This window comes from Serratia sp. MYb239 (assembly GCF_002966855.1).
Classification (GTDB): Bacteria; Pseudomonadota; Gammaproteobacteria; order Enterobacterales; family Enterobacteriaceae; genus Serratia_B; species Serratia_B rhizosphaerae.
Genome location: NZ_CP023268.1, coordinates 57,672 through 115,342 on the forward strand (window position 1 = coordinate 57,672; position 57,671 = coordinate 115,342).

Sequence of the window (57,671 nt, forward strand, 5' to 3'; positions counted from 1 at the left end):
TTTTAGGGAGAAGCAGTCATGTTTGACCGTATTACTGTGACAACGCCGGCGGGCGCCGGTGCGCTGAAGTTCTGGAAGCTCAGCGGGGTGGAAGAGGTTTCCAGCTCGTTCGAACTGCAGGTGATGCTGCTCAGCACCGATGCCCGCCTGGACCGCCGGGCGATGCTGGGCCAGCCGATCACTTTGACCATTCCGACGCAGGGCGTACTGTCCGCACCGCGTTATCTCAACGGCAAGGTCACCTCGGTCAACGTGCACAGCGCCGATATTAACGGCGCGCGCTACGCCGTTTACACCCTGACGATGGAATCTGACCTGTGGCCGCTGAAGCGGGACCGCAACCAGCGTATCTTCCAGAACCAGCGCGTGCCGGATATCGTCAGAACGGTGCTCGGCGAGTACGGCGTACAGGTGGAGGAGCAGCTTTCCGGCAGCTACCGCAGCTGGGAGTACTGCGTGCAGTATCAGGAGAGCAGCTACGACTTTATCTCCCGGCTGATGGAGCTGGAGGGGATTTACTTCTTTTTCCGCCACGAGGCGGACAAACACACGCTGGTGCTGCACGATGCGCCGCAGCAGCACCAGCCGTTCAGTGGTTATGAGGTGATTCCCTATCACGCCACGCCGTCCGGCGGCAGCACCGGCGAACAGGGAATCGGCCAGTGGGCGATCTCCGAGCGGGTGACGCCGGGGATCTACAGCATCGACGACTATGACTTCCGCAAGCCCAACGCCTGGCTGTTCCAGGCGCGGCAGAACCCCAGCTCGCCGCAGCCGGGGCAGATTGACTACTACGACTGGCCGGGACATTTTGTCGAGCACGGCGACGGTGAATTTTACGCCCGGGTGCGGCAGGAGGAGTGGCAGGCGGAGCACCAGCGTATTAACGCCACCGCCACCGCGCTGGGCATCGTGCCGGGCTGCACCTTTACGCTGCTCAACCCGCCGTTTGCCAGCGACAACGGTGAGTATCTGGTGCTGAGCGCCCGCTACGATCTGGAGGAAAACAGCTACGCCAGCGGCGGCGACGAAGCGGTGCACCGCATCGAGATGACGGTGATCCCCGCCGATACGCCGTACCGTTCGCCGCAGCGCACGCCGTGGCCGCGCACCCACGGCCCGCAGACCGCGCGGGTGGTGGGGCCGCAGGGCGAATCGATCTGGACCGATAAGTACGGCCGGGTGAAGGTGAAATTCCATTGGGACCGGCAGGCCAAGGGCGACGAAACCAGCTCCGGCTGGGTGCGCGTCTCCAGCGCCTGGGCCGGTCAGGGCTTCGGCGGCGTGCAGATCCCGCGCGTCGGCGACGAGGTGGTGATCGACTTTATCAACGGCGACCCGGACCGGCCGATGGTCACCGGCCGGGTGTATAACGAGGCCAGCATGCCGCCGTGGGCGCTGCCCGCCGGCGCCACCATGATGGGCTTTATGACCCGCTCCAAAGACGGCCACAGCGACAACTCCAGCCATCTGTTCTTTGAGGACAAGGCCGGCTCGGAGATGGTGCAGCTGCACGCCGAAAAGGATATGAATATTTCGGTGGAGAACGATAAAACGGTGGCCATTGACGGTAACCGCACCACCACCATTCAGAAAAAACAGAAAGATGAGGTGATCGGCGACGCGACCTTTATCTACCACGGTACGCGCACCACCACGGTAACCAAGAAAGAGACGAAAACGTTTGAGGACGGCGAAAAGGTCACCATCACCAACGGCCGCAACTCGGAGATCGCCAGCGGCGGCGAAAAGCTGAAGATTACCGGCGAACGCAGGGTAGAGACGGTGGGTACCGAAGAGCAGATTGTGTCGAAAAAGGTGACCCGGCGTTATAACGATGGTATGGATTTTTATCTGGACGGCAAACGTTATGACCAAATAACGGGCGAACGTCATGTTATCGTGACCGATGACGTTACCGACGAGTACCAGAGCAACCTGAACCAAACGATCACCAAAAATGTCGACACCAAAATTCTCGGTAATTGGAAGCAGGATGCCAAAGAGGGCATGACGCTGACCTCAGATCAGATGATTACCATCGACAGTAAGGTTAAGGTCAGTATCAAAACGCCGGCGGCGCTGGAGTACAAGGACCATAAAGAGACTATGTCGATGTTCTCGTTCGATTTCACGGCGGCGAAGGTGGTGACGGAGGGCTATTCCACCACCATTACCGTCGGCGGAAAACTCGGTCTGGCAACGATGAAATTCGACAAGACCGGTTTTGATCTCTCGACCAAAGAGGGGCGGGTGGAGTTTGGTCAGGCAATGGTGCAGGTTGGGCAGATCATGTCGCAGTTTAACGGCCTGACAATCATAGGCTGAGGGATATAGTTATGAAGTTCGCTATCATTATTTCCGTGATTATTTTTGCGGGTTTTTTTGCATATATCGCCCACCTGTTTTACCGCGACCACAAGATAGACGCCCAGGGACGGGAGCTGCTGGCGCGCGTGGAGGAAGTGCATTACCGCAGCGCCAACGATACCGGCAGCGTCAATATCCGCTACCGGCTGTCGTGGCCGGAAGGCGGCGGCACCAAACAGGTGGAGGGCAGGGAGACCATCCCGGCCTTCTATTCGTCGAAGGTGCAAAAAGGCAGTGAAGTGACGATCCGCTATCTGGACGACGACCATATCGCGTTTGTGTTTGATAAAGACCGCTAGGCCGAATCTGATAGTGCGCGTTGGGCTTGTCGCCCAAATCCGCACGCTATACCCTGCGCTGTAACTTCGTTAACGATAAGTGACATGCAAGGGCGTGGATGAGCAATAAAATTGGCTGGATAGATAACTTACGCGCCGTAGCGTGCCTGATGGTGGTGATGATCCACGCCACCACCGCGCTGCTGACCACGCCGGAGAAACTGGGCAGCCTCGCCTGGGATGCGGCCAACCTGCTCAATGCACTGTCCCGCGCGGCGGTGCCGCTGTTCTTTATGATCTCCGGCTACCTGTTCTTCGGCGAGCGCAGCGCCAACCGCAAACACTTTGTGCGGATCGGCTGCTGTATTTTGTTCTACAGCGCCGTGGCGCTGGCGTATATCGCCTTCTTCACCAAGATTGGCTTCTGGCCTTCATTGCGCACGCTGCTGCAAAAACCGGTGTTCTATCACCTGTGGTTTTTCTACGCCATCGTGGTGGTTTATCTGCTGTCGCCGCTGATCAACGTCAAGCCGGTATCCGGCCGCTATCTGGCGGCGGCGCTGCTGATTCTGGCGGTGATGGCCAACCCGAATACCGATAAGTTCGCCATCGACGGCGTGCACCTGCTGCCGGTTAACCTGTATATCGCCGGCGATACCTTCTACTACCTGCTGTATGCGCTGGCCGGGCGGGCGATCGGCATGATGGATACCGGACGACGCGGCGTCAGCCTGCTGGCGGCGCTGGCCTTTGTCGGCAGTGTGGCGTTGATTATCATCGGCACCCGGCATCAGTCGCTGATTAACGGCAATTTTGCCGCCACCTACTACCTGTATGCCAACCCGCTGGTGTTTATCGCGGCGGTGTCGCTGCTGGTGTGGTTTAAAAACTGCCTGGCGCAGCCGGTGGGCTGGCTGGCGGTATTCTCCCGCCATTCGCTGGCGATCTACGGCCTGCACGCCCTGATTGTCAATCTGGTGCGCCATCAGGGCTGGGATCTCGGCGGCCATCCGCTGCTGGATATTTTCTGGGTGTTCGGCCTGGCGCTGGGCCTGAGCCTGCTGCTGTCCGCCGGGCTGCAGAAAATCGACCGCCGCCGGCTGGTGTCCTGAACGGGCTGCGGCATAGCCGCCGCAGCCGTTATTCGCCTCAGGCTATGGTGACGCTGCCGTACACCAGACGCCCCTGATGGAAAGTGGCGCGGCGCGGCGACATGCGCGCCACCGCTTCGGCCGAACAGCTGGCGTCGACCAGCATAAAGCCGGCGTCGTCGCCGGCCTGCGGCCACACGCGCTGGCCTTTATCGTTCAGCGGCAGCACGTTGCCGGTGGCAATGGCCAGGGAACGCGACAGGTGGAACTCGTCCGAACCCCGGTACAGCTGGGCATAGAGGTTGGCTTTTTCCAGCATATCGCCGCTGCCGAACGGCGACCAGTGGTCGATCACGCTGTCGGTGCCGGTCATCACAAATACCCCTTTTTCACTCAGCTGCGGCAGCGGCATCATCAGGCTGCCGATCGGCACCGTCGAGGCGATGGTTATCTGCTGCGCCGCCAGCCGTTCGGCGGTCTCCGCCACGCGTCCTTCATCCAGCGTGCTGAGCGCGAAGGCGTGGCTGATGGTGACCTTGCCGCGCAGCGCCGGGTTTTTCTCGACGGTGGCAATCATATAGTCGATGGCCGCGACGCCCGCCGGGCTGGTTTCATGCAGGTGAATATCGACACCCTTGCCGCTGTCGAGTGCGATCTGGAACATGGCGTCGAGCGATTTCTCCATCGCGCCGTCGACGTTGGTCGGGTCGAGACCGCCGACGTACTGCACTCCCATCTGCATCGCTTCGCGCATCAGCGCATCCACCTTTGAATGCAGCAGGCCGTGCTGCGGGAAGGCGACGATCTCGCAGCTGAAGCCGGCGCGCTGATTTTCCAGCGCACGCTGCAGGTGTTCAAGACTTTTCAGCCCGCTGACCGGGTCGATATTGCAGTGGCTGCGCGCCACCGTACTGCCTTTGGACTGCAGCAGGGCGATCAACCCTTCGGCGCGCTGCTGCGAGGTCGGCAGCAGTTTGGGGATCAGCGTCTGCTCCAGCGCAATCATATCCATAATGGTTTTGCCCTGGCGCGGGCGCGGCGCCTGCCACGGGCCGCCGTAGAAGGTTTTATCCAGGTGGATATGCATATCGCGCGTGCCGGGCAGCAGCAACTGGCCGCCTGCCGAATAGCGCGGCAGAGCGGCGGGCGGCGTGGCGCCGGCCGGGTGCAGCGCCGCGATGTTGCCGTCTTTAATCTCCAGCGTGTAGCGCGCGGTGCGGGTGCCGATCACCGTGTCGCCGTCGTATTCGAAGCCCTCTTCCAGCAGGACGTCGCTCAGCAGGTAGTGGCGGTCGGTGAGGGTCATCGGCGATGCCGGCGCGGCGCAGGGGGCGCTATTGTCGGGCGTGGCCGCCTGCGCCACGCCGCCGCTGAGGCCGAGCACCGCGCAGGCGGTGGTCAGCTTGCCGGTTTGGCTGAGAAAGGTTCTGCGGCTTTGTTGTTGGCTGTTTTCCACAATCGGTTCCTTATCCAGAGGTGTTGTGTTGCAGCCATTAATCTAAAAAAGTCGCGCCGGGGTTGGCAGCGACATTTGCCACTGGTGATTATTCGATTTGGTAATGATGGCGGAGCACTGTGAGGTTAAGACTCACTAAAACTATCGGCGACCTTCTCCTTTCGCAGTCTGCTTTGTCAGGAATAATTAGCATATTCTTAAGGCTAGAAGATTAATCCCAATTTAAAATATATTTTTGATGTTTTTTATTTGTTATGTGAATGGTTTGTCCGTGTAATATTCATAATATTGAAATTATTTTTTTGCTGTACATCTCAGAATAAATCAACCGGGTAGACAAATAACATGTTGTCGTTAAAATATACAGTGATCCCGCACGGCATTGATTATTTTTCATAATTATTTACTTTCAATACATAAGATAATTTAATTATATGGGGTGTGTTTATGAGTGGATGCATGGATATAATTATGGAAGAGTTCTCTCAGCAGATTAAAAACACCATGGAGGCATTTGGCGTCCCACATTATTCATATGTGATTCAGTCAAAGTACCAAAAAAGCGATCCAATTATCATGTCAAACTTCCCCAAGAGTTGGATTGAAAAGTACAGGAAATTTTCTTTTCATAAAATAGACCCGATACTTGTTGGGGCAAGAAATAGCATCATACCGTTCCAATGGCAGGATCAGAGCCATAAAAAATTTGATACTGTCGAGAATCTAAAGCTAAATGCTAATTTAGCATCATCTTCTCTATCAGGATATACATTCCCGTTACACGATCATAAAAATAACTTTGTGGCACTTAGCGTTTGTCATATTGGTTGTAACACGGGTGTAGAGGTGTGGATCGAAGAAATCAAATGCTTAATACAAGAAAGTCTTGCTAGTATTCATAATGAAATTGTATCCTTTATTGATAGGGAACATAACGAAATTAATAATAAGATAGGCCTGACTGAAAGAGAAAAACAGGTTGTTTATTGGGCGTCGCAAGGGAAAACATACAATGAGATAAGTATTATACTTTCTATCAAGGAAGTTACTGTTAAGTTTCATGTTGGAAACATATTGAAAAAATTCGGCACGATAAATATGAAACAAACAATAAGATGCGCTGTAGAGTATCAGTGTGCCGAATATTGACATTTTTATAAACTTATCCTGTTGGTTCATTCACTTGATGAAAAAGAATCACTGAAAATTCTGGATTTTTTAGCCTTATTATTGGCATGGAGTCTATCTATGAGTGCTTTGACCGTTTCATTCCTACCCGCTATATATATATCGAACATTGACATATCAGGATGGCGATCTGAAAGGATTTTATTTGTTTTATTATATTCTTGAACTGAAGTTTTCATCCGTTTTTCAATGATTTTAGTGAATGTGATCATAGGGTTTTTTTTAGATATTTTATTAATCATGTCAATTTCATAAAAACTTTGCTCATCCCTGGCGATCCAATATAGGAAAACAGGTTGCTCACGATGCGTTGAAAGGCATGATAGGAATATTGAACGGATATAGGAGAAACCGGACCCGAATGCAATGAGTATCACAGGGCGTTGTGAATCACAACGGAACCATGCTTTCCCTAATGGAATCTGTACTTCGAAACGGTGCATTCTCAAGAGGTTATTTATAATGCTGTCCTTGCTGCTAGAGCTGGCGATATGGAGTTCGAAGTTGTTATCATCTTGTACTGATGAAGCTATGGAGAAATATCTTGAAATTCCATCTTCCATGGTAATTTTCAAATTCTGTCCGGGTAAAAAATTGATATCGCGATCGGCAGTAACTTTTACTCTGAATATATAATCGTTGAGAGGGGTTACGGATCTGATTGTACAAAACGTCATTTTTATTACCTAAATAATATCAATGTTAATAACATGGCGGGAATGCCTATAACCTTATGCACAAGGCATTCCCAGCCAAAACGCATGGTACTATTAAAATTCTTTTTATGTCTTTAGTTGTTTTGATGATTTTTTTTCTGGAAGGTATTGTACTTTATTCCAATGGCCACTGCATTCTTGTTATGTTCATCATCATAAACTGGCGGTAAAATTCCGGCGCTGGCGGGCTTTCCTGCTTCTATAAAAAACTTCTCTATCCCGGCAGGATTAAAGTAAAAAAGTAGCCTGGCATAATGCAAGCTCAGGTTGCTAAAGCAATGTGGCGTATTTCTGGGGATATAAACCAGGTCACCTTGTGTGGCGGCATAGCGGTTTTCTCCTACGGTAATCTCAACCTCTCCGGCGGCAACGAAAATAATCTCGTCGGAGTCAGCATGTATATGCTCCGGCGGGCCGCCGCCGGGAGGTACTGATGAGTCAATAAATGATATTTTCCCACCCGTTTGTTCATTGGTTAGCTTTACGGAATAGACATCACCACTAAGCCAGACAGGCTCACCTGCCGTATTTTTCACATGCAAAGGATAGTCGGTTAACTGATTGATTTTTTTATTCATAGATTACTCTCTTAAATAAATGGATTATTCGTCTGTTTATCTAATAAGAATTGCCCGCATGTTTGGAGAATACTTTCTTGAGCGACGGCATGCTGACAGATGGTGTTTAGATCCCGTAGCCAGCGATCCATTGGCGTTTCATGACTATAGATAGACGCGCCCCCGACTAGGTCGTACAACGTTGATACGATACTGCGAGAAGTCTGAAAAGCATTCTGTCTTGCCATGGCAGGATGAATACGCTGTCCGGTATTGAGTTCACCATTATTTTCTAAGGCGTACCATTGTTCAGACAAAGACGTGTAGACTGCGCTCCTGGCGGAAAATAGCGCCATTTCGCATTTTGCGATTGCCAGCTGTATCCTTGGGCTTTTGGACCATGCAGTTTGCGTATTCCGATCTATCTTGGTATTGACTAGGGAATGCACATAATCAATCGCAGCGCGTGCGACCCCCAACGGGATTCCTGGCATATTTCGCAGGATTGCATCTGGCGTATCATGCAACGGCCCTGATCGATGGGGTTCATAGAAACTGAAACTATGCTCCTCCGGTACAAATAAATCTTTTGCGGAATAATCTCTGCTGCCGCTGCCGGCCAAACCTGTGGTATGCCACCCATCGCCCAATTGGTACTGGGTTGGATGGGCCACCATAACGCGCCAAACAGGCTGTCCGTTTTCGTCCAGCGCTTGTTTGCCATTTTCGTAAACGTAGCAGCCGGCGTTGAGTAAGTCACAATGGCTCAGCCCGCTGCCGAAACGCCATTTCCCATTTACCAGGTATCCACCTTCAACCTTGGTGGCAGAACCTTGCGGGTGGATCCAGCCGGCGGTAATGGTATCGAGGGCGAATAGTTTTTTGGCGACGGGTTCTGATAAGAAACCAGAATAGATGCCAGAGTCGCTGCCAATCATCGCACACCAAGCGACGGCGGCATCCCCCACTGCAATTTGCTCGATAACCTGGGTCTGTTGCATTGAATTCAATTCCGGACCTCCCCAGCTTGACGGCATATTCATGCTAAACACACCAATTTTACGGAGTTGTTCTACAATATCGTCGGGGAGTCGTCGTTCAATTTCAATTTCACGTGTCCGTTCTGATAAATGGAGAGCGAAATTTTTTGAATCAGAAAGAATACTTGAGAATGTTAGCCTGGTCATTTTTCACCTATAAGTATCGATCGTTGCTGATAAGGTTGTTACTGTCTAAATATAATTTTAATTCTTTGATGAAATTATATTCACTTTCATTTGGTGTGATTTTTCGTGCCCAATGGGCATGATCAATATCTAGGCGGTAAGGTATAAAACCACAATCGTTAAACTGCTGGTGTAATAAGTCTAACGCATGAAATGCGCGATCTTTCTCATCTGAATTCTTGTCGAAACAGATAGAGACTACGAGATCAATAATTTGCTCGTTTAATGAATTGATGGTGGCGCCGCACGTTATGCCCGTTTTATTTTTTATATCATAAATAATGGCGTAAGCTTGGGTAAGTGCTTGTGGTGTAAATGGAATTAAGGGCAAAAAGAAAAGCCAGCCTTTGCCATGTTCATCGATGTTACTGTGCGATTCCCCTAAGGTCTGCGCCAGTAACTCATCATTATAGAGCGTCTCGCCAACATGTGCAGCATTAACTAATTTTGCAATGATATCTTTTTTCTCATCGTTATTATTCTTATCATCAAAATATTCGACATCATTAAATATATTACTGTGAGTACACTCTTTAATTATGAAGTTGGTGGTTATATTGACATGCTCTTTCAGACCATCGATGCACATATGTACCGTATAAGTATTATTTTTTCCGCCATATGTTTGATTTGCCATGGTGTCATATATTTTTAGCACACCACTGTTTATTTTATTGGCGACCCATTTCTGCAATAGCAAGATGGCCTGCGACAAATTATCTCGTTGGAAAGTGAAACGAAGTACGCGTGTGAATTCTGCCCTCTGGTGCAGCCTAATTACACCGGCGGTAACAATACCAAAACTGGACTGTGTGAAAAACTGAACTAGAGACGGCCCGATACCATGAGGATAAATAGGAGTCGGTTTATCTGTTGGCCACCAGCCGACGCGGATGAGTTTGCCGTCAGGGAGTAGAACCTCAAGCCCTACCAGATCCTCGGTTCGCTGATGGCGTAACCCCACACCCCGATCCATGGCATTGCCCAGGAAGCTGGAATGAGAAGAAGAGGCTGTAATGTTAATAAACCTATTTGAGCCACGTAATTTTTGTGATAGATCAGCTTGTGTTACGCCCGGCTCAATGATTGCCCAACCTTCGGTAAGATCCATTTTCTGAATATTATTTAGTCGCTTCAGTTCTAATAAATATGAACCCTCGGCGATATCTTCCTTAGAACCTAATCCCCAGTTATATCCTACACTGACAGGGTGCAGTTGAACGCCGGGAAATGTCTTTGCCAGATTGATTATTCCCCTTACCTCAGCCAATGTTTTAGGCGTAAGAATTCCACTAACACGGCGTTTTTTATAACCGCTGACATTATCTTTGAGGTACTCATAATCATGTGCTATCCCCTCACCAATGTTATTTGAGATCTCAGTTAAAAATTTATTTTTCATCTTTAATCCTTAATGCCAATAGCCTTTATGACAATCGTTGGGTTTAATTTAACATAGCTTAGCTGATCGCTGAATGAACCATCATTATTGATTAGCCTCCCTCGGCAGAGGCCTTCGAAATGATAGCCAGCATTAATCGCTGTACGTTCAGATGCGGTATTCCCCACCTTAACTCCAAGTTCAATTCGCATGTAACCTGCCGTGGAAAATGCCCAATGGGTAAATAATTTCAGAGCTCGACTTGAATAACCTTTCCCTCTGAAGTTTTTAAATATACCGTATCCAACATCTGCAACTTTGGGTGGAATGACTGGCCTTAGGCTCATTCTTCCGACTAATTCTTTAGATCCATTTTCAATAATGGAAATATTCATTTTCTCACCGGCAATCCACCTTAGAACCGCCAAATTGGCTTCTTTAGCGATAGTATGGAAGCTGCTCTCAGGATAAATTGACCAATACCGTGTCGTTAAGTCACACTGATCGTGATAAAGAATGTTGCAGTCTTCAGCAGAAGTGGCCCGTAGCGTTAATACTCCGTCGCTAATACCCGCCTGCGGGAATAAGGTTAATTTTCTTTTCGGAATATCTATTAGCGTGTCTTTCGTTAAAAAAAACAGGGCCACATCTTTGAATATTCCATTGGCGTCAATTGATTTCGTGATCCCGCAATAACTGAAACCAATATCCATGGCGTCAATAATTAAATCTGAATTTTCAGGACTTATTTTTGTCTGAATGATTTTATTTTCACTTGCCATACTATGGAAGAAGTCAACCATATCTTTGTAAGGCGTTACTTTAGATTTTTCATTGATGGAGTTAAAGCTATGATGCAAAATTTTTGGGCTGTCTTTGTCTGTGTATAACCTCGATTTATAATTTTCCGTTTTTATTTCCAAAATGCCATCTTTTGTTTTTCTAGCATAACTCTTGGAGTTTATTATGTCACTTAATGACCCAGCCAGATTGTTTGGTAATATGTCGTCAGATGTTTTTTTGTTTTCTTCGTACATTATCTCATCCTTATGATAAGCGATTATAATCACCTCCAACATGATCGTTTCGACGATAATATACCAACCTTTTTTTTATTAATACTATCCACCTGTATAGGTTTTTCAATTAATATGATTCATTGTTTATTATTTATAAATTATAAAATATATTCTGAGTATAATTTCAATGTGTGATTGATAGTCCGCTATGGTCATAAGAGAGGTGAGGGCAGCCAGACTGCAGGATAAAATGTGTTTTAAAAACGGAGTCGCATTGCTGCGTTTTTGAGGCAAGGGGGAAGAAGCCCCCTTGAGAATTTTAACCAAAAGGGGGCTTATTTTGGCGAGAGCACCGACATTGCCGGCTCTATTAGGCTTGTCAGTTCTTCTTCAGATGCCCCATCTCTGGCTTGAAGAGAGATGGCTTGGGTGATGCCGAAAAAGAATGATGCCAAGGCTTTGGCCTGGGTGCTTTTCGGCAAATCGCCGTCGGCGATACCTTGCTCAATGCGTGCGCAGATCAGAGATAATGTCTTTTGGCGAATATTTTTTAAATAAAGCCATTCTTCATCGGAATTTGGCATCGGATTGATCAGGCTCAGCATCAGTAAACATCCGCCAGCCTCATTTGACCGCGCAATTTTTACCGTCGATTCCAGCATGGCGCATAGCCCATTCGCTGCAGTGTCGCTTTCCATCAGTTTTATCATGGATTTGGAGCCAATTGAGCTGATGTACAGTTCAACGGCTTCATAGAACGCCTGCTTTTTGCTGCCAAATGCCGCATAGAAACTTGGCGGATTGATCTTCATCGCAGTGGTGAGATCCACCAGTTGAGTGCCGATATACCCTTTGGACCAAAAGATGTCCATCGCTTGTTTGAGGGCCACTTCACGATTAAAGCTGGCAGGCCTGCCTAGCTTAGCCATTAAATTTTTTCTCCCACCATTGTGTAGTGGGAATAACATAAGTCTGTTGACTTGATTTCACAAGTACGCTAGCTTTTTGTAGTTGGTTTTACAAAACTATGTTTTTGATAAAAAATCGGATTTTAGCAAACAGATAGCCAATGGTTCTAACCATTTCTCTGGATGTTGTTTAGGAAAAGGAATGAGCTTTATGCAACAGACATCCGTCGTAGGCAGTAAAAATGAAGCGTTGCCGTTCGCTGTATATATATTGGCATTTGGCATTTTTGCCATGGTTACCAGCGAATTCCAGGTAGCAGGCATGATCCCGGTGATGGCAGACGATCTCGGTGTTTCTATCTCTCAGGTGGGTTATCTGGTTTCTTTTTATGCACTAGCAATGGCGTTTGGCGGTCCGCTGCTCGCCATCGGGTTGTTAAAGAGAGCGCCGAAAAATGCGTTGATGTTGCTTTACGCAACGTTTATCGCAGCTGAAGTTCTGGGAGCCATTGCCAGTTCTTATCATATGTTAATCGTAGCGCGATTGATCACCGGCGCGGTATCCGGTGCTTTTTTTGGCGTCACGTTAACCATCTGTATTGACATCGTACCGGAGCAGAAACGAGGATGGGCCGTCTCCATCGTCCTTGCCGGTATTATGGTGGGAACCGTCCTGGGCCTGCCCATGGCGAACTTGATTGGCACTTACGCCGGATGGCGGGAAAGTTTCTGGACCGTCAGCATTCTGGCCGCTTTAGCTGCTGTCTCTACATTCTTCGGAGTACCGTCTATCGCCAGGCAGCAGGCGGTCAGCCTGCAAAGTGAGTTGGGTGCGTTAAAGAATCTTAAGCTGTGGAGCGTTTTCTCTACCAGCCTTTTGATTATCGGAGCCACATTCGCCGCGTTCACCTATTTTACACCGATTTTGAAAGGTATTACGGGTTATGACAATGTGGATGTTGCCATTCTCTTGATCGTATATGGGGCGATGACGGTGATAGGTAATGCCGTCGTCGGCAAACTGGCGGATCGGCATACTATTACCGTACTTGCGGTTGGTCTTGCAGCCCTTGCCTTTTTTCTGATGCTTTTCGGCCTGTTTGCAGACGACAAGGTTGTCTCTGCCTTATCTCTGGTCGGTATTGGTCTTGTTGGCGTGACCATGAATCCGGCCATGGCCACCCGTGTAATCCGCACGGCAAACGGGCGTTCTCTGGTGAATACGCTTCATACCTCCGTCATTACGCTGGGTATCGTGATCGGCGCCTGGTTAGGAGGGTTAGGCATTAGCTTTGGTTATGGCTTACAAGCGCCTCTGTGGGTGGGTTTTTTCATGGCAATAGTCGGCTTAGCAACGTTAATTCCCGATATCTGCACATTACGTAATAAGCATGAGAATAAGCAATAACAATACATTTAAAGGAGATATTTGTATGTCTGGTCTGATTGGAAAAGTTGCGTTAGTTACTGGCGGTAGCCGCGGGATCGGTGCTGGTATTGCCCGGCGGTTAGCGCAAGAGGGGGCGTATGTCATTATTACGTTTATCAATAATAGTGAAGCGGCACAGGCAGTGCTGCGCGACATTACCTCGTTTGGCCGACGTGGCGAAGCCATTCAGGCCGATTCAGCCAATCCTGAAGCAATCAAATTGGCGATAAAGCAAGTCATCTCCCAGTTTGGACGTTTGGATATATTGATTAATAACGCCGGCTATATGGACGTGAGTGGTCATCCGTTGTCGCAGATTGCTTTGACAAGCGTCGATCAGACCATCATGGTGAACATTCGCGGCGCATTCCTCTTTGCCCAAGAGGCCGCTTCTTATCTTTCTGATAGTGGAAGAATTATTAATATCGGTAGTTGCCTGGGCGAGCGGGTGCCTGGTGCTGGTCTTACGCTCTATGCGATGAGTAAATCAGCGATGACTGGGTTAACCAAAGGATTGGCGCGGGATTTGGCGCATAAAAAAGTTACCGTCAATCAGATATCCCCTGGTCCTGTTGATACAGATCTGAGTCCGGCTGATGGCCCTAATGCCAAATTCTTCCGCGAGCTTACTGCATTAAAACAGTATGGTACGACTGACGATATAGCCTCGATAGTTAATTTTTTAGTCAGTAATGAAGCAGCATTTATTACTGGAGCGAATATTGCGGTGGATGGTGGGACCAATCTATAACGATCTGTCCTTTTCTCCGGCTGTTGGTCAATTTTTACCGTGAAGGTTTTTATTCAGGGCCAACTTTGTTGGCCCTTCAGGTTCACATCAACGGCAGCAGGCAGCGGTACAGTTCGCGGAAGGTGGCGCGGCGCTCCGCGTACTCCTGATGACGCCCGGCATCCGGCGTGTGCAGCTGCTCCAGCGGCAGCGGGGGCAGCAGTTCGGCCAACGGACGCTGCGGGTTGAGTGCGATCTGCGCCAGCCGCGCCGCCCCCAGCGCCGGTCCGACGTCGCCGCCGGTGCGGTATTCCAGCGGCTGGCCGCTGATATCCGCCAGCATCTGCCGCCAGAACGGGCTGCGTGCGCCGCCGCCAATCAGCGTAATGCTGTCAGGATGCAGGCCGCTGGCGTGCAGCGCATCCATGCCGTCGGCGAGCGCGAAACCTACGCCTTCCAGCACTGCACGCGCCAGATCGTCCGGCCCGTGCTGATGGGTCAGCCCCCAGAATACGCCTTTGGCGTTCGGATTATTGTGCGGCGTACGTTCACCGGACAGGTAGGGCAGGAACCACAGCGGCGCGTCCGCCGGACTGGCCTGCTCGACGTTGTGCAGCAGGGTAGCGACGTCGGCAACGTTGGTCAGCCGGCATACCCAGTTCAGGCAGGAAGCGGCGCTGAGCATCACCGACATCAGATGCCAGGTATCGGGCAGCGCATGGCAAAAACTGTGGACGGCGCTGGCCGGGTTGCTGAGGAAACCGTCGCTGACGGCGAAATAGACCCCAGAGGTACCGAGCGACAGCATCGCCTGGCCGGGCTGATACAGCCCGACGCCGATCGCGCCGGCCGCATTGTCGCCGCCGCCCGCCGCCACCGGCGCCTGCGGCATGTCCCAGCGCTGCGCCAGCTCGGCATTCAGCCGGCCGGTGAGCTGGCTGCCTTCAAACAGCGCCGGCATCTGGCTGCGCGTCAGGCCGCAGGCGGCCAGCATCTCATCGCTCCAGTCGCGCCGGGCGACGTCCAGCCACAGCGTGCCGGCGGCGTCCGACATATCGCTGGCGAATACGCCGCACAGCCGCCAGCGCAGGTAATCTTTCGGCAGCAGCACCTTGTCTATCTGACTGAAAATATGCGGCTCATGCTGCCGCACCCACTGCACTTTCGGCGCGGTAAAGCCGGGCATCATCAGGTTGCCGGTAATGGCGCGCGAGCGCGGCACCGCCTGCTCCAGCTGGCGGCACTGCTCAAAGCTGCGGCCGTCGTTCCATAACATGGCGGGGCGCAGCACCTGCTGCCGGTGATCCAGCAGCACAGCGCCGTGCATCTGGCCGGTCAGGCCGATGGCCTGCACCTGCCGCAGGTCATGTTGCCGGCCGAGCGACAGCATGGCGCGATCGGTCGCCTGCCACCAGTCCTGCGGATCCTGTTCGGACCACAGCGGCTGCGGGCGGGAGATGGTCAGCGCTTCAGTGTGGCTGGCCAGCAACTGCCCGTGTTCATCCAGCAGAATGGCCTTCACGCCGGAGGTGCCAAGATCGATGCCGATATACATAGAAGGTCCCTTTAAGTGGCATATCCGGATTAACGCGGCTGCGGGGCGGACGCGTCCGCCCCTGACAGGGTTAACCGAACAGATAACGGTTGATCAGATTCTCATATTTTTCCTGGTGGCCGCTGTGGTGCTGCGGCGCCAGATCATGCTGTTCAGCGTACTTGGCCAGCGCTTCCAGCGACAGTTTTCCCTGCAGAATCTGCTGGCCCAGTTCGCCGTTCCAGCCGGCATAGCGTTTGGCGACCTGCCGATCCAACTGCCCGTCCTCGATCATTTTGGCCGCCACTTTCAGCGCCAGCGCCATGGTGTCCATTGCGCCGATATGGCCGTAGAACAGGTCATATTTATCGGTGCTCTGGCGGCGCACCTTGGCGTCGAAGTTCAGGCCGCCGGTGGTGAAGCCGCCGGCCTTGAGGATTTCGAACATCACCAGCGCGTTCTCCTCGACGCTGTTCGGGAACTGGTCGGTATCCCAGCCGAGCTGCGGATCGCCGCGGTTGGCGTCTACGGAACCGAAGATGCCGAGCGCGATGGCGCTGGCGATTTCGTGGTGGAACGAGTGGCCGGCCAGCGTGGCGTGGTTGGCTTCAATATTGACCTTAATCTCCTTTTCCAGCCCGAACTGTTTCAGGAAGCCGTAAACCGTGGCGACGTCGTAATCGTACTGATGCTTGGTCGGTTCCTGCGGTTTCGGCTCAATCAGCAGCGTGCCCTGGAAGCCGATTTTGTGTTTGTGCTCCACCACCATCTGCATAAAGCGGCCAATCTGCTCGCGCTCCTGACGCAGATCGGTGTTCAGCAGCGTTTCGTACCCCTCGCGGCCGCCCCACAGCACATAGTTTTCGCCGCCGAGCTGCTGGGTGGCGTTCATGGCGCTGTATACCTGCGTTGCCGCCCAGCTGAAGACTTCCGGGTCCGGGTTGGTGGCCGCGCCGGCGCCGAAGCGCGGGTTGGTGAAACAGTTGGCGGTGCCCCACAGCAGTTTGACGCCGCTGCTTTGCTGTTTTTCGGCCAGTACGTCGGTCATCACGGCAAAGTTATGCAGGTACTCTTTCAGCGAATGTCCTTCCGGCGCCACGTCGACGTCGTGGAAGCAATAGAAGGGGACGTTGAGCTTATGGAAAAATTCAAAGGCGACGTCCGCCTTGCGCCGCGCCAGCTCCAGCGCATCGCCCGCCTGCTGCCAGGGGCGCTCGAACGCGCCGCTGCCGAACATGTCCGCGCCGTTCCAGCAGAAGGTGTGCCAGTAACAGGCGGCAAAGCGCAGGTGGTCGGCCATGCGTTTGCCCAATACGATTTCATCCGGGTTGTAGTGGCGGAATGCCAGCGGATTGTTGCTGCCGGTGCCTTCGTAACGAACTTGTTCAAGCTGATCAAAATAAGATTGCATTCTCGACTCCTTGGTAACGGAACCCGGCTTTACGGGATGCCTTAATCTTCGGAGTTCGTGATGATTGTCTCAATTATGTTATTTCACACTCAAATTCAGATAATTATTAAATGTGCGTCGGATCTCATATTGCGCATTTAATTACGCGATCTGCCCGATGGCGCCATGAGACGTTTTTATTGTCGCTGACAAATTGTCACAAGGTTAAAACATGATCGCCATCATAAAAATAACATTAAACCAAAAAACGTAATTCGCCGGTAAAAATCAGTAATTGCTGTGCGATAGGTAAGCGACAACAATTCCCGGGACGTTGTGCCACAAAAAGTCGTTTCAATTATTACCCTACAATTTCAATAAAGAAGGTATATAAGATGAAATTTAAGCACTTATTCCTCTCCGCCTGCGCCATGCTGGCGCTGGTCAGCCAGCCGGGGTTCAGTAAAGACGTCAAGATAGGTATGGCGATTGACGATTTGCGCCTGGAGCGCTGGCAGAAAGACCGCGATATTTTTGTCAAAAAAGCCGAATCGCAGGGAGCGAAAGTGTTTGTGCAGTCCGCCAACGGCAATGAAGAAACCCAGATGGCGCAGATTGAAAACATGATCAACCGCGGCGTCGATGTGCTGGTGATCATTCCTTATAACGGGCAGGTGCTGAGCAACGTTATTGGCGAGGCGAAGCGTGAAGGGATCAAAGTCCTGGCCTACGACCGCATGATTAATAATGCGGACATCGATTTTTATATCTCGTTTGATAATGAGAAAGTGGGCGAGCTGCAGGCGCAGAGCCTGGTGCAGCGCGTGCCGCAGGGCAATTACTTCCTGATGGGCGGCTCGCCGGTGGACAATAACGCCAAACTGTTCCGTCAGGGGCAGATGAACGTGCTGAAACCGTTGATTGACGGCGGCAAAATCAAAGTGGTCGGCGATCAGTGGGTGGACGCCTGGCTGCCGGAAAACGCCTTGAAAATCATGGAGAACGCCCTGACGGCCAATAACAACCATATCGATGCGGTGGTGGCGTCCAATGATGCGACCGCCGGCGGCGCGATCCAGGCGCTGGCTGCGCAGGGGCTGGCGGGTAAGGTGGCGATCTCCGGGCAGGATGCCGACCTGGCGGCGGTAAAACGCATTCTCGCCGGCAGCCAGACCATGACGGTGTACAAACCTATCAGTAAATTGGCCGATGAGGCCGCCAATATTGCGGTGCAAATGGGCCGGGGCGAACAGCCTAAATCCAACGCCAAATTAAATAATGGTACTAAAGACGTACCGGCCTGGTTATTGACGCCTATTTCCGTCGATAAATCGAATATCGACAGCACGATAGTCGCTGATGGTTTCCATAAAAAATCCGATCTGGGTAAATAAACGCCGCCGTACGGAGGTCGTTATGTTCTGTTTATTGCAAATGAAGGAAATCACGAAACAATTTGGCGCGGTAAAAGCGGTGGATAATATCAGTCTGCAACTTGAAGTCGGCCAGGTTTTATCATTGTGCGGTGAAAATGGTTCGGGAAAGTCCACGTTAATGAAGGTGCTGTGCGGGATATATCCGCACGGCAGCTATCAGGGCGATATTTATTTTTCCGGTCAGTTAATAACGGCGAAAACCATTCGCGATACCGAGAAAAAGGGTATCGCCATCATTCATCAGGAGCTGGCGCTGGTCAAACAGATGACGGTGCTGGAGAACATGTTTCTCGGCAGCGAGTGGGGGCGCTATGGCCTGATGGACTATGACGCCATGTATCAGCGCTGCCAGCGCCTGCTGGCGCAGGTCAAGCTGGCGGTAGACCCGGATACCCGCATCGGCGAACTGGGGCTGGGCCAGCAGCAACTGGTGGAGATTGCCAAGGCGCTGAACAAGCAGGTGCGCCTGCTGGTGCTGGATGAACCGACCGCCTCGCTGACCGAAAGCGAAACCGCCACGCTGCTGACGATCGTGCGCGATCTGCGCGATCGCGGCATCGCCTGTATTTATATTTCCCATAAATTGAACGAGGTGAAGGCGATCTCGGATCTGATCTGCGTGATCCGCGACGGCAGGCACATCGGCACCTGTCCGGCAGCCGACATGAGCGAGGAAGAGATTATCGCCATGATGGTCGGCCGCGAACTGACCGAGCTGTATCCGCAGGCGCCGCACACGGTCGGCGAGGTGGTGCTGCAGGTTGATAATCTGACCGCCTGGCACCCGGTTAACCGGCATATCCGCCGGGTTGACGACGTGTCGTTTACGCTGCGGCGCGGGGAAATTCTCGGCGTCGCCGGGCTGGTCGGCTCCGGGCGTACCGAAACCATGCAGTGCCTGTTCGGCGCCTATCCCGGGCGCTGGCAGGGGAACATTACGATCGAGGGGCAGGCGGCGACGATTGGCAGCTGCCGTCAGGCGATGCGCTACGGTATCGCCATGGTGCCGGAAGACCGCAAACGCGACGGCATCGTGCCGGTGATGGGGGTCGGCGCGAATATGACGCTGGCGGCGCTGGGTGACTTCAGCGGCCCGCTGTCGGCGCTGGACGAGGCGCGGGAACAGGTGACCATTGAGCAGTCGCTGGCGCGGCTGAAGGTGAAAACCGCATCGGCGGAGCTGGCCATCGGCCGCCTGAGCGGCGGCAACCAGCAAAAAGCGATCCTCGCCAAATGCCTGTTGTTGAACCCGAAAATCCTGATTCTGGATGAACCGACGCGCGGTATCGATATCGGCGCAAAATACGAAATCTACAAATTAATCAATCAGCTGGTGCAGCAGGGCATTGCGGTGATCGTCGTGTCATCCGAATTGCCGGAAGTGCTGGGCCTGAGCGATCGCGTGCTGGTGATGCACCAGGGGAAAATCAAGGCCTCGCTGGAAAACCGCAATCTGACCCAGGAACAGGTGATGGAAGCCGCGTTGAGGAGTGAAAAACATGTCGAAAAACACGCTGTCTGAGGCAAGCCTGCCGTCTGCGCCCGCCAAAAAGGCGCTGCTGCCGCTGAGATCGCTGAACCTGCAGGTGCTGGTGATGCTGGCGGCGATCGCCGTCATTCTGCTGTTCTTTACTTTTACCACCGAAGGGGCGTATCTCAGCGCGCGCAATATCTCCAACCTGCTGCGCCAGACGGCGATTACCGGCATTCTGGCGGTCGGCATGGTGTTTGTGATTATCTCGGCGGAGATCGATCTGTCGGTCGGTTCGATGATGGGGCTGCTGGGCGGCGCGGCGGCGATTTTTGATGTCTGGCTCGGCTGGCCGCTGCCGCTGACCGTCGCGGTGACGCTGCTGGCCGGCTTGCTGCTCGGCGCGTGGAACGGCTGGTGGGTGGCCTATCGCAAAGTGCCTTCCTTTATCGTCACGCTGGCCGGCATGCTGGCGTTCCGCGGCATTTTGGTCGGCATCACCAACGGCACCACCGTTGCGCCGACCAGCGGCGCGATGTCGCAGATTGGTCAGAGCTATCTGCCCGGCGGCCTGGGGTTCGGCATCGGCGCGCTGGGGCTGGGGCTATTCGTCATCTGGCAGTGGCGGCGACGCAGCAGACGCGCGCAGCTCGGGCTGCCGTTGCCGGCGGCCGGCGGCGCCGTCGCCCGGCAGAGCATTATGGCGGTGGTGGTGCTCGGGGCTATCTATCTGCTGAACGATTATCGCGGGGTGCCGACGCCGGTGCTGATCCTGACGGCGCTGATGCTGGCGGGGATATTTATGGCTACCCGCACCGCGTTTGGCCGGCGTATCTACGCCATCGGCGGCAATATCGACGCGGCGCGGCTGTCGGGGGTGAATGTGGAGCGCACCAAGCTGGCGGTGTTCGCCATTAACGGCCTGATGGTGGCGATCGCCGGGCTGATCCTCAGCTCCCGGCTGGGAGCCGGCTCGCCTTCGGCGGGCAATATTGCCGAGCTGGACGCCATCGCCGCCTGCGTGATTGGCGGCACCAGCCTGGCGGGCGGCGTCGGCAGCGTTGCCGGCGCGGTGCTGGGGGCATTTATCATGGCGTCGCTGGATAACGGCATGAGCATGCTGGACGTGCCCACCTTCTGGCAGTACATCGTCAAAGGCGCGATCCTGCTGCTGGCGGTGTGGATGGATTCCGCCACCAAGCGGCGCGCATAAACGCTTTACCTCACAAATCTCGCCGCATTTTTACTGCTCCCTGAACGGCTGTGCTATTCAGGGAGTGGTTTGTTTTCCGGGGATATCGCATGTTCGAAAAACGTTACCGTATTACATTGTTATTTAACGCGAATAAGGTGTATGACCGCCAGGTGGTGGAAGGGGTGGGGGAATATTTACAGGCGTCGCAGTGCGACTGGGATATTTTTATTGAAGAGGACTTCCGCTGCCGCATCGATAACATTAAAGAGTGGCTGGGCGACGGGGTGATCGCCGATTTTGACGACCGCGAGATTGAACGGCTGCTGGATAACGTTCAGGTGCCGATTGTCGGCGTCGGCGGCTCCTACCACCGTGACGACGACTACCCGCCGGTGCACTACATCGCTACCGACAATCATGCGCTGGTGGAAGCGGCGTTTATGCATCTGAAAGAAAAAGGGCTGAACCGCTTTGCGTTTTACGGCCTGCCGCCTGAGGGCGGTAAACGCTGGGCGCAGGAGCGCGAGAATGCATTCCGCCGGCTGGTGGCGCAGGAACAGTATCAGGGGGTGGTGTATCAGGGGATGTCGACCGCGCCGGAAAACTGGCAGTACGCGCAGAACCGGCTGGCGGACTGGGTGCAGACCCTGCCGCAGCAGACCGGCATTATTGCCGTGACCGATGCGCGCGCCCGCCATCTGCTGCAGGTGTGCGAACACCTGGCGATTCCGGTGCCGGAGAAATTGAGCGTGATCGGCATTGATAACGAAGAACTGACGCGTTATCTGTCGCGCGTGGCGCTCTCTTCGGTGGCGCAGGGGTCGCGGCAGATGGGCTACCACGCCGCCAAGTTGCTGCACCGCCTGCTACAACAGCGTGAGCTGCCCCTGCAGCGTATTCTGGTGCCGCCGCTGAAAGTGATCGAACGGCGCTCGACGGATTACCGTTCGCTGCGCGATCCGGCGGTGATTCAGGCGATGCACTATATCCGCCATCATGCCTGCCGCGGCATCAAGGTGGAACAGGTGCTGGATGCGGTGGGGCTGTCGCGCTCCAATCTGGAGAAGCGCTTTAAAGAGGAAACTGGCCAGACGATTCACCATGCGATCCACGCCGAGAAACTGGAGCGGGCGCGTAACCTGCTGGCGACGACCGCGTTATCGATCAATGAGATTTCACAGATGTGCGGCTACCCGTCGCTGCAATATTTTTATTCGGTGTTCCGCAAGGGCGACGCTATGACGCCGAAAGAGTACCGGGAAAAATACGCCGAAACGGCCTACTGACGCCGTTCATGCCAGCCGGCAAAACGCCGTCAACCGCTGCGCCAGCGCGCCGGCGGCGGCGGGGGCGCCGTCGCGGTAATACAGCGCCAGCTCGAAATTATTCACCGGCGGCAGGCCTTCCGCCTCACCCAGTACGCGGTGGCTCGGCAGCCGGCAGCCGGCGGGCAGCAGGGTGACGCCCAGTCCGGCGGCGGAAGCGGCGGTCAGCGCCGCCAGGCTGGCGCTGCTGTAGCCGATGCGCCAACGCCTGCCGAGGTTGTCCAGCGCCTGACACAGCTCGTCGCGGTACAGCCCGTTGAGCGGAAACACCGCCAGCGGTACCGGCGACTGTTCAATGGCGGGAAAGGCCAGACTGTCCAGCCACAGCAGCGGCTCCGGCCGTGCGGCGCGCGGCGGCTGGCTGCGGCGCTGTTTAACCAGAATCAGGTCCAGTTCTTCACGGCCGTAGGCGTGGTGCAGATCGGCGCTCAGGCCGCTGGTGACGTCCAGCCGCAGGTGCGGGTGCTCGCGGCTGAATTCGGCCAGCAGATCGGTGGTGGAGGCGGCGAAGTCCTCCGGCACCCCGAGGCGCAGCACGCCGTCGCGCCAGATGCCGGTCAGCGCGTCGTGCGCCTCTTCGTTCAGCGCGATAATGCGCCGGGCGTAGCTGAGCAGTTTTACGCCCTCTTCGGTCAGCAGCACCTGATGGGAGGAGCGTTCAAACAGCGGCTTGCCGAGCATCTCTTCCAGCCGGCGTACCTGCTGGCTGACGGTCGACTGCGACAGACACACCCGCTCGGCGGCGCGGGTAAAGCTGCTGCTGTCGCATACGGCAACGAAGCTGAGCAGCAGCTGCGGGTTGAACATCGGATAACGATTCATTTTGTCACTGCTGACCATTCCATTATTTAATTTCCAAATACTAACGGCATTTTCTACAGTGAGGCAACGTTGCCGTCACCGCCTTGTGACGGCCCTCCTTCCGTATTCACAGACTGGAATCCATGGTGGAAAATCACTCTCAACCGGCGGGTCAGGCGTCAGTCGCGCGCCGCTGGTTTCATCCTTTGTTATGGGCGCTGGTGCTGATCGGCCTCAATATGCGCCCGCTGTTAACCTCCGTCGGCCCGCTGCTGCCCACGCTGCGCCAGGCCACCGGCCTGAGCTTTGGCGGCGCGGCGCTGCTGACCGCGCTGCCGGTGCTGATGATGGGCCTGATGGCGCTGGCCGGCGTATGGATCAACCGCCTGCTGAGCGAACGCGCCAGCGTATTGCTGAGCCTGCTGGCGATTGCGCTGGGGGCACTGTGGCGCGAACTGGCGCCGGACAGCGTGCAGCTGCTGCTCAGCGCGGTGCTGGGCGGGCTGGGCATCGGCGTGATACAGGCGGTGATGCCGGGCATTATCAAACATCATTTTCTCAAGCGGATGGCACTGGTGGCCGGCTTATGGTCGGCGGCATTAATGGGCGGCGGCGGGCTGGGGGCGGCGGTGACGCCGTGGCTGAACCGCGGCCACGACTGGCACAGCGCGCTGGCCTGGTGGGCGCTGCCGGCGTTGGCGGCACTGGCGGTCTGGCTGTGGGCGAGCCGCGGACTGGGGCGGCTGACGTCGCCGGCGGGCGGGCAGGCGGGCAGCCTGTTCCGCAGCCCGCGCGCCTGGCTGCTGGGGATTTACTTCGGCCTGATTAACGGCGGCTACGCCAGCCTGATCGCCTGGCTGCCGCCGTACTATATGCAGCTTGGCTGGCAGCCGCAGGCCAGCGGCGTATTGCTGGCGCTGATGACGCTGGGACAGGTGGCGGGCGCGCTGGCGCTGCCGGCGCTGGCGCGTGGTCACGATCGTCGTCCGCTGCTGTGGGCGGCGCTGATCATGCAGCTGGTCGGGTTTATCGGCCTGATCGGCTGGCCGCTGCAGACGCCGTGGCTGTGGGCGCTGCTGGCCGGCGTCGGCCTCGGCGGGGCGTTTCCGCTGTGTCTGGTGCTGGCGCTGGATCACCTGCCGCAGCCGGCGGCGGCCGGGCGGCTGGTGGCCTTTATGCAGGGCATCGGCTTTTTGCTGGCGGGCGTTGCGCCGTATATTTCCGGCCTGCTGCGTGACTACAGCGGCGGTTTCCTGCTCGACTGGCAGCTGCATACGCTGTTGGTGCTGCTGCTGATGGCGCTGACGGCGCGCTTCCATCCGCGCAGCTACCGGCAGAGCGGCGGCGGGTAATATTTCTGTCATTGCGGCTGCCTATAGTGACGGTGCCTTTACCTCCGGGTAGACCACCTCATCAGGGAGACGGAAAATGACAATGAAAACAATGATGAAAACCACGCCTCTGGCATGCCTGTTCGCCAGTATGTTGTGCAGCACGACGCTGTGGGCGCAGCAGGAAGTCGATGCGCAGCTGGCCGGCCATGCGCTGCTGCCGGTCAGCAGCACGGTGACGCCGCCGGACGACGCGCCGGCAGATCTGCGCCAGAGCGGCAAATACACCAGCGGCCAGCGGGTCAGCGTGCCGGGCAGCGTTGCCGGCCTGTCGGCCGATCGTCCTACCGGCATCGGCCTGCCGATCGACGGCCAGCCGCGCCAGGGGCACTCCGGCATTAAACATATGCCGGACGGCAGTTACTGGGTGCTGACCGATAACGGCTTCGGCAGCAAGGCCAACTCGCCGGACGCGATGCTGTATCTCAGCCACTACCGCATCGATTTTAAAACCGGCGCGGTAGAGCCGTTAAACACGGTATTTCTGCACGATCCGGACAAGAAAGTGCCGTTTCATATCGTTAACGAAAGCACCGACACGCGCTATCTGACCGGCGGCGATTTCGATCCGGAAAGCTTCCAGTTCGCCGATAATGCGCTGTGGATCGGCGACGAATTCGGCCCCTATCTGATCAAGGCCACGCTGGACGGTAAGATTCTGGCGGTGTTCGACACCCAGGTGAACGGCAAGGTGGTGAAATCGCCGGACAACCCGACCCTGACGCTGCCGGGCGCGCCGGACGGCAAACAGAACTTCCAGGTGGCGCGCTCCAAGGGGTTTGAAGGTATGGCGCTGTCTAAAGATGGCAGCAAGCTGTACCCGCTGCTGGAAGGGGCGCTGTGGGACGGTGAAGATTTCGAGCAGGTCGGCGGCAAACGCTATCTGCGGGTGCTGGAGTTTGACGTTAAGCAACAGCAGTGGAGCGGGCGCAGCTGGCAGTACGTGCTGGAGGATAACGCCCATGCGATCGGCGATTTTAATATGATCGACGCCACGCACGGGCTGGTGATTGAGCGCGATAACGGCGAAGGCACGGCGGACCAGGCCTGCGCCGCCGGCGCGCCGACGGAGAATTGCTTCAGCCAGGTGGCGAAGTTCAAACGGGTGTACCGCATCGCGTTTTCCGACGCCAACGTTGGTAAACCGGTGGAGAAGCAGGCCTATATCGACCTGCTGAAGATCCAGGACCCGAACAAGCTGGCGCGCAAGCCGCTGAATAACGGCGTGCTGACCTTCCCGTTCTTTACTATTGAAAACGTCGATGTGGTGGACGAGCGCCATATCATCGTCGGCAACGATAACAACTTCCCGTTCTCCTCCAGCCGCCAGCCGAATAAGGCGGACGACAATGAGTTTATCCTGCTGGATGTGCCGCAGCTGTTAAAACCTTAAAGTATGTCCGGCGCGCTTCGCCTGACACGGAGCGCGCCGGTGGCGTTAAAAATAATCGATCTGCATGGTAGCGCCGCTGGTGAATTTCCCTTCCGTCAGCGTGGCGGAGGCGGATTTGACCGGCACGGCGTCCAGCGCAGGCAGCGTGGTGTAATCGATATTGAGCGCGCTGTTGAGGTTAAACGGCTTGCCGTCCGCCAGCAGTTTAATGCCCAGACCGTTGATGCTGGTGTGCAGCACGTTGGCGTCAAACGCCGCGCCGGTGCCGACGATTTTCATCTTCAGCTGTCTGGCGGGGTCGAGAAATTCACAGTGCACGCTGTAGCTCAGCCGCTGCATATAGCGGCTGCCGTCGATGCGGTTAACGCCGACCTTGCCGAAGTCCACGTCGATGGTGCGTCCGTCGTTAATCTCACAGGGCGGCGGCGCCACCACCGTGGCGGTGATGCTGACCCGCGTCCCCTGATCGGCGGCGTAAGCGCCGTAGCCGGATAGCGCGGCCAGCAGGCCGGCGGCCAATGTTCTTCCAATGCATGTCATGGCGGGAGCGTCCTCAAGGCGCGCTGAAAATCAGCGTAGCTGAACCGGACAGCGGCCCGGTGGCGATGCTGGTATAAGGCACGTTGTTTTTTACCGGCACAAAGGTGAGGGTGTCGCTGCCCATACCGTTGACGATCCGGGTGCGGAAAGCATTGTTGGGTTTGATCACCGCGTCTTTATACACCATGGCGACGCCCACGTTGGCGTTGCTGGTTTTGATAAAGTCCGGCGAAAACCCGGTGGCGTCGCTGACCAGTCTGATCAGCACATCCTGGGTGGCGCTGCTGTCGTCGCACTGATAACTGAGCGCCTTATCCTGCTTGATTTGCGCATCCGTGACGGTTTGCGTCAGGAAGTCCTGGCGTATCTGGTTAAAGTCGACGTTAATCTGCCGGCCATTGTTGATGGTGCAGCTGGTGGTCACGAAATAGGCGTCGTTATCGGCAATCAGGCGCCAGCGGTAGGGGCCGCAGTTCGGGCATCCCTGTCGGTCATTGGTCTGCCTGAAATTGATTTGGCCGATGATGTCCCCTTTGTTGATTTTAATATCCGGGGTAGGAAAGCGGCTCAGCACGATATAGACCCGGATATTCACCGTCTGCTGGTCCAGGTTGGTCAGCGTCATCACGCTGATGCCCGCCGGCACCGGGGAGTTATAGTCGGCGCCGTTAATGGTGGTGCCGCTGCCGATGCCGCCAAAAATCGCATTGTTCATGGTTAACGCCGGGCTGTCGGTTTTTAGAAAGTCGGTCCAGCTGGCCACGTCGTTTTTACAGGTGACCTGGCTGACGTTGACGATCTCGTTTTTACCGTACGACAGCTGCGGCCCGATGCGCACCCGTACGTCAACGGGCGTTGTCGAGCCGCCCTGGGGAATATAACCGCCGTCGGAAGTCCGGCAGGTAAACGCCTGCGCCTTGCCGGCCAGCAGCAACGGCGCCAGGCAGCATAATAAAAAAACAAATTTTTTCACTGTTGTATCCCAAATATTTAGTCATTAAAGAGTGCACGCGCCGTTTTGCGGCATGCGGTAACCATCCTTTGTTGCTCCGTGGCGGCGGGATACCATCTCAGCGAGTTTTTTACCGATCCGTGGCTGACAATGGCGTCGCCATTAGCAACCATTTCCAGTAATAAATTCCTAGCTCTATATACACCCTCGTTTATATATTCCGCCAGTTGTCGAGTAGATAACCATTCATGCTGGGGAGGCAGTTCATTCTCCTGAGTTAACGGGGGAGATAACGTCAATAATGCGTACAGCAGCCGCTGTTTTAGCTGCCGTATTTCCTTCTTTTTGGGCGATAACACTTCCATAGTATCTCCTCGGACTTCTTTATAGCTTTACCCGGGTATGGCGGTGTTTATCTATATGCTGTGTATAGGATAAAACCCAGTTAAAGCAAAAGATTAACGGTATGTAATGGTGATTATTTATGGCGTCAGCGATCGCGTTGCGACAGGCGAAAGGCCCGTGCAGAGCATCAGATAAAGCCAATTTTTGGTTTATTATATTCAAAATGGCCTCATTTTAGATCTCATTGTTCGCGAAATAATAAAAAACAGGATATTGTTCTGGTTTTATATTATTTACGATCTATGGCGCTAAAAATAACAATAATTTTACCGGATAAAGGAAATATATTGCGAATATTGCGGCTTAACTAGAAATCACTTTTTTTAATGTGGGCTATTTGCCAGAATAACCGTCACCAGCCATAAGGGTCTGCCGGGTAAAGTTGAATTGTAATTTAATGTGATTTTTATGAAATCACAGCGGGTTTTCTTTGCTTTTTTACTTTTGCTGTAGCGGTGGTTTTTTCCGTTATACCTTTGGTTTAGGTACGTTTACTACTCACAAAATGCTAAAGAATCAGAGCGCGTTATTTATCTGCGGATAAATTTCCGGTGTGGTCTGTTCTTTATTTATTGGATATGTGCATTCTCTTCTTATAAGGAATATAGGTTCTATGAAACTTAATAAAATCATGCTGGCCGCGGCGATGGCATTTGGCGCAACCTCTTTCGCTCACGCAGCCGATCAGGGGCACGGTAAAGTTAACTTTATTGGTTCTATTATTGATGCGCCTTGCTCTATCGCCCCTGAGTCTCTCGACCAGACCGTCGATCTGGGCCAGGTATCCAACGTGGCGCTGAAAAACGGCGGCTCTTCCAATCCGCGTTCGTTTGATATCAAGCTGGAGCAGTGCGATATCGCCACGCTGAAGAGCGTCACCACCACCTTTACCGGTTCGGCGTCGCCGACCAATAAAGATCTGCTGGGCATTACGGGTACCGCCAGCGGTGCCGGCGTTGCCATCACTTACGGCGGTAAAGCCGTTGAACTGGGCAAAGCCACCACTGCTCAGAACCTGAATGAAGGCAATAACACCTTGCGTTTTGCTGCCTACCTGCAGGGCGAAGGCGCTTCCGCCGCCGTGGTTCCGGGCGATTTCTCTGCCGTAGCCGATTTCACCCTGGCTTATCAGTAAGCCATAGCGTCGCCGGGCATGGCGACATGCCCGGCCGTTATCTCCCGTCAAAGGAATGCCGCGATGTTGTCACAATGGAACCAGGCCAGCGCCATTGCTTTGCTGGCCAGCTGCGCGCTGTTTTCCGCCCCGGGCCAGGCCGCGCCTGCCGGGCAGGGGTGGGGCCAGGTCAATATGCACGGCGCCATTATCGATACCGCCTGCGCGATTGCCGCCGGCAGCCGCGATCAGACCATCGATATGGAGACGGTTCCGCTGGGGCAGATAATGCGCGACGGTCGGGGAATAACGAAAACGTTCAGTATCGAATTGGTGAATTGCGTCGTAGAGCGGCCGGGAAATAAACCTGACTGGAAGTTTTTTCAGGTGACGTTCGACGGCCATGCGGACGGCTCGCTATTCGGCGTGCAGGGCGAAGCCCGGGGCGTCGCGTTAAAAATTGATGATAGCAACGGCAAAGTGGTGATCCCTGGCGAACCTCTGGCGCAGGAAAGCGTGACGCCGGGAAACCGCGTGCTGAAATATTCAATGACATTAATGCCAAATCACCAGCCGCTGAAGGCGGGAGCATATTTTTCCACAGTGCGTTTTAAGCTGGATTACTTTTGATTTCTTGTCGTACTGACGGTTAATACATGTTGAAGGGATGTTTATTATGCTTTCACCGGCAGGGAAGTTATTTCGCCTGCAAACGCTGGGGCTGTGCGTTGCTTTGGCGTTTGGCAGCCCCGTAACGTGGGTGTTTGCCGCTGAAGAAATTCAGTTTAATACCGACGTATTAGATATTAACGATCGTCAGAATATCGATCTGAGCCAGTTTACCCGCAGCGGTTACATTATGCCGGGTAATTACACCATGGTGGTTCACGTTAATAAAAACGATCTGCCGGAGCAGCCTATCCGCTTTGTTGCGCCGGAAAATAATGCCAAAGGCAGTGAAGTTTGTCTGCCGCCGGCATTGGTCAAACAGCTGGGCGTAAAAGAAAAGCTGGAAAGTACGCTGCGCTGGACGCACGGCGGGCAGTGTCTGGATTTACACAGCCTGGCCGGCATGGAGGCGCGCGGCGATTTAAGCTCTTCCTCGCTGTATCTCAATATTCCCCAGGCCTATCTGGAATACAGCTCGGAAAACTGGGACCCGCCGTCGCGCTGGGATAACGGTATTCCGGGGCTGCTGCTGGATTACAACCTCAATGCGCAAACGCAAAAGAACCTGAAGGCGGGCGGCGACAGCTACAGCCTGAGCGGCAACGGCACCGCCGGCGGCAACCTGGGCGCCTGGCGTCTGCGCGCTGACTGGCAGGCCAGCGTTAACCACCAGACCGGCTCGGGCAAGGCGAGCGACAAGCAGTTCGACTGGAGCCGCTATTACGCCTACCGGGCGATACCGGCGCTGCGCTCCCGCCTGACGATGGGGGAGGACTACCTGAATTCCGATCTGTTCGACAGCCTGCGCTTTACCGGCGCCAGCCTGCGTTCGGACGACAATATGCTGCCGCCGAACCTGCGCGGCTACGCGCCGGAAATCAGCGGCGTGGCGAAAACCAACGCCAAGGTGGTGGTCAGCCAGCAGGGGCGCGTGCTGTATGAAACCCAGGTGGCCGCCGGCCCGTTCCGCATTCAGGACATTAATGATGCGGTGTCCGGCGAACTGGACGTGCGGGTGGAAGAGCAGGACGGCAGCGTGCAGCAGTTCAAGATGAGCACCGCCAGCATTCCCTATCTGACGCGGCCGGGCCGGGTGCGCTACAAGCTGGCCGCCGGCAAACCGACGGAGTGGGGGCACCATCTGCGCGGGCCGCTGTTTGGCACCGGCGAGTTTTCCTGGGGGATCAGCAACGGCTGGTCGCTGTACGGCGGCGCCATCGGCGGCGGGGACTACAACGCGCTGTCGCTGGGGCTGGGGCGCGATCTGATGCTGTTGGGGGCGCTCTCCTTCGACGTCACCCAGTCGCGGGCCAGACTGCCGCAGGAAGGGGTCAAAAGCGGCGGTTCTTACCGCCTGAGCTATTCGAAAAACTTTGACGAGTACGACAGCCAGGTCACCTTCGCCGGTTACCGCTTCTCCCAGGAAGATTTTATGAGCATGGGGGAGTATCTGGACGCCCGCTATCAGGGGGACCGCAACGGCAAGAGCAAGGAGATGTACACCCTCTCCTTCAATAAACAATTTCGCGATCTGGGGCTGAGCGCCTACCTCAACTACAGCCATCAGACCTACTGGGACCGGGCGGCGAACGATCGCTACAACCTGATGCTGTCGCGCTATTTCGATCTGGGCGAGTTTAAAAACCTGAGCCTGTCGCTGTCGGCCTACCGCAACCGCTATAACGCGCGCAATGACGACGGCATGTACCTGTCGCTGTCGGTGCCGTGGGGCAGCAGCGGCACGATCAGCTACAACACCACGATTGACCGGAACGACAACACGCACCGCGTCGGTTACTACGACCGGGTGAATGAACACGACAACTATCAGCTGAGCGCCGGCGCCGGACGCAGCGGAGCGACGCTCAGCGGTTACTACAGCCACGAAGGCGATATGGCGCAGGTGAACGCCAACGCCAGCTACCAGGCCGGCCGCTACAGCGCCGTCGGCCTGGCCGCGCAGGGCGGGATGACGCTCACGGCGGAAGGCGCGGCGCTGCACCGCATCGCGACGCCGGGCGGCACCCGGCTGTTGCTGGATACCGACGGCGTGCCCGACGTGCCGGTGCGCGGTTACGGCAGCACGGTGGCGACCAACCGCTTTGGGCAGGCGGTGGTGACGGATGTGAACAGCTATTACCGCAATAAGGCCAGCATCGATCTCAACGCGCTGGGCGACAAGGTGGAGGCGACGCGTTCGGTGGTGCAGGCCACCCTGACCGAAGGCGCCATCGGCTACCGGCGTTTTGCGGTGATCGCCGGTGAGAAAGCGATGGCGATTATCAAACTGGCGGACGGTAGCGAACCGCCGTTCGGCGCCACGGTGATGAATGCGCGTAAGCAGGAAACCGGGATCGTCAACGACGGCGGCAGCGTTTACCTGTCCGGGATCAACCCGGGCGAGGTGATGACGGTGCACTGGAACGGCGCGGCGCAGTGCGAGGTGCATCTGCCGACGCCGCTGCCGGCCGATATGTTGATGAATAACCTGCTGCTGCCTTGCCGCCCCGTCGGCGCAGGCGCGCAGGATACTCCCCGACCCGATGACCAGACCGGCGCTGCGGCGCACGGTCACCGATAACGGACTGATAACTGTGAAAACAATGCTTAACCAGACTCAAACCAGACTGAACATCGCCGTATTGGGCGCACCGCTTGTGATTGCCGCGCTTGTGATTGCCGCGCCGGCGCAGGGCGCGATTGCGCTGGATCGCACGCGGGTGATTTTTGACGGCGACCAGAAGACGGTCAGCCTGAATATCAGCAATCAGAACAAACAGCTGCCTTATCTGGCCCAGGGCTGGATCGAGGATGAGCAGGGCAACAAGATTCAATCGCCGTTTACGGTGCTGCCGCCGGTGCAGCGGGTTGATCCGGGCAAGCCCAGCCAGGTGAAGATTCAGGCGCTGCCGGCGGCCAAACTGCTGCCGCAGGACCGCGAGACGCTCTACTACTTCAACCTGCGTGAGATACCGCCGCGCAGCAACAAGCCGAATACCCTGCAGATCGCGCTGCAGACGCGGATCAAAATGTTCTACCGTCCGGCGGCCGTCGCGCCGCAGAAGAACGCGGCGCCCAGCCAGCAGTCGCTGACGCTGACCCGTCAGGGCGATAAATATGTGGTGAATAACCCGACGCCTTACTACGTGACGCTGGTGGACGGTGCGGCGCGCAAGGGCGGCAAGAGCGTTGCCGGTTTTGAACCGGTGATGGTGGCGCCGAAAGGCAGCGCGCCCCTCGGCGTGTCCGCTTCGGCGATCGGCTCCGCCCCGGTGCTGACCTATATCAATGACTACGGCGGCCGTCCGCAGCTGGTCTTCCGCTGTACGGGCAACCTTTGCCTGACGGTGGCGGACAAGCAGTAACCGGTATTTTCAACACAGCGGAGACAATAACAATGCGACGCAAGAGCCAGAAGTTGTCCGGCCGGGGTTTTATCCGCTACCAGCGGCGGCTGATTGGCCTGACGGTGGCGGCGGCGATGATGCTGCCGCTGACGGCGGGTGTGGTGGTGCTGCTGATGCCCCCGGCGCAGGCGGTGGATAACTGGGACGTCGAGGGCGCGAACGGCGTACTGCATGTGCACGGCGCGCTGAGTGAAAGCGCCTGCAGCCTGGAGATGGAGACGGCGCGGCAGGAGGTCTGGCTGGGTGAGCTGGGCAGCGCCGGTTTTCAGCACCCGGGCGACCGGGGCACGCCGGTGGCTTTTCAACTGCGGCTGAAGGACTGCCTGCGCGCACCGGCCAGCAATCGCGACCCGTGGGGGGGCGCGCTGGCCTGGAGCGGCAGCCAGCCGGCGGTGTCGGTCAGTTTTACCGCGCCTGCCGATGCGGATGCGCCGTCGCTGATCGGGGTGAGCGGCGTCAGCGGGCTGGCGCTGCGGCTGGCGGACGATGCCGGCACGCCGGTGCGGCTGGGGGCACGTAACACACCGCGGCTGCTGACGCCGGGGCAGAACACGCTGACCTATACCGTCACGCCGGTGCGTACGCCGGCGACGCTGGGCGTCGGCGCCTATCGCGCCACCATTGATTTTCGCCTGTATTACGACTGATGCGCATCGTGCGCAAGGCGGTGCGGCGTTATGCCATTAAGGGAGGCGACCATGAGAACCACCGTGAGAAAACTGCGCGGCGCGCTGCTGGCGGCCGGCGTGCTGATGCTGGGCGGGCCGGCGGCGGCGGATGAGAACATGCGTTTTGAGGGCACGCTGGTGGCGGAACCTTGCGTGATCCCGCCGGGCGAGGAGCTGATTCGGCTCGATTTCGGCACCATTGTCGACAAGTACCTGTATCTGAACGGCCGGACGCTCAGCCAGCCGTTTTCTCTGCATCTGGCGGAGTGCGATCTCAGCCTGGGCAATACGGTGGCGGTGACCTTCAGCGGCGCTGAGAACGCCAGGCTGCCGGGGCTGCTGGCGCTGGACGGCGGCAGCAGCGCCTCCGGCGTCGCCATCGGGCTGGAAAACCTCGACGGCACGGCGCTGCCGCTCAATGACGCCAGTAAAAAATATCGCCTGGCGGCGGGCAGCAACCTGATTGCGCTGCAGGCCTATGTGCGGGGCGAACCACAGGCGATTGCCGACAAAACCATCGGACGCGGGGAATTCAGTGCGACGGCCACCTTTAGTCTGGAATACGAATAACGCGCTGGCGGCGGGCTTTCTCGCCCTGCTGGCCGCGTCGCTGTGCTATCTGCCCAATATGGGCGGCAGCGGGCTGAAGCTGCCGCTGAATGCGCTGACCTACGCGCTGATGGCGGCGATGCTGCTGCTGATTTGCTGGCGACAGCCAGGACGCCGCACGTGGCGCTTCAGCCGCAGCGCGGCGTATTTTTTGCCGGGCGTCGCGCTGTTGGCGTTGCCGCTGGCCTATGCGCCGCCGGACGGTTACGCCGCCGCCGCGTGGCGGGTGAGCGCGCTGCTGGCCGGCGGGGCCTGGTACTGCGGCTGGCTGCAGGTGCGTCTTGCCTTCCGCTGGCGCACGGCGCTGATTACGCTGCTGCTGGCGCTGGTCATCGGCCAGAGCCTGATCGCGCTGCTGCAGCTGTTCTGGCCCGCCTGGAGCTGGGTGCCGCTGCGCGGCAGACGCGTCTTCGGCATCTTCCAGCAGCCGAACGTGCTGGGCAGTTTTATCGCCACCGGCCTGGCGCTGGCGCTGATGCTGGCGGTACTGCCGGGCTATGTGCTGCGCTCGGCGCGGGCGGAGCGCGCCAGACAAACGGGGCTGGCGGCGTTACTGGCCCTGCTGGCCGCCTTACTGGTATGGGTGCAGTCGCGCGCCGGCTGGCTGGGGGGCGTGCTGGTGCTGGCGGGGTTTTGGCTGGCGTTCCGCCGCGTCTGCGCCGACCGGCTGCTCCGGGCCGGGCTGGCGGTGCTGTTGGGCGGGGCATTCGGCGTGGGCATGCTGCTGTGGCCGGGCGGTGACGGCGGGATGGCGTATGTGTCCCACGCGCTGTCGAACCAGGCGCGGATCGCCATGCTGCAGGACACGCTGAAAATGATCGCCGCGAAGCCCTGGCTGGGCTGGGGTTACGGCCAGTTTGAGTATGCGTTTCAGCATTTCCGCATCGCCCAGTTGCCGCCGACGTCGGTGCTGGAGATTGCCGGTCATCCGCACAATGAGATCCTGCTGTGGTGGGTGGAGGGCGGCCTGGTGGCGCTGGCGGGCATCGTCCTGCTGTTGCTGGGCGGCGTGCGTCTGCTGCGGCAGGCGCTGCGCGTTGACCGTCGCGCTTTCTCCTGTCGCCGTCGCCATGCCGGCGAGGCGACGGCGCTGTGTCTGGTGCTGCTGCCGATGCTGCTGCACAGCCAGCTGGAGTATCCGTTTTATCTTTCGGCCCTGCACTGGCTGCTGTTTACGCTGCTGCTGGCGCAGCTGGATCGCCTGAGCAGCCGCCGCGTCGCGCTGACGATCCGCCGCACTGTGCCGCTGCGCCTCGGTATCACGCTGCTGTGCGTAGGCGGGCTGGTGCTGATGCTGGCGGCGCTGCGCGCGGGTTGGCTGTTGACGCAGGCGGAACGCGGCGGGCTGCGCGATGTGCGCCCGCTGCGCGAGATGTCGCCCGTCGTCGCCTGGAGCCAGCAGCCGCGGCGGGAGTTTGATTTACAGACGCACCGCCTGCTGGCCTACAACCAGACGCGCGATGAGCGCGAACTGACGCGATACCGCGACTGGGCCAGGCGCTATCTGAAGGTACGCATCGACGCCAACGTCTACGCCAGCCTGATCGCCATTTTACGTTACCAGCGACGCGACGCCGAGGCCGAGCAATACCGCACCGCCGCCGCGCTGTTGTTCCCCGCCGACCGGCGTTTTTCCGGCTCGCGGCAGGTCACGTTTAACCACGAAAGGAAGCAAAACAACCATGACCGATAACTCTGTGCGCCTTGCCGTCCGGGCGGGCATTCTGATGCTGGCGCTGTTAGGCGCTACGGCCTGCCAGAACGTCAAGCCCAAAGCGGCCGACAAGCCGCAGTCGGCGCCGTCCGTCGAGACGCAGCGTCAGCAGCGCGAGGCAAAGCGTTTACAGCAGTGCCAGCAAGAACTGGCGGCGCTGCAAAAAATCAATCCTGAACGCTATCAGGACAACCAGCGCGCTTTCGACAGCCTGATGAGCGGCGCGTCGCAGTATGCCGGCCTGCGCGCCCGGGTGAACGACGATACGCAGGAGACGGTGGATGCGCTGTATCGCTATAAGGTCAGCCGGCTGTGCGCGGAGATCGAACAGTCGGTGCTGATCGGGCTGGCCGAACGCGGGGAGCAGGTTAAATGACGCGTCGTGTGCCTGTGGCGGCGTGGCTGGCGCTGGCGGCCTGTGCGCTGCCCCGGCACGCCCTGGCCGATGACGGCATTCCCGCCCTGCTGCAGTTTGCCGAGCAGTATCAACAGCGCAGCGATACGCCGCCGGATGCGGCGCGGAAAACGCCATCCGCCGCGCCGCCGCATACCGCGAAAACCACCGCTAGCGCCCGCCCGGTGGCAAAACCCTCGCCTCCCGCCGCCGTAACGCTGATGCCGCGCCGCAGCCTGCTGGAACGTGATGAACAACTGGCCCGGCAGCGGCTGGAGCTGCAGGCATTGCGGCAGGAGAATGCCGCGTTGCGCGCCGCAGCGCATGAGACGCCGGCCCCGACGGCGCTGCCCGATCTGGCTCCGCTGCAGCAGTGGCTGGCCGGGCTGCGCCGCGCCTGGCAGGGCACGCCGGATAGCCGACGCGCCGCTGAGCTGGTCAAGCAGGCGCAGCAGCAGGTGGCGCAGGAGGCGCAGAAGCGGCGGGAACAGGAACAACGCTTTGCCAAAGAGCGTGGCGCATGGCGGCAACAGCAGCAGACGCAGGCGCAGTGGACCGTTACGCCAGAGCAGCTGCAGGACGAGAATAACCGCCTGTCCTACGCGGCGGGCAGCGCGCTGGGGCGTGATATTCAGACCATGCTGACGGAGCGCCAGAGCTGGGGCGTGCCGGTGGATCGACGTAGCCTGCTGGCCGGCGTGCTGGATAACCTGACGGGGCGTGAACGGCTGCCGCAGCAGGAGCTGAATGCGCTGATGGTCAAGGCCGATGAGACGGCCGGCGCGGCGCGGGAGCGTATTGTCAACGCACAGCAGCAGCGGGATCGGGCCTATGTGGCGCAGTTCAGCAAACGGCCGGGCGTGCAGCGTTCACCGACGGGGTTTTGGTACCGGGTGGATTATGCCGGTGACCGGGCGTTGCCGCAGGATGCGGTGATCGACGTGGTGGTAAAGGAAAAACTGACGGACGGCACGGTTATCCAGGATATGGATCTGAACGGCAAAGTGCTGTCGCTGCCGCTGTCCGGTTTTCCGCCGCTGTTCCGTGAGGCGATCGGCCATCTGCGCGACCACGGCAGCATCACCATGGTGGTGCCGCCGGCGCTGGCCTACGGCGAAACCGGCTATCCGCCGAAGGTGCCGCCGAACGCCACCATGGTGTACGAGCTGCGCATCGACAACAGCCGGGCGCCGCAGCCGGCGGCGGATGACTAAGGGTGTGCAAAAACGGAAAGCAAACCGCAGGAGAGCTGAGATGAATGCCGTAACGACACTGGCCGTACTGGACGACAACCGCTATTTTGCCGGCGGGCTGCAAAAAGCGCTGACCGCGCGTTTTTACGCCGCCGGCGTGGAAACCCGCGTGCTGGAGGGGCCGCAGGCGTATCTGGCTGACCTGCTGTTCCACTACTTTCCGCCCGGCAGCCCGAGCTGTTTTTGCCGCTATGCAGAAAAGCGGCCGTCGGCATTGCCGCTCTATTTTGTCGTGCGACCGCCGCACGGCTACGGCCACGCCGATGTGCGGCCCGACTGCCGTCTGCAGGCCGGGGTGATCGTGCAGAATATGCCGATCGACGCCGTGCTGCGGCAGGTGGAAAACGCGCTGTTGCAGCGGCGTATCGCGCCGCCGGTGCTGCCGTATGTGACAGAGCATTGCCCTTGCCAGCGCTATGCGCTGACGGTTCGCGAGCGGGAAATCATGCTCTGCCTGCGCCAGGAGATGCGGATCACGGAGATCGCCCGGCGGCTGGCGATCAGCGTTAAAACCGCCAGCCAGCATAAGATCAACGTGATGCATAAAATGGGGTTTCAGCGCAATGCGGAGCTGTATGACTGGCTGCGGCAGGGGTTTATCGGCGAGCGGCCGTTTGAGGAGCGTTTGAGCTGACGCGTCGGCCACAAATTGCCGCTTAGCGCGCGGCCGCAATTCGCGCTATAATCCGCCCCCTTGCTGCGATGTCTACGGAAGATCATCGTCCCCGGTGGGGCGGCCGGACTTCAAATCCGGTTGGGGCCGCCAGCGGTCCCGGGCAGGTTCGACTCCTGTGATCTTCCGCCATCCGAGTTCTTCTGAACTTTCATCTCCTCTCGGATTTCTGCGACCTCGACCTGCAGTTGATTAACAGCCCGGCCTCACGAATGAAACGCGGCATTGAAATTGATGAACGCAAAAAGGCCAAAGTGCCAGCGGAGGAATAACCATGATGCGCTGTCCTTTCTGCCGCAGCGGCGCACATACCCGCACCAGCCGCTATTTAACAGAACAAACCAAAGAGGCCTACTACCAGTGCCAGAATATCGACTGCTCCAGTACGTTTAAAACACGGGAGAGCATTGAATACGTGATCCGACAGCTACTGCCGCTAAACCGTTACGGAAACCAGCACCACGTACATTGATTCCCTGCCCGCCCGTTCCCTTCCCGGTGCGGGTTTTTTATTGCTTCACCCCCTCTCGTTTCGCGGCTTTTTCTCTGGCGGGCCTCTCATTTTGAGCGTGCATGCATAGGGTGCATGATTTTGCATGCACAAAAGTGCATTTGTCATTCCCTTCCGCCCCTGTACTGGCGCGGTTTGCGGTCAGTCATGCAACTGCATGAAAAGCGGCACATGAAGCGGGCAGGCGAGGCGGGGAGAGTATTGCGCACAAGCGGTATTGAACTTCTATCAAAATGGACATCATCGTCCCATCGTGGCGATGGGGGCGTGACTCCATATAGTTAGCCTTTGCTGTATTTTTATTCGCTCAGACTTGAGCTGACTTTGTTATAGCACAGAGCTTAACCAAGCTAACAAGACAGCTTTGTAGCAAAAACTGGCGTTGCAAAAAACGTCAGCTTACACCAGAATATTCAATGTTTATGGGGCTCGAGTTGTAGATGAGAAGGGAAGACGCCGTTATAAAATGTGTCTCAGTCATGTAGCATGATTACCTTACAACGAGTTGTTACAAAATAGAGTTTATGCAGTAAAAAGCTAGCCCTGAGAACAGTCCTCGAAATCGGTAGTAAACTACATTTACCTTGTTAGAGCAAAGTTGTGTTTAAAAAAGTAGCAGGGTTTCAGTCTTTCCGTGTTGGGCAAGGGGAAAATTGGTTAAGGTGAAAAAGTACTAGAATTTTAGGCTAGTCATGGTTGAGTCTAGCTATTATTATTCCCACTTGGTATTGAAATAAAGGTGATTGAAATGAGTGATGAACTAGATGATTTGATTATTGAAAGCAATAGGGAACAAGTTGAAAACGCTGGTAACGATATAGATGTCGGTGAGCTAGTTGTTTATTCCAGAGACTGGACGGTCCAAACAATTCTCCATCAAATTGAGGAGGGAAACATTGATTTGAATCCTGACTTTCAACGAAGAAATGTATGGGACAATGATAAAAGATCAAAACTTATAGAGTCATTGCTTGTGGGTTATCCTGTGCCGGAAGTAGTGTTGGCTGAGGTTATAGGTGAAAAGAAGAAATACATGGTCATTGACGGGAAACAGAGGTTGTTAGCGATAAATGGTTTCATTGACCCCAGTTTTAATACATGGGATGCTAATGCTAAGTTAAAAAATCTAACAATAAAGAAATCAATCGAGGGGTTGAGGTTTTCTGATTTCTCTAAAAATGACGCCAGATACTTACTCAATGCTGATCTACGCTGTACTATACTTTCAGGCTTTAAGGATTACAGTGTCCTATATGATATATTTTATAGACTAAATACTGGCTCTTCACCACTGTCTATGCAGGAACTGAGGAACTCGATATACAAAGGTGATTTTAGTAACTTCATTACAAGGCATACAGATAACGATTTACATCTGCATAAGATAATGAAGCTTAAATCATCTGATAAAAGGTATAGAGATGTTGAGATTATACTGAAGTTTTTGGCATTAAATCTAAACCCAGAGAAATACAATGGCTCTCTTAGAGTCTACTTAGATAACTTTACCCAATTTATGAATGATAATTTCGCATCTAAAGAAGTCGGTGTATCTGGTTGTCTTGACCTTTTTGATGAATCATGTGGTGTGCTTGTCCAACTTTTTGATGGTGAGGAAACAAAAGTCGGCAGAAAGTGGCTTCCGACTGAGAATCGATGGGAGTCAAGGTTTAATCGCACATTCTTTGAGGTTTTAGTTAACTATATTGCTAGTACAATACAGAATAAAAAAGTAAGAGATTTAATTAATAATAAAGATAAATTCATTGATTCTATAAAGTCTATTTTTAACAATACTGAATTTGTTGTGGCAATAGAGTCAACAACAACAGGTAAAGAACAGCATGTAAGAAGATTTAGGTTGTCCTATGAAAGATTAAATTCTTCATTGGGGTTGAGTAATGAAATACCATCAACCTTGAGGTGAGAAATGGAGATCACCTTATTAGATGATATGTATTACACTCTGTACTCAGCAAATGATGCTTTGTCTGAACGTTTTCTTAAAAGACACATGAACGGGACTGGTGATATTGATGAATTTAAATTGGATACAAGAAGTTATTGTGTTCTGTTGCATGCAGCTCTAGAAAATTTTGTTGAGGATGTTAGCCTATTTGTAGCTAAGTATTCTTTTTTTCTCTTCAAAGAAAGTGGAGAAGTCACTATACCACTTATGTTTTTACTAAATGGGACAAAAACTTATGATGATAGGTTTGTTACAAAGGGCGATGTCGCTGACAGCGATGATGATGGTTATCATATAAAACAACATGTTGTTGAGTTTATTTTTGATTGTGAAATGAAGACTTCCATGAAGTGGAAGAGTGTCATCACCTCAAATCATGGAATAAAAACAAAGCATTTGAATTCCGTTCTTCAGGCTGTAGGCATTCATTGTGACGTTGAAGATGAAAATTTTTCGTCATGGAAAAGTTTTTCCTCGTACAGGGGATCTTTCGCCCATTTAAGTGAGCCATATTTGTCTGGGGATTCTAGTGATTCAGCAATAAAAGAATTATCCCCTGAGTATGCTTTTAAGTTTGGTAAGGAGTGCGTTGACTACGGTTTAACTATCATTGAAGAAGCAAAGAATATACTTTCTGGTAAAGAGTATGTCAAAAGTGTTGTTGATGAGTTAATTAAACTTCGAGCAGATAAAGCTAAGAAACAGGTAGATGAAAATGTCAGGAAAAAAGCTGAAAGGGAGAAAGAAACTCTTGAGGCTGAAGAAAGGAGAAAGCTAAAAGATATTAAAGATAAGGAGAAGAGGGAAAGGAATTTATATTTAACAAGCAAGTTGGATATATTGCTGGATCATATAAATTCAAATCCTGAAAAATATAGTGAATTACATCTTGTACTCTTTCCGTCGGAGTGAGGCTAGACAAGTCTGTACCAGATAATAGTCCTTTCTTGTTGGGGGCTATTTTGGTATGGCATTTGACACCTTACATTTTCTTGCGTCGATATAGTTAGTTACTGATAATCTATAACACCTTTTGATTTATGACGTGAATAAGAAATAGGCAGTTAAGCTATTATTGGAAAACAATGTCCGCCTCTCGTTTGGAGCTGAATTTGTGAGCTGCCAGAGAAGGTTGTTAGCTCAAGTCAGAATGTAAATAGACCCACTTTAGTTCCATGCACTTTTTGAGATCTCGGCCTGGTAATGCTGTTGGCGATACTCCTCCGGTGTCATATTATTCAGCGATTCATGCGGACGTTCACAGTTATATTCTGACAACCATTTCTCCGTGAGCTCACGCACTTCATTCAGTGTTCGGAACAGATAAAAATCGAGTACTTCTGTACGGTATGTCCGATTAAAACGTTCAATAAAAGCATTCTGTGTTGGTTTCCCCGGCTTGATAAATTCCAGCTTTACTGCATGCTTTTCTGCCCATTCAGCCAGTGTCAGAGAGATAAATTCCGGGCCATTATCCATGCGAAGCATTATCGGATAGCCACGGTTTGCCGCTATCCTGTCGAGAACACGAAACCACTCGCTGGGCGGGTAGATTCAGGTCTATTTCAATCGTCAGTGCCTCTCGATTAAAGTCATCGACGACATTGAACGTGCGAAAACGACGACCGCAGATCAGGGCGTCATGCATGAAGTCAACAGACCAGCTCTGGTTCAACGCTTCAGGCGTAGCGAGCGGTGATGGATTACGTACCGGCAGACGCTGCTTGCCTTTGCGACGAAAATTCAGCTTCAGCAGACAGTAAATACGGTGGACCCTTTTGTGATTCCACGGATATCCCTGCCGTCGCAGGACCTGAAACAACTTTGGAAAACCATAGCGTGGATACCGTTCGGCGGCAGCCTGTAAGGCGGAAATAACAGGCTCGTCACGCGTAGTATTCGGGCGGTAATGGTAAACCGTTCTGCTCAGGTTTAGGCTCCGGCAGGCCTGACGGATACTCAGTCCAAACGTCGTTATCAGATGTGTGACCAGCTCACGCTTAAAGGCTGGTTTCAAAGTTTTTTTTCGATAACGTCTTTCAATGCCCGGTTCTCAAGGCTGATGTCGGCAAACATCTGCTTGAGACGCTGGTTCTCGTCCTCAAGATCTTTTATTTTTTTAATATCAGAAGCTTCCATGCCACCGTATTTAGACTTCCAATTGTAGTAAGTCGCTTCAGAGATACCTGCCTCGCGGCAAACATCCTTAACAGTTCGTCCGGCTTCAACGGACTTAATCACGGCGATGATCTGATGCTCAGTAAAACGGGCTTTACGCATAGCGATCTCCTTCGTTGACAGAGTGAGTATGCCGGAAGATCTCTAAATGTGAATGGTTCGATTATGCGGGGTACTTACAGTCGCGTCTGGCGTTCTTGTCTTGATGTTGAAAAAGTCACCGTCGGTGGCGGCAACTCCTATAGTAGCTAGTGGCACAATTTTAATGTCGTCTGGCTTGCTGTTAGGGGCGTACATTAACAGGTTGCGGAAGCTCCCTAAGCCTTTGGTTTCGCGCATGGCTTGACAGATTCTATCTACCTTGCTGGTACTTTACGCCGTTTCAGTCATATATAGAATGTAACCCACGTGGACACACGTTCTGGTAATGCTCTGAATATTAGGTAATCATGTTTTTACACGGTGATTAAATTGGTGGTGCTTTTGGTGGTATGTAAATTTCGATATTTATAAAAATCCCCATGAATCATGGTATTATGATTCTTATGCGACTCCTGTGATCTTCCGCCAATTTTCCCTCCTGAATGCGATTAAACTCAAAAAAACTTATGGTACTCCTTATTACAATTCATTACTTTCTCTTGAAATCAGGATAAAAATGCCATTGAAATAAATCTAATGCTTAAATAAGAAACCTATAATGGTAATCCATATTATATTTAACCGCATCCACAAAGGTTTAATTTATGCTTTTAACTACTAACATTGACATTATGATTGAAGGTACGCTGAATCAGGATTTTGATTATATTACCGGGGCGGAGACGATTGATGATGCCATCGACATCTATACAAAAGAATTAACAACGCAAGACCGTCAAGCGTTGAAAAAAGAAGTGTTGGTCTTTCTGTCGAACGATGACGATATTATCGAATCTGAATTCAACGCGCGTTATGTTAATTATTTTTCGCCGGAGGATGGCAAGGGGTTGCTCTTGCGCGTGCTTGCGGGTATCGAGAAAACTGAGCAGGATAAATAAAAATCTGGCAATAGCGCTCTCTGAGAGGCAAATTCAACGCAACAAACCACAGGAAAAACTAACCCCCTCCGTTACGACCCTGCCCAACACCCCGTTCCATTCGGAAACCGTATGACGCTTGCGCCAAGGGTTATGCGATATTTTATCAATCGGCATGATAACCGGTGTAGCGCGACGCTTTATCAGAACGTCAGATCTGCAGGCTCAATGCGTTCGGCGTTACATATTCTGCGCGTTACATATTGATTAACCAATAGATTATTCAATAGATAGTCGGTTTTTCTTACGTTGCCGCCGTGCTTGCCGTTCAGAAAAATTGTTTAAATATGGGAAGTACTCCACACCGAGAGGCTTGCAAAGATCGGCGTTTTACGACAGGTTACATAAGTGTTAATTAGTTACGTAAAGTAACTATGTCACCTGATAAAAAAATAACTCTCACGCTCGACGGCACAGCCCGGTGTTAGGCAGGTGAACTGCCAACGTTACCAGGGTATCAACGAAGGAGTTGGATTGCATGAATGAACTTGTCAATGCCGTCAACGGCGTGATCTGGAGCCAGGCGCTCATTTATCTCTGTTTGGGCACCGGCCTGTACTTTTCTTTACGTACCCGATTTTTGCAACTGCGTCACCTGAAGGGGATGGTGCGTCTGATCTTCCAGGGTAAAGCGAATGCCGCCGGGGTCTCTTCTTTCCAGGCGTTATCCATGACGCTGGCCGGACGGGTAGGCACCGGTAATATTGCCGGGGTAGCCACCGCCATCACCTTCGGTGGCCCGGGGGCCTTGTTCTGGATGTGGACGGTCGCGTTTCTCGGCGCCAGTTCAGCCTTTGTGGAATCGACGCTAGGCCAGGTTTATAAAGAGAAGCTGGATGGCGAGTATCGCGGCGGCCCGGCCTTCTATATCGAAAAAGGGCTGGGCATGAAGTGGTATGCCTGGATTTTTGCCATCGCCACCATCTTCTCCTGCGGCGTGTTATTGCCGGGCGTGCAGGCCAACTCCATCGGCGCCAGCCTGGATATCGCGTTCGGCATCAGCCCGAACGTGACGGCGGCGATCATCGCCGTGCTGCTGGGGTTCATCATCTTCGGCGGCGTGAAGCGCATTGCGAGCTTCGCCGGTACCGTGGTGCCGTTTATGGCGCTCGGCTACATCATCGTGGCCTGCGTGATCGTGGCGCTCAATATTGACCAACTGCCCGGCGTCATTTTGCTGGTCTGGAAGAGTGCATTCGGCCTTGATGCCGGCTTTGGCGCCATTTTAGGGCTGGCGATTATGTGGGGCGTGAAGCGCGGGGTGTATTCCAACGAAGCCGCACAGGGAACCGGCCCGCACGCGTCTTCCGCCGCCGCCGTCAGTCACCCGGCCAAGCAGGGGCTGGTGCAGGCGTTTTCGGTTTATATCGACACCTTGTTCGTGTGCTCCGCCACCGGGTTCATGCTGTTGATTACCGGTCTGTACAACGTCCAGGGGCCGGAGGGGGCCGCCCTCTATACGGGGATTGCCGGCGTTGCCGCCGGCCCCGGCTATGTGCAAACCGCGATGGAAAGCATGATGCCGGGCTTTGGCAGTTACTTCGTCGCCATCGCGCTGTTCTTCTTTGCCTTCACCACCATCGTGGCTTACTACTACATCGCGGAAACCAACGTCGCTTACCTCAACCGTAAAATACATCGTCCATGGCTCACCCTGGTGCTGAAAATCGGGCTGATGGCATCGGCCGTCTACGGCACGGTGAAAACGGCGGATCTGGCATGGGGGATGGGGGATATTGGCGTGGGGCTGATGGCCTGGCTGAACATCATCGCCATTTTGCTGCTGCGCAAGACGGCGTTCACCTGCCTGAAGGATTATGAGAAGCAGCTGGCTGAAGGCGTCGATCCCGTGTTCCATCCGGAGAAGCTGGGCATTGAGCGGGCGGATTACTGGATTAACAACCGCGCTGAGGTAAACCTGATCCGTGAGTCGACAGGAAACATTAATGAGAATGCAGGTTCTTCCAGATAGCGCATCATAAGGACAAGAGTTGCTGATGATGTCCCGATAAACCGGCGCAGGCCGGTATGCAGGAGGGCGCGGTGCCAGGCTTTATCAGTCTCGCTGAGCCCTCCGTTGTGGGAATGGCCCCGCGCACCATCAAGCGATGGCCGCCACGCTGACGCGCTGTTGTATGCGGGACAGTAGCTTTTTGTCATAGGGGGGCTGATGTTTAAACGGCCGTAGCGCTCCCGCTCTGTTCACCGGATAACCCGTAAATACAGGCACGCTTAAGGATCCCGGCAGCCCAACGACGATGCGTTGCCGGCTCGCACATCGCGCCCTGAGACTTAAACACGGCCTGCGTGGCATTGAGGATACGCAGTGCATCCGCGTGCTCATCTGCAGAGACCATCAGCGCCTGTTCAATAATGCTAATCTGGGCCGGATGAATCGCTGTTTTACCCACCAGCCCGTGAGAGATATCAAGCGATAGCTCTTTGGCCATGACGGCATAATCGTCAATATGTTCGCAGACGGGCGCGGTCAGTGAAAAACCCTTCGGGCCAAAAACGGAAACCAGCATTTTTATCACGTAGCCCATCGGGCCGTCATATAGCGTCAGGTTGCGCGGTCGGCGTAATGAGATGACGTTCATAAGATCGTTTCCGCCAATGCGTAGCGCAATAATCCTGTTGCGGCAGGGGTGTGAAACCAGCGTTGCAGCCAGCTCACGCATGTGAACGATATCAAAGACATCTTCGGTTTCAAGGGTCGGCATCAGACACAAATGCGTGTCTGATATCAGCGTCCACCAGGTCGGCAATGAGGCAAGGATAAACTTGGGTAGCACCATCCCGTCAATGGCGGTTAAATCAAGCTGCTCGATCAGCCGTTTTCCCATTTCCGCATGCCGGGGGCGGATAAACACCAGCGGCCAGCCGTCATTACCCTTGGCGGCCTTTGCCGCATTCAGCTCCTGCATAAGCCGTTTAAGATTTTGCAGAGCGAACGGGATATCCGCTTCGCTAACCGCATCTTCAAGACAAATAATTAGCGAACGCAGGCCCGGGATTTTGCCGCGTATCACGGCATCGGCGATATCATTCCGGGTGGCGGGCATATAGAGCGTAGCGCCGAGATTCCACGGAGAGAGACGATTTTTCATCAAAGAACCTTTTTTATGATGGTGACGGCTCTGTACTGACCAATGGCGTTACCCATTTCGGTCACAGCGATCCCTTTGTCCCGGGCAAGGCCGACCAGCAGGGCAACGTCAGGGTCGTCCATCGTGCGAACAAAAACATGCTCCGGTACGCGACGCAGCACGGCTCTGGTCGCCTCGGCGATGCCGGGCTTGATACGATTTACGCTGTCGACGGCGTATGTGTCGGCAAGGTGGGCGATAACATCGCGGCTTGTCTGCCAGAGCCCGGCATTGTTTTCCCTGCGCCAGCGTAGTGGCGCAAGCGAAGTCAGGGCTAGCTGTTTGCGGTGATGCGCGACGATGTCCACCAGCATGCGGCTGCACTCATAGTCGCGCAGATGGTCGCAAATGACACAGCCGTGTAACCCTTCGGCAGACCATACCGAGCGAGAAATAAGCCCGGAGACCGGCGCGCCCATAATGCCGAACGGTATCAGCCAGTCATCATCGCTGGCTGCCAACCATGAACAGCCGCAAGGATCGGCCAGCACCACGAGGCGAGGCTGTTGCGGATAGCCCGCTCGTCCTGCCAAAGCCCGGACTAGCTCACCCGTGATGGCGCCTTTACCCGTCCATCCGTCAACAAACACTATGCCCTTTGTACCGTGACGGCCTTCAATAATTTCCAGAGCTGATGAATCAATCCCCCGGTCGCGAATAATGCTGATGCCATAGTGATAGGATGTTTTACCCATATCCCGCAGCGTCTGGTGCAGCATGACGCCGAGCGGTACACCGGCTCTGACAAGGCTGACTAAAACAATGGGTTCATCACTGAATCGGTGCGCCAGCGCGATGGCGATTTGCGTGACTTCTCGCGCCAGCCTGTCGGCGCCTCGCTTCAGGGCCTGGGAGAATAAATCAAGATGCCAGGGAGTCGGTGCGGGTTCCTGGCTTAACATATCCGAGTAATGCTTTTGGCCTGACTGGATCAGCTCTTCTTTTCTCTCTACCGGCGTCATGTCCATCACGACCGGTTTTAACAAAAACTGTACGTCATCAGATAAATAAGAGCCGGAAAAAGGCTTAATGAACCGCATATTATTTTCCCCCGAAAATACGCTGCGTAATGGCATCGGCGAACTGGCTCTGGCGAGGGATTGCAAACCAGCTACACAGTGTCATAAACCGATGATCGCTGAGGCTGTCGCCAAGGCCGATGACCGGGAAAATGCCGCGCTCCGCTCTGAGTTTGTCCAGCAGCCAGGAGACGGCCAGCCCTTTCTCAACAGGCTGAGGCACCCAGGCGACGTTATTGCCATTACGGTGGATGTAAAATCCCTCGGTAGAGAAGATCTGTGCAAGGTCATCAGCCAGGGAATAAAGCTCATCAAGGCGGGTGCTGTCCCGGTGTTTTATCACCAGATAGATGGGGGTGTTGTCATATTCGACGTTTAGCCTGGCCCAGGCGTTAATATTCCTGACTTCCATCATACGGGTGATGGACCGCTGCATTGAAAGCAGCCTTTCCCGGTAGGGCGCCAGATTCCGCAGCATAATTGCCTGCCATTCCTGATCCGGCGTTCCGTCCGGCGCCAGGATGACCGCGCCGTGCGTCGTTATGGACCACGAACGGAAGGGGATGTTAACCCTGCTGATTTCCTCTGTCCCACGGGCGGTCACCGGAATAAGCTCCGCATGCTCCAGTAACCAATCCACCAGCATGGACTGTTCTTCACTCATAAAGCTGCGCGGGTGCAGATCTTTGTCGAGGGCCGCAGTTCGAAAAGGTTGCTGCGCCAGTTCGCCAACCATTTTGCGCCGGGTCTGGAAAAGCGTGTCGTCGAGATCGCTGAGAGCAACCGGTTTATTCATAAGTCACAATCTCCACTGCGGGAGCCACGTCGGCCAGCGCCTTTAATAGAAGGCTGTCCACACTCTGTGCGGGCGTCTCGATACATAGCAGGATGCGGTCAAAGTGCTGGTGGGCCACGTTATAAACAAAATTGGCGATGCCCAGACCATAATTGTCCGTGAATGTAATCGCTGACTTAATGGCAAAGCCGGTAGCGATGGGAGAACGGGTGGTTGAACTGTAAACAACGGCGGCACCTGCTTGTTCCAGTCGTTCTGCAAGTAGGTAGGGTTCCCAGACGAATTCGCCGGTTCCCAGGACCAGAACACGTTCCGCTGATGACGCCGTAATATTGCGCCCTAAATCGCCGGCAGGTTCAGTCATACCCAGCCGGCCCCAGGATTGTTTTCCCACTATGTCCCAGGTACCGCGGGAGGACACATTGACGGAGGGCATCACCGGCACGACGGCATCCGATGCGGGTTCCCAGCGCCACTGGCCACTGACCAGAGATATTGCGCTGACGGGGAGCGGACTACGTTGGAGTAATGCGTCGTTGCTCCAGTCAGTGAGCGTCACGGCGACAATCTGCTCCAGCCGTGCAAGCTTTCCGGTATCGCGTAACGCGGTCAGCAGGTTGATAAATGTGTTGCCGGTGGTGGCCTCGTCGTCGATCAGCACCAGGGTGCGGGCTGCCGCTACCCTGCGACGCATTTCAGCGGATTCGGGCTGATAAATAAGATGGTCGGTGGCGTGGCTGTGTTCTTCCTTAAATTCACACAGCAGCTCCCCCTCGACAGGGTGGCGTGTTGAGGTGAGGTAAACGCTATGACGATATTGCCGCCTGACCTCATCAAATACGCCGGCGCCCAGGCCGACGGCTGTTTCCGCCATCCCGATGAACAGTACGGGTTCAGGGAGTGAAGCGGGGAACTGGCCGGCGAGTTGACGGTAGACCTGACGCATAACCCGTGGCGTTACCGGGATATGTCTTCCCAGCACCTTGCTGACGAACAGAAAGGCCCGCTTTGGATTTCGTCTTTCGGCAATCTCAAACAATGTCTCGAGCGCATAATCGCCACGCTGGGAGGTAACCTGAATCGTACCGCTATGCAGTGCCTGGCGGTAGACGGTACCCTCAGTGATTAAAGACATAATTGGCCTCAATTCAGGTGGTTAGTATGTTGAGCAGGGGGACGGGGCGCATCATTATCGATCTCGCCGCCGCGTGGGCGTTGTGAGTCTTTCCGGCTGGACGTTAGCGTCAAAAAATAAACCGCACCCGATTTCATTCATCATGCTTCACTTAATTAAGAAATAACCGAAGCTAAGAATTTTCTATTATTTGATTTATCTTTATTAAGATAATTCCATTATCATTAGCGTGATGAATGTATTATCGATAACATTATTCTTACAATTATTAAGAAAATACTTAGCGCCTTCCGTAATACTTGCTTGGATTGGTGAGACTCCACAAGATAAATTTTGCGAATAAATGCATAACGGAAAAACACGGAAAAAACGAGTAGGCCAGTCTATGAATGGAGGGAGGCAATGTCAATTATATGCTGATGATAAGTTTTTCTGCGGTTATGATACATTTATTCTTGGCTGTTGTTGTATAACTGTTTGTTTTTTATCTGTTATTTTGTTTTTTTATATTTATGATCGATAAGGGGTATAAACTTTCCCTTGTCAGGGTTGTGCATCATGATATGATTTTTACCCAGCCTGTTGATAGCTAAATTTATTGTGATAATTAAACCTCTCCAAGGAATGAAATATGGTTTCTTTAAGCAAGAATCAGACTGTGTCACTCAGTAAACAATCGTCTGCATTAAGCCGGCTTCAATTCGGACTAGGTTGGGATCCGGTTAAGAAAAAAGGATTGCTGGCAAGCATCTTTGGCAAAAACGATGCGATTGATTTGGATGCCAGCTGTGTTCTTATGGATAGTGCTGGAAATAAAATTGACACTGTCTGGTTCAGCAAGCTTAAATCCAGCTGCGGTTCTGTAATTCACGGCGGAGATAATCTGACCGGTGAAGGGGATGGCGATGATGAAGTGATTGAGGTGAATCTGAGCAAGCTGCCTGCCAAGGTTGAATACCTTGTCTTCACCGTCAACAGCTTCCGCGGACAAACCTTCAATGACGTCGACAACGCTTTTTGCCGCGTCGTCGATCAGTCAGGTACCGAGCTGGCTCGCTACGAACTGACCGAGCAGGGATCGCATACCGGCATTGTGATTGCTTCATTACGTCGTAATAACAATAACTGGGATTTCACCGCCCATGGAAATGCCAGCCGTGGTCGCACGATTGACGATATGCACGATGACATCGTCGCTACCGTGGTGCGCTAATCATGATGTTGACTCCAGGGGGCAACGTCCCCGTTCCTTCGCAGGCGCTTAGTGTCCGGATCACCGCCGGAGGCCCTGTCGACTCCTCCGCCTTCCGTCTGTTTGCTGACGGCAAAGTCAGGGGCGATGCCGACATGGTGTTTTACGGTCAGCCCCGCAACGATGACGGCTCAATCAGCCTGGTCAGTGAAGGCCAGAGCACCCTATTCACCGTGTTGTTAAACCAGCTGCATGCCGATGTACAGAAAGTGGCGTTCACGGTCACTTGTGACGGCCAGCAGACCGTTTCGGCGCTGCGCAATCTCCGTATTGAGGTTGAGCAGGGCGCTTCATACCTTGCCGGCGGGCATGTCGAGCTTGCGGGGCGACAGGAAGCGGCGCTGATACTGGGTGAGTTCTATCGCCGTAATAATGAATGGCAATTTCGCTTTGTAGCGCAAGGGTTTAATGGTGGGCTGAAGCCGCTTGCCGAGCACTATGGCGTGGATATCGCTGATGAGCCGGCTCCGGCGGCCGCTCCCCCCGTGGTCACTACACCGCCAGAAAATAAAATCAGCCTGAGTAAAGTCTCCCTGACGAAAGACAAACCGGCGATCAGCCTTACCAAGCGCGACAATTTTGGTGAGATCCGCATTAACCTGAACTGGCACCGGGGAAGCAGCCGCTCTGGTTTTGCCGGGATGTTTGGCGCTAAAGGCATCGACCTTGATTTGGGAGCGTTCGTCAAGCTCCGGGACGGCTATAAGTCGGTTATTCAGGCATTGGGCAATGCATTTGGCAGCTACCACGGCGAGCCTTACGTGCAGCTACAGGGGGATGACCGTACCGGAGAGGTTTCTGACGGCGAATGGCTGCATATCAACGGCCACGAGTGGAAACACATTCATGAAGTACTGATTTACGCCTTTATCTATGAGGGCGTTCCCAGCTGGGATAAGACCGATGGCGTCGTAACGATTCATGTGCCGGATCAGCCGCCGATCGAAACCCGGCTCACCGAAGGTGAAAACCGTCGCACCCTGTGCGCGATTGCCAGACTGGTTAACGAGAATGGTTCCATCAAGGTTGAGCGCATCAATCAGTATTTTAAAGGTCAACAGGAGATGGACAGGGCGTTTAACTGGGGGTTTCGTTGGACCGCCGGTTCTAAATAACAGCATAGTGAAGGATTACGGTATGGGCTTTATTGGCAAAGTAAAAGGCGCATTCAATACGGGGCGTGAAGAATTGACCCGTCAGGTTGGCCGTTACAAGAACAAAAAATTTATGCAGGGCACGGTTGCCATTTGCGCACGTATTGCTGTGGCGAGTGATGGCGTCAGCGCTGAAGAAAAACAAAAAATGATGGGCTTTCTGCGTTCTTCTGAAGAACTGAAAGTTTTCGACACCAGCGAAGTGATCGAATTTTTCAATAAATTAGTCTCCAGCTTTGATTTCGATATGGAGATCGGCAAAGGGGAAACCATGAAGTATGCCCTTGCACTTAAAGATCAGCCGGAGGCAGCGCAGCTGGCGCTACGTGTAGGTATCGCTGTTGCCAAAAGCGACGGCAATTTTGATCAGGATGAGCAAACGGCCGTACGTGAAATTGCCGTTGCGTTGGGTTTCTCCCCGGCAGAATTTGGCCTCTGATCTTTAAGGGTTCATCATGGATGCAACACATATTGGTTTCCCGGCTGAAACCGTTATCGTTTTTGTCACGTTAGCGGTTGGCGCCATTTTTATTGACTTGTTTATGCATCGCCACGACAAGCCGATCTCACTGAAGAGCGCCGCCCTCTGGTCTGTCTTCTGGGTCGTTGTCGCAATGGCCTTTGCCGGTTTTCTTTATCTTCATCATGGCGCGGAGGTCGCTAGCCTCTTTGTGACAGGCTATGCGCTGGAGAAAGTGCTGTCCGTCGACAACCTGTTTGTCATGATGGCTATTTTTTCCTGGTTTGCCGTGCCGGATCGCTATCGCCACCGGGTTCTTTACTGGGGCATCATCGGTGCCATCGTCTTCCGCGGGATCTTCGTTGCGCTGGGTACCGGCCTGCTGAGCCTGGGGCCGTACGTTGAAATCGTCTTTGCGCTGGTTGTGGCATGGACCGCGGTCATGATGCTCAAAAGCGGAGACGATGATGACGATATCGAGGATTACTCACAGCATCTGGCCTACCGCATGGTAAAACGCTTTTTCCCTATTTGGCCGAAACTGAGAGGCCACGCGTTCCTGTTGACCCAGAAGGAGGTCGATGAGGCATTAAGGGAGCCGGAAAACCATGATGTAACCGTCGGGCGCGGTAGAAAAGCCGCCCTCTATGCGACGCCTCTTATGCTGTGTGTCGCCGTAGTCGAACTCTCTGATGTGATGTTTGCCTTTGATTCGGTGCCGGCAATTATTGCGGTCAGCCGCGAGCCGTTGATCGTCTATAGCGCGATGATGTTCGCCATTCTGGGCCTGCGCACGCTCTACTTCGTGTTGGAAGCGTTGAAGCAATATCTGGTTCATCTGGAGAAAGCGGTGATCGTGCTGCTGTTCTTTATCGCGATAAAACTGGGCCTCAATGCGACGGATCATATTTGGCACCATGGATACAGCATTGCAGCGACTACCAGTCTTTATATTGTTCTGGGTGTTCTGGCGTTGGGCATTCTGGCAAGCGTCTTATTCCCGGCAAAGGATGAACCCGAGGTTAAGGGGAATTAATCTCCAGGCCTCCCGACTAAAACCCATAATTAATAATGAGGTTAACTAATGAGTGTTTCTCTTTCGAAAGGCGGTAACGTTTCTCTGACAAAAACAGCGCCAACCATGAAAAATGTGTTGGTTGGTCTGGGCTGGGATGCCCGCTCTACCGATGGTCAGGACTTTGACCTGGATGCGTCTGCTTTTCTGCTGGCTGCGAATGGCAAAGTGCGTGGCGATGCCGACTTTATCTTCTATAACAACCTGACATCAACCGACGGTTCGATAACCCATACCGGTGATAACCGCACCGGTGAAGGCGACGGCGATGATGAGTCCCTGAAGATCAAATTGGATGTCATTCCTGCGGATGTAGATAAAGTTATTTTTGTGGTCACCATCCACGATGCGCAGGCGCGTCGTCAGAGCTTTGGTCAGGTTTCCGGCGCATTTATCCGCCTGGTCAATGACGATAACCAGACTGAGGTTGCACGTTACGACCTGACGGAAGATGCCTCTACCGAGACCGCGATGCTGTTCGGCGAACTTTATCGTCACAACGGCGAGTGGAAATTCCGCGCCGTTGGGCAAGGGTATACCGGCGGGCTGGCATCTGTCTGTGCTCAATACGGTATCAACGCATCTTGATGGAAGCCCGTACTTAATTATTAGCAGGAGCTAAACATGGCAGTTTCTCTCGTTAAAGGCGGTAACGTATCTCTGACTAAAGAAGCCCCTACCATGAATGTCGCAATGGTCGGTCTTGGTTGGGATGCCCGTGTTACTGATGGTCAAGGATTCGATCTTGATGCGTCTGTATTTATGGTGGGTGAGGACGGTAAGGTTCTGTCGGACTCTCACTTTATTTTCTTCAATAATAAAACCAGCCCGGATGGCGCCGTTGAGCACCAGGGAGACAACCGTACCGGTGAAGGTGACGGCGACGATGAGCAGGTAAAAATCGACCTGATGAAAGTATCTTCAGATGTCAAAAAGCTGGTTTTTTCGGTCACTATTTATGAGGCTGAAAGCCGTAAACAAAACTTCGGCATGGTAAATAACAGCTTTATGCGTGTTTATAACAATGATACCGGTGCCGAGATCGCACGTTTCGATCTGTCCGAAGATGCCTCGACTGAAACTGCAATGATTTTTGGCGAACTGTACCGTCACGGCAGCGAGTGGAAATTTAAAGCGGTCGGTCAGGGGTATGCCGGGGGGTTATCCGCGCTTGCTGCTCAGCATGGCGTGAATATCTGACAACTTGGTTCTGTTAACGCCATGCCGGCGCAGGTTCGGCTAAATACGTTTTTCATAACCCGCAACGGTACCAAACCGTTGCGGGTTTTTTGTGCTATTCACCCGGATAGCTGATGCTGTTGATAAACGCTCAAGGAATGTGTTTATGGGCGACAGGTCGTTTGCTAAAACCCCTGACGGGGTGGAAATGCCGCCAATATGCCTCCTTTGCCGCGGCTAACAGCTCATAATCACCCCGCGAATCGCCCCAGGCTCTCAGGTGAAATTGACTGAGAGAACCATAGGTTGCTTCAAGCCGGTGGATTTTCTGAATACAACGGCAGTTATGGCCGACGATACGGCCGGTGAGTACGCCGTTAATGCTTTCCAACCGTGTACCGATAAGCTTTATTCCCAGCCTGTCGGCAAAAGGCTGGAGGACGAGCATGGGCGATGCCGAGCATAAGGTGACTTCTGCACCGGAGGAGACTTCATAAGCGACGGCCATCAAACCTTTTGGGCGCATAAGGTGTGTCCAATAGCGCTTACAATACTCTTCGGCTTTGAGTGTTAACCATGCTTCATTAACATCGGTGAGGAATAGGGTAATCAATACTTCTTTCAGTTCATCACGGGTGAGTTTTCGCCGCATGCACCTGAGCGTCGGGGTAACGAGTTTTGCCATATTCTTGATAAAGCATCGTTTGCCAAATGCAAAGCGTAAGAAAGGAAGAAAGCTATCATGCCTGGTCAGAGTACCGTCAAAGTCAAAGACAGAAAGGACATGGTTTTTTGTTTTAATGATCTGGGTCATAAATTATTAAGATGAATAAATTAATTAAATGAATAATAAAAATATAAACCTTCCTGAAGGTGATATGTAATTATTTTAAGTAACATAATGGATATTATATATTGAAGTATGAAATATCAATGCTATTTGTGATTTTTAAAGTGATAAAACTTCTGGGGAATATTTTTTTCGACCGACACCTTTAGTCGTTTTTTAATTTGAAGGATTCATTTCTCTGAACGGATTTCGGTTCCACACCCTGCTGCAGTAGGGCAAAGCGTTGGTGTTGAATAAGCTGATATTATTATCAATCGTGCCGCCAGCCGGCGGGTATTGGCGTGTTACCACGGCTAGCAAGCGCCGCGGTTTGATTCTCTTCATACTCTATTGCCGCATACCGCGGCAATAGAGTTCCTTACCATAAAGCCCAAAATAGCGCGTTAAAACCCGGCCAGCACGATTTTGCCGCGCGCTTTGCCGCTTTCGATCAGGGCATGGGCCTTACGCAGGTTGTCTGCGGTGATCGGTCCGTAGTGATCGCCCAGCGTCGAGCGCAGGGTGCCGTCGTCGATCAGGCGGCTGACGTTTTGCAAAATCTCGTGCTGGCGCTGCATATCGGCGGTCTCGAAGATGGCGCGGGTAAACATCAGCTCCCAGTGCAGCGAGATAGCCTTGCGTTTGAGCGGCATCACGTCGAGGGTCTGCGGATCGTCGATAACGCCCATTTTCCCCTGCGGCGCCAGCGCTTCGACAATCTGGCCGAAGTGTTTATCGGTGTGGGTCAGGCTGGCGACATAGCGCACCTGATCGATGCCGATTTTTTTCAGTTCTTCCGTCAGTGGCCGGCTGTGGTCAATGACGTGGTGCGCGCCGAGAGATTTCACCCATTCGGCGGTTTCCGGCCGCGAGGCGGTGCCGATCACCGTCAGGCCGGTCAGCTTGCGCGCCAGCTGGGTCATGATGGAACCGACGCCGCCGCCGGCGCCGACGATCAGCAGCGCCGCGTCTTCGTCCGGTTTTACTTCCAGTCGGTCAAACAGCAGTTCCCAGGCGGTCAGCGAGGTTAACGGCAGCGCCGCCGCGTCAGCGTCGCTCAGCGACTGCGGCTTGCGGCCGGCGATGCGCTCGTCCACCAGACCATACTCGGCATAAGAGCCGGGGCGCACGATGGAGCCGGCGTAAAACACCTCGTCGCCCGGTTTAAACAGGCTGACTTCTGCCCCGACGGCTTCTACTTCA

The 57,671-nt window shown here is 54.4% G+C and carries 52 protein-coding genes, 1 tRNA gene and 1 pseudogene (1 of these 54 only partly in view); 34 read left to right on the forward strand and 20 right to left on the reverse strand.

Going from position 1 to position 57,671, the window contains the following annotated elements:
• Positions 1-18: 18 nt before the first annotated feature.
• From CLM71_RS00250 to CLM71_RS00260, 3 genes are all read left to right on the forward strand, one after another.
• Positions 19-2,328 carry a type VI secretion system Vgr family protein gene (locus CLM71_RS00250; protein ID WP_105229242.1) on the forward strand — a complete coding sequence of 770 codons (2,310 nt, stop codon included), beginning with the start codon at positions 19-21 and terminating at the stop codon, positions 2,326-2,328.
• A gap of 11 nt (positions 2,329-2,339) precedes the next feature.
• A complete protein-coding gene (locus tag CLM71_RS00255) occupies positions 2,340-2,669 on the forward strand; it encodes a hypothetical protein (RefSeq protein ID WP_105229243.1) in 330 nt (109 codons plus the stop codon).
• Positions 2,670-2,767: 98 nt separating this feature from the next.
• Complete coding sequence (locus tag CLM71_RS00260; protein ID WP_105229244.1) at positions 2,768-3,760, forward strand: acyltransferase; 993 nt, start codon at positions 2,768-2,770, stop codon at positions 3,758-3,760.
• A gap of 37 nt (positions 3,761-3,797) precedes the next feature.
• On the opposite strand, the gene CLM71_RS00265 is transcribed toward CLM71_RS00260, so the two are convergent.
• On the reverse strand, positions 3,798-5,195 hold the full coding sequence (locus tag CLM71_RS00265) for an amidohydrolase family protein (RefSeq protein WP_105229245.1): 1,398 nt from the start codon (positions 5,193-5,195) through the stop codon (positions 3,798-3,800).
• A 471-nt stretch (positions 5,196-5,666) separates the two neighbouring features.
• Here CLM71_RS00265 and CLM71_RS00270 point away from each other — a divergent pair, with 471 nt between their 5' ends.
• The gene (locus CLM71_RS00270; RefSeq protein WP_158684770.1) at positions 5,667-6,344 is read left to right on the forward strand and encodes a LuxR family transcriptional regulator; all 678 of its coding nucleotides are present in this window, start codon (positions 5,667-5,669) and stop codon (positions 6,342-6,344) included.
• A 26-nt stretch (positions 6,345-6,370) separates the two neighbouring features.
• Here CLM71_RS00270 and CLM71_RS00275 read toward each other — a convergent pair whose 3' ends face one another.
• From CLM71_RS00275 to CLM71_RS00300, 6 genes are all read right to left on the reverse strand, one after another.
• Complete coding sequence (locus CLM71_RS00275; protein ID WP_158684771.1) at positions 6,371-6,958, reverse strand: hypothetical protein; 588 nt, start codon at positions 6,956-6,958, stop codon at positions 6,371-6,373.
• A gap of 215 nt (positions 6,959-7,173) precedes the next feature.
• A complete protein-coding gene (locus tag CLM71_RS00280; protein ID WP_105229248.1) occupies positions 7,174-7,677 on the reverse strand; it encodes a cupin domain-containing protein in 504 nt (167 codons plus the stop codon).
• Positions 7,678-7,688: 11 nt separating this feature from the next.
• Positions 7,689-8,843 (reverse strand): acyl-CoA dehydrogenase family protein, encoded by a 1,155-nt coding sequence (locus tag CLM71_RS00285; RefSeq protein ID WP_105229249.1) that lies wholly within the window; start codon positions 8,841-8,843, stop codon positions 7,689-7,691.
• Positions 8,844-8,850: 7 nt separating this feature from the next.
• Positions 8,851-10,284 carry an FAD-binding oxidoreductase gene (locus CLM71_RS00290; protein WP_105229250.1) on the reverse strand — a complete coding sequence of 478 codons (1,434 nt, stop codon included), beginning with the start codon at positions 10,282-10,284 and terminating at the stop codon, positions 8,851-8,853.
• A gap of 2 nt (positions 10,285-10,286) precedes the next feature.
• A complete protein-coding gene (locus CLM71_RS00295) occupies positions 10,287-11,300 on the reverse strand; it encodes a GNAT family N-acetyltransferase (protein ID WP_158684772.1) in 1,014 nt (337 codons plus the stop codon).
• A gap of 317 nt (positions 11,301-11,617) precedes the next feature.
• A complete protein-coding gene (locus CLM71_RS00300) occupies positions 11,618-12,211 on the reverse strand; it encodes a TetR/AcrR family transcriptional regulator (protein ID WP_105229252.1) in 594 nt (197 codons plus the stop codon).
• 190 nt (positions 12,212-12,401) lie between these two features.
• On the opposite strand from CLM71_RS00300, the gene CLM71_RS00305 reads away from it, so the two are divergent.
• Both CLM71_RS00305 and CLM71_RS00310 read left to right on the forward strand, forming a co-directional pair.
• On the forward strand, positions 12,402-13,598 hold the full coding sequence (locus CLM71_RS00305) for an MFS transporter (RefSeq protein ID WP_105229253.1): 1,197 nt from the start codon (positions 12,402-12,404) through the stop codon (positions 13,596-13,598).
• Between the two features lie 25 nt (positions 13,599-13,623).
• A complete protein-coding gene (locus CLM71_RS00310) occupies positions 13,624-14,370 on the forward strand; it encodes an SDR family NAD(P)-dependent oxidoreductase (protein WP_105229254.1) in 747 nt (248 codons plus the stop codon).
• A gap of 82 nt (positions 14,371-14,452) precedes the next feature.
• Here CLM71_RS00310 and xylB read toward each other — a convergent pair whose 3' ends face one another.
• Together xylB and xylA are read right to left on the reverse strand one after the other, a co-directional pair.
• Positions 14,453-15,904, reverse strand: a complete 1,452-nt coding sequence (gene xylB, locus CLM71_RS00315; protein WP_105229255.1) for a xylulokinase — start codon at positions 15,902-15,904, stop codon at positions 14,453-14,455.
• A gap of 70 nt (positions 15,905-15,974) precedes the next feature.
• On the reverse strand, positions 15,975-17,294 hold the full coding sequence (xylA, locus tag CLM71_RS00320) for a xylose isomerase (RefSeq protein WP_105229256.1): 1,320 nt from the start codon (positions 17,292-17,294) through the stop codon (positions 15,975-15,977).
• Between the two features lie 374 nt (positions 17,295-17,668).
• On the opposite strand from xylA, the gene xylF reads away from it, so the two are divergent.
• From xylF to xylR, 4 genes are all read left to right on the forward strand, one after another.
• A complete protein-coding gene (gene xylF / locus CLM71_RS00325; RefSeq protein WP_105229257.1) occupies positions 17,669-18,667 on the forward strand; it encodes a D-xylose ABC transporter substrate-binding protein in 999 nt (332 codons plus the stop codon).
• A gap of 22 nt (positions 18,668-18,689) precedes the next feature.
• Positions 18,690-20,231: a xylose ABC transporter ATP-binding protein gene (locus CLM71_RS00330; protein WP_105229258.1), complete on the forward strand. Its 1,542-nt coding sequence runs from the start codon at positions 18,690-18,692 to the stop codon at positions 20,229-20,231.
• On the forward strand, positions 20,209-21,393 hold the full coding sequence (gene xylH / locus CLM71_RS00335) for a xylose ABC transporter permease XylH (protein ID WP_105229259.1): 1,185 nt from the start codon (positions 20,209-20,211) through the stop codon (positions 21,391-21,393). Before CLM71_RS00330 ends, xylH begins: the two co-directional genes overlap by 23 nt.
• 89 nt (positions 21,394-21,482) lie before the next feature.
• Positions 21,483-22,661, forward strand: a complete 1,179-nt coding sequence (gene xylR, locus CLM71_RS00340) for a D-xylose utilization transcriptional activator XylR (protein ID WP_105229260.1) — start codon at positions 21,483-21,485, stop codon at positions 22,659-22,661.
• 6 nt (positions 22,662-22,667) lie between these two features.
• Here xylR and CLM71_RS00345 read toward each other — a convergent pair whose 3' ends face one another.
• A complete protein-coding gene (locus tag CLM71_RS00345) occupies positions 22,668-23,522 on the reverse strand; it encodes a LysR family transcriptional regulator (protein ID WP_105233172.1) in 855 nt (284 codons plus the stop codon).
• Positions 23,523-23,707: 185 nt separating this feature from the next.
• Between CLM71_RS00345 and CLM71_RS00350 the strand changes: the two genes are divergently transcribed.
• The gene (locus CLM71_RS00350) at positions 23,708-24,853 is read left to right on the forward strand and encodes a cyanate transporter (protein WP_234008662.1); all 1,146 of its coding nucleotides are present in this window, start codon (positions 23,708-23,710) and stop codon (positions 24,851-24,853) included.
• A gap of 91 nt (positions 24,854-24,944) precedes the next feature.
• Positions 24,945-26,285 (forward strand): esterase-like activity of phytase family protein, encoded by a 1,341-nt coding sequence (locus tag CLM71_RS00355; RefSeq protein WP_105233173.1) that lies wholly within the window; start codon positions 24,945-24,947, stop codon positions 26,283-26,285.
• Between the two features lie 45 nt (positions 26,286-26,330).
• Here CLM71_RS00355 and CLM71_RS00360 read toward each other — a convergent pair whose 3' ends face one another.
• The 3 genes from CLM71_RS00360 to CLM71_RS00370 are packed head-to-tail and all read right to left on the reverse strand — an operon-like array spanning position 26,331 to position 28,142.
• Positions 26,331-26,825 carry a fimbrial protein gene (locus CLM71_RS00360; protein WP_105229262.1) on the reverse strand — a complete coding sequence of 165 codons (495 nt, stop codon included), beginning with the start codon at positions 26,823-26,825 and terminating at the stop codon, positions 26,331-26,333.
• Positions 26,826-26,838: 13 nt separating this feature from the next.
• Positions 26,839-27,798: a fimbrial protein gene (locus CLM71_RS00365; RefSeq protein WP_232251589.1), complete on the reverse strand. Its 960-nt coding sequence runs from the start codon at positions 27,796-27,798 to the stop codon at positions 26,839-26,841.
• A gap of 17 nt (positions 27,799-27,815) precedes the next feature.
• Positions 27,816-28,142, reverse strand: a complete 327-nt coding sequence (locus CLM71_RS00370; RefSeq protein WP_105229263.1) for a hypothetical protein — start codon at positions 28,140-28,142, stop codon at positions 27,816-27,818.
• Between the two features lie 653 nt (positions 28,143-28,795).
• Between CLM71_RS00370 and CLM71_RS00375 the strand changes: the two genes are divergently transcribed.
• The 14 genes from CLM71_RS00375 to CLM71_RS00445 all read left to right on the forward strand — a co-directional run bounded on the left by CLM71_RS00375 (position 28,796) and on the right by CLM71_RS00445 (position 42,075).
• Positions 28,796-29,317 (forward strand): fimbrial protein, encoded by a 522-nt coding sequence (locus tag CLM71_RS00375; RefSeq protein ID WP_105229264.1) that lies wholly within the window; start codon positions 28,796-28,798, stop codon positions 29,315-29,317.
• A gap of 63 nt (positions 29,318-29,380) precedes the next feature.
• The gene (locus tag CLM71_RS00380; RefSeq protein WP_105229265.1) at positions 29,381-29,926 is read left to right on the forward strand and encodes a fimbrial protein; all 546 of its coding nucleotides are present in this window, start codon (positions 29,381-29,383) and stop codon (positions 29,924-29,926) included.
• Between the two features lie 46 nt (positions 29,927-29,972).
• Positions 29,973-32,546: an outer membrane usher protein gene (locus CLM71_RS00385; RefSeq protein WP_234008605.1), complete on the forward strand. Its 2,574-nt coding sequence runs from the start codon at positions 29,973-29,975 to the stop codon at positions 32,544-32,546.
• A gap of 22 nt (positions 32,547-32,568) precedes the next feature.
• The gene (locus CLM71_RS00390; RefSeq protein WP_105233176.1) at positions 32,569-33,330 is read left to right on the forward strand and encodes a fimbria/pilus periplasmic chaperone; all 762 of its coding nucleotides are present in this window, start codon (positions 32,569-32,571) and stop codon (positions 33,328-33,330) included.
• Between the two features lie 32 nt (positions 33,331-33,362).
• The gene (locus tag CLM71_RS00395) at positions 33,363-34,019 is read left to right on the forward strand and encodes a fimbrial protein (protein ID WP_105229266.1); all 657 of its coding nucleotides are present in this window, start codon (positions 33,363-33,365) and stop codon (positions 34,017-34,019) included.
• Between the two features lie 51 nt (positions 34,020-34,070).
• Positions 34,071-34,610 carry a fimbrial protein gene (locus CLM71_RS00400; protein ID WP_105229267.1) on the forward strand — a complete coding sequence of 180 codons (540 nt, stop codon included), beginning with the start codon at positions 34,071-34,073 and terminating at the stop codon, positions 34,608-34,610.
• Positions 34,576-36,342, forward strand: a complete 1,767-nt coding sequence (locus tag CLM71_RS00405) for a Wzy polymerase domain-containing protein (protein WP_370446964.1) — start codon at positions 34,576-34,578, stop codon at positions 36,340-36,342. The genes CLM71_RS00400 and CLM71_RS00405 overlap by 35 nt, the downstream gene beginning before the upstream one ends.
• Positions 36,332-36,739, forward strand: coding sequence for a hypothetical protein (locus tag CLM71_RS00410; RefSeq protein WP_105229268.1), 408 nt, complete (start codon positions 36,332-36,334; stop codon positions 36,737-36,739). Before CLM71_RS00405 ends, CLM71_RS00410 begins: the two co-directional genes overlap by 11 nt.
• Complete coding sequence (locus tag CLM71_RS00415; RefSeq protein WP_105229269.1) at positions 36,736-37,971, forward strand: FKBP-type peptidyl-prolyl cis-trans isomerase N-terminal domain-containing protein; 1,236 nt, start codon at positions 36,736-36,738, stop codon at positions 37,969-37,971. Before CLM71_RS00410 ends, CLM71_RS00415 begins: the two co-directional genes overlap by 4 nt.
• 40 nt (positions 37,972-38,011) lie before the next feature.
• A complete protein-coding gene (locus tag CLM71_RS00420) occupies positions 38,012-38,644 on the forward strand; it encodes a LuxR family transcriptional regulator (protein WP_158684773.1) in 633 nt (210 codons plus the stop codon).
• Between the two features lie 76 nt (positions 38,645-38,720).
• Positions 38,721-38,815: transfer RNA gene (locus CLM71_RS00425), tRNA-Sec, on the forward strand.
• Between the two features lie 142 nt (positions 38,816-38,957).
• Positions 38,958-39,155 carry an ogr/Delta-like zinc finger family protein gene (locus CLM71_RS00430; protein WP_105229271.1) on the forward strand — a complete coding sequence of 66 codons (198 nt, stop codon included), beginning with the start codon at positions 38,958-38,960 and terminating at the stop codon, positions 39,153-39,155.
• A 787-nt stretch (positions 39,156-39,942) separates the two neighbouring features.
• On the forward strand, positions 39,943-41,121 hold the full coding sequence (locus CLM71_RS00440; RefSeq protein WP_105229273.1) for a DUF262 domain-containing protein: 1,179 nt from the start codon (positions 39,943-39,945) through the stop codon (positions 41,119-41,121).
• A 3-nt stretch (positions 41,122-41,124) separates the two neighbouring features.
• Positions 41,125-42,075, forward strand: coding sequence for a HEPN domain-containing protein (locus tag CLM71_RS00445; RefSeq protein WP_105229274.1), 951 nt, complete (start codon positions 41,125-41,127; stop codon positions 42,073-42,075).
• 255 nt (positions 42,076-42,330) lie between these two features.
• Here CLM71_RS00445 and CLM71_RS00450 read toward each other — a convergent pair.
• A pseudogene (locus CLM71_RS00450) lies at positions 42,331-43,443 on the reverse strand (IS3 family transposase).
• A 644-nt stretch (positions 43,444-44,087) separates the two neighbouring features.
• Here CLM71_RS00450 and CLM71_RS00460 point away from each other — a divergent pair.
• Together CLM71_RS00460 and CLM71_RS00465 are read left to right on the forward strand one after the other, a co-directional pair.
• Complete coding sequence (locus CLM71_RS00460) at positions 44,088-44,381, forward strand: contact-dependent growth inhibition system immunity protein (RefSeq protein ID WP_105229276.1); 294 nt, start codon at positions 44,088-44,090, stop codon at positions 44,379-44,381.
• Between the two features lie 517 nt (positions 44,382-44,898).
• On the forward strand, positions 44,899-46,392 hold the full coding sequence (locus CLM71_RS00465) for a sodium:alanine symporter family protein (RefSeq protein WP_105229277.1): 1,494 nt from the start codon (positions 44,899-44,901) through the stop codon (positions 46,390-46,392).
• Positions 46,393-46,594: 202 nt separating this feature from the next.
• Here the strand turns inward: CLM71_RS00465 and CLM71_RS00470 are convergent, their stop codons facing one another.
• The 4 genes from CLM71_RS00470 to CLM71_RS00485 are packed head-to-tail and all read right to left on the reverse strand — an operon-like array spanning position 46,595 to position 50,519.
• On the reverse strand, positions 46,595-47,530 hold the full coding sequence (locus CLM71_RS00470; RefSeq protein WP_105229278.1) for an HpcH/HpaI aldolase/citrate lyase family protein: 936 nt from the start codon (positions 47,528-47,530) through the stop codon (positions 46,595-46,597).
• On the reverse strand, positions 47,530-48,609 hold the full coding sequence (locus CLM71_RS00475; protein ID WP_105229279.1) for a cysteine protease StiP family protein: 1,080 nt from the start codon (positions 48,607-48,609) through the stop codon (positions 47,530-47,532). The genes CLM71_RS00470 and CLM71_RS00475 overlap by 1 nt, the downstream gene beginning before the upstream one ends.
• Before the next feature lies 1 nt (position 48,610).
• Positions 48,611-49,384 carry a hypothetical protein gene (locus CLM71_RS00480; RefSeq protein WP_105229280.1) on the reverse strand — a complete coding sequence of 258 codons (774 nt, stop codon included), beginning with the start codon at positions 49,382-49,384 and terminating at the stop codon, positions 48,611-48,613.
• Positions 49,377-50,519, reverse strand: coding sequence for a phosphoribosyltransferase domain-containing protein (locus tag CLM71_RS00485; protein WP_105229281.1), 1,143 nt, complete (start codon positions 50,517-50,519; stop codon positions 49,377-49,379). Before CLM71_RS00485 ends, CLM71_RS00480 begins: the two co-directional genes overlap by 8 nt.
• A 631-nt stretch (positions 50,520-51,150) precedes the next feature.
• On the opposite strand from CLM71_RS00485, the gene CLM71_RS00490 reads away from it, so the two are divergent.
• Genes CLM71_RS00490 through CLM71_RS00515 form a run of 6 tightly spaced genes read left to right on the forward strand, consistent with a single transcriptional unit; the run spans position 51,151 to position 55,660 of the window.
• Positions 51,151-51,732 carry a TerD family protein gene (locus tag CLM71_RS00490; protein WP_105229282.1) on the forward strand — a complete coding sequence of 194 codons (582 nt, stop codon included), beginning with the start codon at positions 51,151-51,153 and terminating at the stop codon, positions 51,730-51,732.
• Positions 51,733-51,734: 2 nt separating this feature from the next.
• Positions 51,735-52,886 carry a TerD family protein gene (locus CLM71_RS00495; protein WP_105229283.1) on the forward strand — a complete coding sequence of 384 codons (1,152 nt, stop codon included), beginning with the start codon at positions 51,735-51,737 and terminating at the stop codon, positions 52,884-52,886.
• Between the two features lie 22 nt (positions 52,887-52,908).
• A complete protein-coding gene (locus tag CLM71_RS00500; RefSeq protein ID WP_105229284.1) occupies positions 52,909-53,364 on the forward strand; it encodes a tellurite resistance TerB family protein in 456 nt (151 codons plus the stop codon).
• A 16-nt stretch (positions 53,365-53,380) separates the two neighbouring features.
• Positions 53,381-54,421, forward strand: coding sequence for a TerC/Alx family metal homeostasis membrane protein (locus CLM71_RS00505; protein WP_105229285.1), 1,041 nt, complete (start codon positions 53,381-53,383; stop codon positions 54,419-54,421).
• A gap of 48 nt (positions 54,422-54,469) precedes the next feature.
• Complete coding sequence (terD, locus tag CLM71_RS00510) at positions 54,470-55,048, forward strand: tellurium resistance membrane protein TerD (protein WP_105229286.1); 579 nt, start codon at positions 54,470-54,472, stop codon at positions 55,046-55,048.
• Between the two features lie 36 nt (positions 55,049-55,084).
• On the forward strand, positions 55,085-55,660 hold the full coding sequence (locus tag CLM71_RS00515; RefSeq protein WP_105229287.1) for a TerD family protein: 576 nt from the start codon (positions 55,085-55,087) through the stop codon (positions 55,658-55,660).
• A gap of 130 nt (positions 55,661-55,790) precedes the next feature.
• Here the strand turns inward: CLM71_RS00515 and CLM71_RS00520 are convergent, their stop codons facing one another.
• Together CLM71_RS00520 and CLM71_RS00525 are read right to left on the reverse strand one after the other, a co-directional pair.
• Entirely contained in the window at positions 55,791-56,453 is a 663-nt protein-coding gene (locus CLM71_RS00520) for an HAD-IB family hydrolase (protein ID WP_105229288.1), read from the reverse strand.
• Between the two features lie 419 nt (positions 56,454-56,872).
• Positions 56,873-57,671, reverse strand: the 3' portion of a protein-coding gene (locus tag CLM71_RS00525) for a zinc-binding alcohol dehydrogenase family protein (RefSeq protein ID WP_105229289.1). The gene runs 203 nt beyond the window's last position; the window shows 799 of its 1,002 coding nt (coding positions 204-1,002); its start codon lies beyond the right edge, outside the window; the stop codon is at positions 56,873-56,875.

Bases quoted from the DNA above. Each gene is read 5' to 3' on its own strand.
- xylR (WP_105229260.1), top strand. From the start codon at position 21,483: ATGTTCGAAAAACGTTACCGTATTACATTGTTATTTAACGCGAATAAG.
- CLM71_RS00330 (WP_105229258.1), top strand. From the start codon at position 18,690: ATGTTCTGTTTATTGCAAATGAAGGAAATCACGAAACAATTTGGCGCG.
- CLM71_RS00360 (WP_105229262.1), bottom strand. From the start codon at position 26,825: ATGACATGCATTGGAAGAACATTGGCCGCCGGCCTGCTGGCCGCGCTA.
- xylF (WP_105229257.1), top strand. From the start codon at position 17,669: ATGAAATTTAAGCACTTATTCCTCTCCGCCTGCGCCATGCTGGCGCTG.
- CLM71_RS00415 (WP_105229269.1), top strand. From the start codon at position 36,736: ATGACGCGTCGTGTGCCTGTGGCGGCGTGGCTGGCGCTGGCGGCCTGT.
- CLM71_RS00385 (WP_234008605.1), top strand. From the start codon at position 29,973: ATGCTTTCACCGGCAGGGAAGTTATTTCGCCTGCAAACGCTGGGGCTG.
- CLM71_RS00295 (WP_158684772.1), bottom strand. From the start codon at position 11,300: ATGTACGAAGAAAACAAAAAAACATCTGACGACATATTACCAAACAAT.
- CLM71_RS00420 (WP_158684773.1), top strand. From the start codon at position 38,012: ATGAATGCCGTAACGACACTGGCCGTACTGGACGACAACCGCTATTTT.
- CLM71_RS00410 (WP_105229268.1), top strand. From the start codon at position 36,332: ATGACCGATAACTCTGTGCGCCTTGCCGTCCGGGCGGGCATTCTGATG.
- xylA (WP_105229256.1), bottom strand. From the start codon at position 17,294: ATGCAATCTTATTTTGATCAGCTTGAACAAGTTCGTTACGAAGGCACC.
- CLM71_RS00495 (WP_105229283.1), top strand. From the start codon at position 51,735: ATGATGTTGACTCCAGGGGGCAACGTCCCCGTTCCTTCGCAGGCGCTT.
- CLM71_RS00515 (WP_105229287.1), top strand. From the start codon at position 55,085: ATGGCAGTTTCTCTCGTTAAAGGCGGTAACGTATCTCTGACTAAAGAA.
- CLM71_RS00430 (WP_105229271.1), top strand. From the start codon at position 38,958: ATGATGCGCTGTCCTTTCTGCCGCAGCGGCGCACATACCCGCACCAGC.
- CLM71_RS00400 (WP_105229267.1), top strand. From the start codon at position 34,071: ATGAGAACCACCGTGAGAAAACTGCGCGGCGCGCTGCTGGCGGCCGGC.
- CLM71_RS00395 (WP_105229266.1), top strand. From the start codon at position 33,363: ATGCGACGCAAGAGCCAGAAGTTGTCCGGCCGGGGTTTTATCCGCTAC.
- CLM71_RS00310 (WP_105229254.1), top strand. From the start codon at position 13,624: ATGTCTGGTCTGATTGGAAAAGTTGCGTTAGTTACTGGCGGTAGCCGC.
- terD (WP_105229286.1), top strand. From the start codon at position 54,470: ATGAGTGTTTCTCTTTCGAAAGGCGGTAACGTTTCTCTGACAAAAACA.
- xylB (WP_105229255.1), bottom strand. From the start codon at position 15,904: ATGTATATCGGCATCGATCTTGGCACCTCCGGCGTGAAGGCCATTCTG.
- CLM71_RS00505 (WP_105229285.1), top strand. From the start codon at position 53,381: ATGGATGCAACACATATTGGTTTCCCGGCTGAAACCGTTATCGTTTTT.
- CLM71_RS00500 (WP_105229284.1), top strand. From the start codon at position 52,909: ATGGGCTTTATTGGCAAAGTAAAAGGCGCATTCAATACGGGGCGTGAA.
- CLM71_RS00465 (WP_105229277.1), top strand. From the start codon at position 44,899: ATGAATGAACTTGTCAATGCCGTCAACGGCGTGATCTGGAGCCAGGCG.
- CLM71_RS00480 (WP_105229280.1), bottom strand. From the start codon at position 49,384: ATGAATAAACCGGTTGCTCTCAGCGATCTCGACGACACGCTTTTCCAG.
- CLM71_RS00380 (WP_105229265.1), top strand. From the start codon at position 29,381: ATGTTGTCACAATGGAACCAGGCCAGCGCCATTGCTTTGCTGGCCAGC.
- CLM71_RS00290 (WP_105229250.1), bottom strand. From the start codon at position 10,284: ATGAAAAATAAATTTTTAACTGAGATCTCAAATAACATTGGTGAGGGG.
- CLM71_RS00520 (WP_105229288.1), bottom strand. From the start codon at position 56,453: ATGACCCAGATCATTAAAACAAAAAACCATGTCCTTTCTGTCTTTGAC.
- CLM71_RS00485 (WP_105229281.1), bottom strand. From the start codon at position 50,519: ATGTCTTTAATCACTGAGGGTACCGTCTACCGCCAGGCACTGCATAGC.
- CLM71_RS00300 (WP_105229252.1), bottom strand. From the start codon at position 12,211: ATGGCTAAGCTAGGCAGGCCTGCCAGCTTTAATCGTGAAGTGGCCCTC.
- CLM71_RS00270 (WP_158684770.1), top strand. From the start codon at position 5,667: ATGGAAGAGTTCTCTCAGCAGATTAAAAACACCATGGAGGCATTTGGC.
- CLM71_RS00250 (WP_105229242.1), top strand. From the start codon at position 19: ATGTTTGACCGTATTACTGTGACAACGCCGGCGGGCGCCGGTGCGCTG.
- CLM71_RS00255 (WP_105229243.1), top strand. From the start codon at position 2,340: ATGAAGTTCGCTATCATTATTTCCGTGATTATTTTTGCGGGTTTTTTT.
- CLM71_RS00375 (WP_105229264.1), top strand. From the start codon at position 28,796: ATGAAACTTAATAAAATCATGCTGGCCGCGGCGATGGCATTTGGCGCA.
- CLM71_RS00390 (WP_105233176.1), top strand. From the start codon at position 32,569: ATGCTTAACCAGACTCAAACCAGACTGAACATCGCCGTATTGGGCGCA.
- CLM71_RS00470 (WP_105229278.1), bottom strand. From the start codon at position 47,530: ATGAAAAATCGTCTCTCTCCGTGGAATCTCGGCGCTACGCTCTATATG.
- CLM71_RS00460 (WP_105229276.1), top strand. From the start codon at position 44,088: ATGCTTTTAACTACTAACATTGACATTATGATTGAAGGTACGCTGAAT.
- xylH (WP_105229259.1), top strand. From the start codon at position 20,209: ATGTCGAAAAACACGCTGTCTGAGGCAAGCCTGCCGTCTGCGCCCGCC.
- CLM71_RS00355 (WP_105233173.1), top strand. From the start codon at position 24,945: ATGATGAAAACCACGCCTCTGGCATGCCTGTTCGCCAGTATGTTGTGC.
- CLM71_RS00445 (WP_105229274.1), top strand. From the start codon at position 41,125: ATGGAGATCACCTTATTAGATGATATGTATTACACTCTGTACTCAGCA.
- CLM71_RS00440 (WP_105229273.1), top strand. From the start codon at position 39,943: ATGAGTGATGAACTAGATGATTTGATTATTGAAAGCAATAGGGAACAA.
- CLM71_RS00280 (WP_105229248.1), bottom strand. From the start codon at position 7,677: ATGAATAAAAAAATCAATCAGTTAACCGACTATCCTTTGCATGTGAAA.
- CLM71_RS00370 (WP_105229263.1), bottom strand. From the start codon at position 28,142: ATGGAAGTGTTATCGCCCAAAAAGAAGGAAATACGGCAGCTAAAACAG.
- CLM71_RS00490 (WP_105229282.1), top strand. From the start codon at position 51,151: ATGGTTTCTTTAAGCAAGAATCAGACTGTGTCACTCAGTAAACAATCG.
- CLM71_RS00305 (WP_105229253.1), top strand. From the start codon at position 12,402: ATGCAACAGACATCCGTCGTAGGCAGTAAAAATGAAGCGTTGCCGTTC.
- CLM71_RS00260 (WP_105229244.1), top strand. From the start codon at position 2,768: ATGAGCAATAAAATTGGCTGGATAGATAACTTACGCGCCGTAGCGTGC.
- CLM71_RS00285 (WP_105229249.1), bottom strand. From the start codon at position 8,843: ATGACCAGGCTAACATTCTCAAGTATTCTTTCTGATTCAAAAAATTTC.
- CLM71_RS00475 (WP_105229279.1), bottom strand. From the start codon at position 48,609: ATGCGGTTCATTAAGCCTTTTTCCGGCTCTTATTTATCTGATGACGTA.
- CLM71_RS00345 (WP_105233172.1), bottom strand. From the start codon at position 23,522: ATGAATCGTTATCCGATGTTCAACCCGCAGCTGCTGCTCAGCTTCGTT.